Genomic DNA, 53,544 nt, shown 5'->3' with positions numbered 1-53,544 from the left:
GCCACCTCGTGCGCCGTGCGGTTCTCGGTGTCGACCCGCGGGCCGAGCGTCGCCAGGCGGTCGGCGACCTCGAAGTAGCGGGACGCCTGGTCGAGTCGCCAGTCCCGGGCCGCGGGATCGTCCGTGTCGCCCTCGATGCGGGTGACCAGCGTCTCGTGCGAGGAGTGCAGCGTCACGTGGACGACGTCATGACCCGCAGCGCGCAGACCGCCGAGGATCTCGTCCGTGACGTCCGCGCGAAGCAGGGTCATGGGAGCGATGAGCGTCGGCGTCCGCCGGGCAGCTCGGTGGGCACCGTGGACGACGCCTCTACGCCACGCGGGACGGTCCTGGAAGTCGCCCGGCCGAACGAGACCCACCGTGCGCCGGATCCACCAGCCGAGTCGTTCAGGGTCGTACTGGCGAGCCTGCGAGTCCTGCTGGAGCAGCAGGCGGGTGCACGTCGACTTGCCCACGCCGAAAGGCCCGTTGAGCCACAGGATCATGCCTGGGACCCTAGCGAGGCACTGTCCCCTGGTCGGATGTGAGCCTGTCCGTGCTCCGTCCGCGCCCGATGGAAGTCGACGCTCGCCCTACCCGGCGCAGGGGCGTGGCGTGCCCGGACGGGGCGGGACAGTCGGCAGCCGCGTGAGCGGGTGGTCGTCGTGGTGGACGTCGACGGGGTGCGGGTTGTCGTCGAACGGGAGGTTGTCGACGTGAAGAACTGCGCAGCGCGGTCACGGTAGGTCGGGCGTTGCGGCACTACCGGCGTCTCGAGGGGTACCGCGCGGCGGACAACTCGCGCGAGTTCCTACAAGGCGCGTCGCGTCTCACCCGTCTCGAGCCGCTTCCTGCGATCCTCCGACCATGACGAACGAGCCGCGGTTCCAGGACGCATCCTGGGTCCGCGCGGCCTTCCCGGCGGCGCTTCGCCCAGTAGCCGCCGAGGTCGCGCGGGCCCTCGCGCCTCAGGTCGACCCCAGGATCGGCAGCGCCTACACCGCCAGCCCCCACATCGTGCCCGTCCAGCTTGACGGGGAGTCGATCGCTTTCCCGTACCGCATCTACCACGGCATCCTGCCCGCGGACACATCGTTCGTCATGACGCTCTCGCCCGTTGTCGCGGCGTGCGCCTACACGCGTCACCACGACGGCCACGTGCGGCAGAAAGCCGTGCGCACGCTGCTGGACGGGCGCTGCGCGCTACAGCCATGGGTCGTCCCGTACGTCGTCAAGCTCGTAGACGAGTACGTCGTGGAGATCGTCGAGGACGTCGCGGCGTTCCTCACCGAGGTGGACGTCGAGGGTTCGCCGCAGCAACGCACCTACGGGCGGGTACTGGCGCAGAACCCCGAGATGCTGCGCCTGCTGCGGGCCCGGGCGGCCAGCTACTGGGACTGCTACTACCGGTGGCGATACCGCCGCCTCGAGGAGTACCCGGGGCGCCGCCTGGCCCTTGCCTTGTCCCGCGCCGCGGCGCTCGAGAAGGCGTCTTGGCCGCCGCCACGGCCGTAGGCGCGTGCCCGCATTGATCGCCTCGGCAGGCCCGGGCAGCTCGGCACCACGCAGCTCCGTGGGTCGCGTCCGCACTGGATGCGGGAACACCCTCACCCACGGAGTTCAACCCGTCCCCGCGACACCTGCCAACGCGGTCCACCCCGCGCGCGCACCGGCCGGCCCCCGTTCAGGCGCTGGGATTGTCACTGCTTGGGCGTTACATCTACAGCATGCGCACGTCCGAACTGGCCACCCTCACCGCGTTCGCCGCGGCCCAGTGGGGGCTGGTGACCACTGCACAAGCGCAGGAGGTCGGGGTGTCGCGCATGCAGCTGGCCCGCCTCGTCGACGCCGGCATCCTCGACCGTGTCGCACACGGCGTGTACGCGACCCCCGCGGTCCTGGGCGACGACCTGCTCGGGCTGCGGACCGCGTGGGTCGCGCTGCAGCCGCGACGTGCTGTCGCCGAACGCGTGGCGGACCCGATCGCCGCCGGCGTCGTCTCGCACGCCTCCGCCGCGCAGCTGCACGGCCTCGGCGACCTGCTAGCCGACGAGCACGAGCTCACCCTGCCGACTCGCTACCAGTCCACCCGCCCCGGCGTGCGAGTCCACCGCACCACTCTGGCACCGGACGACGTCACCGTGGTCGCGGGCCTGCCCGTCACGACAGCGGCGCGTACGGTCGCCGACCTGCTGACCGCGGGCCACGACCCAGAGCACGTCGGGCAGGTCGCGGCCGACGCCGTGCGCAAGGGATCGACCGACGGCCGCGCGCTCGTGCGCGCGCTCGAAACGGTCGCACGACGCCACGAGTCCCGCGACGCCGCCGCCCTGACGACCCGGCTGCTGCAGGCCGGCGGGCTTGACCCACGTGAGCTCGGGGACCGCCTGGTCCGCGCGACTGTGCGTTCGCACCCGGGCTGCCACGCTCGCGCCGACCTGTCATCGGTGTGGCGTTCCTCGCGTGGTGCGGCGCGAGTGACCGGGGGAGCAGTCAGGGCTCGCCGGTCAGCACCGTCGGCGTCGGGTGCCGGGTAGGTGTCAGTCGTGGGACGAGGCGGACCAGGACGACCATCGCGACGAGCTCGACGAGGGTCTGAGTGACGACGGCGAGTGGCGCGATCGCGAGGGAGGCGGGCAGTGCGAGGGCGAGCGGGAGGACGACCAGGGAGTTGCGGGTCGCGGTGGCGAACATGACCGCGCGAGTGGCGGGGACGTCGAGCCGGGTCAGCCAGCCGGCGAGCAGACCGACGGCGACGGCCAGCACGACGAACGCCACGTAGAGCGGCACGACGCGCACGAGCTCGGTGACCCGGTCGCCGACGGCGGCGATCTGGGATGCGATCACGACGGCGAGGGTGGCCATCATCAGCGGCACCATCGCTCCCGCCATGACGGTCTCGGTCACCTGCCCGGCCCGGTGCCGGCGAGCGAGCGCCTGGACGGCAGCGGCCGCTGCCAGGGGCAGGACGATGAGCACGAGGAACGCCTCGACGAACGGGGCGATGTCGACGACGGCCAGGACGTCCCCGCCGGCGAACAGGTACAGGTAGCCGGGCAGCAGCAGGATCTGGGCGACCATGAGCAGGGGCGCGGCCGCGAGCAGGCGGGCCCGCGCTCCGCCGGCGAGGCCGGTGAAGACGATGACGTAGTCGATGCACGGGGTGAGCAGCACGAGCAGCACACCGAGCAGCAGGCCACGGTCGTCGGCGACGAACCGGGACAGCCCGTAGACGATGGCCGGCACGACGACGAAGTTCGCCACGAGGACCGTGGCGAGGAAGCGGACGTTGCGGAAGGCGCGTCCGACCTCGATCAGCGGCACGCCGAGGAACGTGGCGAACAGCAGCAGCGCCAGGACCGGGTTGATCGAGCGCTCGAGCGTGAGCGCGAGGCCGGGGGCGGCCAGGCCGAGGACGGCGCCGGCAGCGATCGCCGCCACGTACAGCGGGATCTGCTTCTCGTCCCACCACTGCACGGCACGGCCCATCGCCAGCGTCCTCCGACGGTCCCAGGTGTTCATGCACCCACGAGAGCGGGGCGCGCTCACAGCATGCCCGAGTCCGGTCGCGGCGCCGGCGGACAGCGGCCGATGCGGCACTTGACCTTCGATCCAGGTCGAAGGTTTACGGTCACCGCATGACCTACCGCATCGCTGCAGCAGCCGAGCTGGTCGGGGTGCCGGCGACGACGCTGCGCTACTACGAGGACATCGGTCTGGTCGAGCGGCCGGCGCGCGGCGCGAACGGGTACCGGACCTACGACGATGCCGACCTGGCGCGGCTGCGCTTCATCACGGCGACGAAGAACCTGGGCATCCCGCTGACCGACGTCGCGGAGCTGGTGAAGGCCTACGACGTCGAGGACTGCTCGACGGTCGCCCACCAGGTCGTGGAGATGGTCGCCCAGCGCCTGGCGCAGACTCAGGCGCGGATCGGGGAGCTCGTGGCGCTGGCGGCGCGGCTGCAGACGGTCTCTGCTCGCCTGGCCGACGCTCCCGCGGCCGGCCCGTGCGGTGACGGGTGCCCGTGCGCGACCGCCGCACCGGCGCCCCTGGCCGACCGGCGCACGCTCGTGCCGCTCACGCGGGGGCCGGCCGCCGCGCCGGACGAGCCGATGATCGCCTGCTCGTTGGACGCCGCGTCGGTCCCGGAGCGGATCTCGGACTGGCAAGCGCTCGTCGCCCGGGCCACGTCGCGGGAGGCCGTCGTTGGTGGCATCGCGCTGACGTTCCTGTCATCGCCGGCTCTCGTCGCGGAAATCGCCCGGCTGGCCGCGGCGGAACAGGACTGCTGCACCTTCTTCACCTTCACCGTCCAGATGACCACTGGCCGGGTCCGCCTCGAGGTTCAGACGCCGCCCGACGCCGCAGACGTCGCCGCCGCCATGTTCGGCACCGTCCCCTAGTCGCCCTGGATCCACAACGACCGGCCACCCGTCCTGGGTTCTGGCCGCGATGCGCCTTGCCCGAGCCCGAGAAGGAGAGCCATGAGCACCCCGCCCCTGCACGACCACGACACCGCCACCCCGAAGAGCTCGATGATGACGAAGAAGGGCGCGCTGGCCGGGATCGGCGTGGTCCTGGCCTGTGCGATCGCCTGCTCGCTGCCACTGATCGCCGCCGGCGGGCTCGTCGCGAGCCTCGGCGCCTTCCTCGCCGGCGGCGAGGCCGTCGCGCTCGGGGTCGTGCTCCTCGTCGGCGCCGTGATCGGCGTCGGGCTGTGGCTGCGTCGGCGGCGCTCCGCGGCCGCCAGCGCCTGCGGCACCGGCTGCGGCTGCGGTGGTGACTGCGGATGACCGGCACCGTCACGCGCGACGAGCTCGTCCAGCTCCTCGAGGACGACGCCGCGGTCCTCGTCGAGGCGCTGCCCGCAGCTCACTACGCCCGCGAGCACCTGCCCAGCGCGATGAACGTGCCCGGTGAGCTCACACCCGCCGAGGCATCGCGCATCGCCCCGGACCCGCGACGGACCGTCGTCGTCTACTGCTCCGGGCCCGGCTGCGGGCGCTCGAAGGTCACCGCCGCCGCGCTCCAGCGCCTGGGCTACAGCGACGTCCGGGTCTACACCGGCGGCAAGGCCGACTGGCTGGCCGCCGGCCTTCCACTCGAGCGCACCGCCGCGGCCAGCTGACCGGACCCGCAGGGGACTCGGTCCGTCACGCTGCAGCGATCCTGGGGCCTGTCCGCCGCGCTCCGGAGATCTACGAGGGTTCGGACAGGAACATGAGAATCCGGCCGTCTCGCGTTCGTGTCACCGAGCAGGTCACGGTGTCGAGCACCGGGCAGATCGGGTGAGTTCCTACAGCCCGATGGTCAGTACCGCTCACGCGACCTGGTGACGGCGGGCGCCTCGCGGGCGAGCAGTCTGATGGCCGCGTCGGCGAGGACCGCGCGGCGGGCAGGGTTGGTCCGCGGCATGGCGCAGGTGGCCACTCGTCGTACAACGAGCGCAGGAGTATTGACGGAATGGCCACAGCCGCCCAGAGGAGCTCGACATGGAACAGACGGCGATCGTCGTCGGAGCGGGCATCGCGGGCCTGGGCGATCTCCCTCGCCCGGACCGGGTGGAAGGTCACGGTGCTGAAACGCTCGCCCGAGCTCGCCGAGGTCGGGGCGGGCTTCGCCATGTCGCGCAACGCGGTCGCGGCGTTCCGTGGGCTCGGTTTCGACGACGACAGCGTCGCCGCGCTCGGCCACCAGACGTGGGCCGGTGGCACCTGGGACCTCCACGGCCGCCCGATCCTCCCCCTGCCGGACACACCCGTCGTGCGGGAGGCGGTCGCGCTGATCGGGGTGCACCGCCGACGGCTGCACGCCACGCTGCACCGACAGGCCGTCGACTGCGGCGTGGACATCGTCACAGGTGCGGCCGTCACCTCGGTCGAACCCGGGGAGCCGGACGGCGCTCCGGCCGTCGTCGCCGACCGCGAGGCCGACCTCGTCGTCGGTGCCGACGGCATGAACAGCGCCGTGCGCGCGGCACTGTTCCCGGCCAGCCGCCCCCTCTACAGCGGATACTCGAGCTGGCGCGCGATCACGCCTGGCACCTTCGGGGACGATGCGCCAGTACTGGGGGCCCCATGCCGAGTTCGGCATCCTGCGCGTCGCCGACGACCAGACGTACTGGTACTGGTACGGGTACGCGGCCATGCCGGAGCGCACCGTTCTGGATGACGAGCTCGGCGCGGCCCGCGAACGGTTCGCCGGGTGGGCCGCGCCGGTGCACGAGGTGCTCGCTGCCACGGCGCCTGACGTGGTGATGCGGCACGACGTCCACCAGCTGCCGGGTGGGCTGCGGCGCTACACCACCGGTCGGGTCGTGATGATCGGGGACGCTGCCCACGGCACTCTTCCGACGATGGGGCAAGGCGCAGCCACCGCACTGGAGGACGGCCCCTGTGTTGGTCTGCTCGTGGGCGCACCGGTCGCGGCGGGCGGACGCCTCGCTCCCGCCCTCGACGGCTTCGACGCCGCCCGTCGGCCGCGATGCCGCGCTCTGGCTCGCTCATCAGTCGCGTCCGGCCGCTTCGGGTCGCACCCGGGGGGAGGTTGGCAGCAGAGCGTCCGGAACAGTCTCATGCGCCTCACCCCGACCAGCGCAGTCCTGCGTGGCTCTCACGCCGCGATGGGCTGGACCCCGCCCCAGCCGGCATCACCGACCTACTGAGTCCGGCTCACCCGCGTCGCAGAGTTCGAGGACCTGGACCAGCCGGGCGAGTCGGCCCCGCCCGCGGCAAACATGACGCCCGAGCCGGAACGCGGTTCCAGAAACCGACGGCACCGCCTCCGCGATCGTCCACCGAGGACTCGGACAGCCAGGTGAGACAAGGCGCGTCTCACTCAGTTGTCCCACCACAGTCCAGAGCGTCACGCTCCGGACAGCTTCGATGAGTTCCTACATCTGCCGCCGCCGTGGGATCTCATCCGAGTCGGCCAGATCTCACAGCGTCGGCCATTGCGCGTCTCGAAGCTCACCGACGTGGCCATGCCGGACGCTCGAGGGGAGGAGCCGAGATCAGCTCGAGCCGTGTAGGTGACAACCAGACTGCCAATGGGAGTCGGTCGCCCGGCTCTGGCGATGGACGCTCTTGACGTACTACAGGTCGAATTCCGCCAGCACGTCGTCGATCTCGCTGTCCGTTGCGCGCCACGGTCTCCGGGTCTCGGCCAGCTTGACGAGCCCGAGGAGGGCGACCGGGTCGTCTGCCACGAACCGCGCCTGTCCAAGTCGGGCCACCCAGCGACCCGAGTCCTGGCTCACATCGAGGTGCAGCCCTTTCAGGGCGAGGATCGCCGGGACGGCCGTGTCGCTCGCGGCTGCGATCTCGACGGGGCCGAGCCGCCCATGGACGGAGTCGAACGAGATGCCCGCCGCTGGGCAGCCACCTGCTGTGCACTCGATGTCGGGATCGCCGGGGTGCTCGAACTCGTAGTGGAAGCACGTGTAGTGCATCTGCTCGAAAACGCCGAACGGGCCTGCGTTGGCCACGACTTCCTTGCGGCAGCGACGACAGATCGGTCGAATCTCTCCCGAGCCACTGAGCACGTCGACGACGGTACCCCGGGGCGACCAGCCCGAGGAGTCCGACAGGTGGGCGGGACAAGTTCCTACACCCCCGGCCCACGCCCCTCGAGTTTGAGGGCTCTTCGCGGTTGTCGGTGTAGCAGAGTGCGTCGCAGACCTGGTGCCCGGCTCCTACGACCGGCGCGTGGACGGACTCTCGATCGGGCTGCAGCGGCTGAATGCCGCGCAGACGAAGTTCCAGCTCGTGGATGCTCTGTGGGACCTGCGGGACTCGGCCTACGACACTCCTGAGGTGTGAGGCATTCACCGCGGAGGCGTTCGTGCAGGGGCTGGCGTCGGAGCTGGACGACTTGCCTGGCGATGACGACGGTGAGATCTCGGTGGCTGTCATTGCCCGTGCTCTGGGGAAGGCGCTCGATCTCCGGACTCGCGGACGCTAGGCCGCGTCGCCTGCCGCGGATCTGCGCGGTCCAGAGCGCAGGCGTGGCCTGAAGCCGCCGGTCTCGAGCAGTGATCGAGCGATGTAGTGGGTGTCGAGCGGAGGCTGCGACCATGGGCCGATGAGTGAAGCCCTTCCGAAGGTCGCGATCGAACTCTGGAGGTCCGACGCCATCGTCCTCTTCGACTGGCTGATGACCGTCGATCTGAACACGGTGCCGATCACTCACCCAGCCGAGAAGCAGGCGCTGATGGATCTGCTCACCCGACTGGAGCACGAGACCGATGTGCCCTGTGTGACTCAGGAACAGATCGATGCAGCCCGGGTCGAGGTCGCCCGAGACATGGGCTGGTAACTGATCGACGCCTGCCCGCTACCTCAGACGCAGCGAGACCCGATGCTCGGCCCATGCCCTTCGATCCCCGGGTGAGCGACGAGATCCAGTTCCTCACCGACGGGCGCACCTTCGAGCCGAGAGACAGGAATGCCGGCGACTGCATCGCGGTCTTCGGGGAACTGCGGAGCGGACAGCGCTGGCGTCCTTATGGCGTGAAGCGTTCTGCGCCAGGTGCCTCCGCCCCCACGGCGAAGCCGGCCCGGGGTCGAGCCGCAGCGCCCTCGGACGGACGGAACAGTCCCAGCACTTGAGGCCGACTCCAGACGTTTCGTTCGACTCCATCGAAGGACCGGGCACCGTCGACCAGGACTCTCGCGACTGGCCAGGCCCGCCGTCGTCGTTCACCTCGAACTGCAGATCCATGCGCGAGCGCGCCCGATGGCGGCGCGTGCATCACTCAGCGCGAGTACGGAAGCCGTTCGAGTCCGGCCGCGGCCATCATCTGCTCGTACCACGCCAGCAGTTCCGCGGAGCGTGGGCCATCGATGTGGTTCGAGAGCGTGTCCCCCTGGACGAAGAGCCCGGGGAACCTGCGGCCCGGTTGGATGACCAACTGAGCGTTGCCGTTCCATACGAGGCGCTCCAAGGGCGCCAAAGGCTCGGGCTGTTCATGCGCGCCGGTTTGCCACCAGTCCACCGACACCGAAGCGCCCTCGAGCCTTGCCACACGGCCGAGCACGTAGTCCTCGATCGCTCGTGGGAGTCGGACGTCATGGTCTTCGATGTAGTGGGACAGCCCCTCAGGCCACACGAGGACGCCGTCGGTGTATTCGCTGGCTCCGTTGTGCTGGCCGCAGAACCTGCACGGCGACAGGCCCATGAAGTGCCGGAGGTACGTGCCCGCATTGAGATAGCCGACGACGACGTAACGCTCGTCCTCGTCCCAGGTCGGGTCGACCATGTCGTACGGATCGGGGTACTCGGGATGCTGGTCGTTGCGCCAGTACCCGATCAATCGCAGGGCCACTCCCGACGCTCCTCCTGGTCGCTCCTCCCGGCAGCGCCGGTAGCAGGATCCTGGCACGGCGGCCCTTCGGCCCTGCCCTTGTAGGTTGCTGCGCATGCGCTTGGAGGTCGACGCGATCCTGTTCGACATCGACGGGACATTGGTGGACTCGACCGCTGCTGTCGAGCGCGCGTGGCGGAAGTGGTCCGCTGCCCGCGGGATCGACGCCTTGGAGGTCCTCCGGGTCTGTCACGGGCGCCGCTCGGAGGACACCGTGGCCGAATATCTGCCGAGCGACCAGCGTGCTGCTGCGGTCGCTGAGCTCGAGCGGCTGGAGATGGCAGAACTCGGTGACGTGACCGCGCTCCCCGCCACGCGGGACCTCTTGTCGCGCCTCCCATCCGAGCGATGGGCCGCGGTGACATCGGGGTCGCAGCTGCTGATGCGCGCGCGGCTGGCCGCCGCCGGGCTACCGGTGCCCGACATCTTGGTAGCGGCCGAGGATGTCGTGCTGGGCAAGCCCGATCCGCAGGGCTATCTGAACGCGGCCCGGCAGCTCGGCTTCGACCCTCGCCGGTGCCTCGTCGTGGAAGACGCACCAGCCGGCCTGGAGGCGGGACGCGCAGCGGGGGCGCACGTACTCGGCGTGGCGACCTCCCACCCGGCCCACGACCTGAGCGCAGCGCACGTGGTGGTACCCGACCTCGCGGCCTGCATCGTCGAGGTGACTGCCGAGGGCCTGGTCATGAGCACGGCACGCTGAGTCGACCGGCCCGGGCGTCGTCGAGACGCGGAACCCGCGTGGCCGGCGGTCCGGCCGCGCTAGCGTCGGTCCGTGCATCGCTACCAGGACCGTGCCCGTCGAGGGCTTCGACGGGGCATCGTCGCCGCCGTGTCGTTCGGCATCCCCCTCGTCGCGCTCACCGGGTGCGCGGACGACGAGGTCGAGCCGTCGAGTCCGGTCGCCGGCGCGATCAGCGCGTGCCTCACGGCCGCGCAGGAGCAGAGCCAGCTCGAGCTTCCGGCCGACGACGGCGACGGCCTCGACATCAGTGTCGACGTCGACGGTCAGGGCTGGTGGGCGGTCGTCGCCGCGACGCGCGGCGCGGACCCGAAGCTGACGTTGACCTGCACGGCCGTCCCGGACGGCGGGCCGCTCGGAGCCCGCGCAGCGTCGTGGTCGGTAGCGGAGGGATAGGCGACGATCGCGGCGGGCCCGCCCTTCGCGGGCTTGCTGCGGTCAGGGCTGGCGGCGGTGGAGCGTCCACGCGTCGGCGGTGTCGAGGTCCCCGTCGGTCACGCGGGTGAAGACAAGCCGGTCGTGCAGCCGGTCGCGTCGGCCCGCCCACAGCTCGACCTCGTCGCACGCGATGCGCCAGCCGCCCCACCCGTCGGGGACCGGGACGTCGTCGGGCGACCCGGTGTCCGGGTAGAGCGCGGCGTACCGCTCGTAGGCGGCGACCAGCGTCGCCCGGTCCGCGACCGGCTGCGACTGGTCCGACGCCCAGGCGCTGATCCGCGACCCCCAGGGTCGCGTCGCGAAGTAGGCGGCGATCTCGTCGCGGCCCACGGGGACCGCCCGCCCGCGGAACCGGACCGCGCGGTACATGGCCGGCCACGTGAGCGATGCGGCGATCGACCCGGTGGCGACGATCTCCCGGCTCTTGGCCGACCCCAGGTCGGTGACGAACCCGGGGCCGCGCTCGTCGAGGAAACGCATGAGCACCGTGCGGACGTTCGCGTGCCCGTCGGAGTCGACCGTCGCGACCGACAGCGCGGTGGGCTCGACGACGTCCCCACGCTCGGCCTGCCGCGCCTGCGCGTCGGCCACCCACGCCCGGACCTGCCGCAGCGGTGTCGGCGCCACACCGTCCTCGCTCAGCCCCTCACCCTCGTACTCGCTGCGCACGCCGCCATCCTCGCTCACCCGTGCTCGATCGCGACCGTGTCCTGGCCGACCCAGCCGGGCGCGCCCGGGTCCACCGCGGAGTCCCCGACGAGCGCCGCCAGGCTCGCCTCGAGGTGCGCGAGCTCCGCGGCACCCAGCTTCTCCTCCCACCGGGCACGCATGTCCTCGAAGACCGCCTCCCCCTCGCGCAGGACGTCGCACCCGCGCGCGGTGACCTGGAGGCGGTTGCGTCGCGCGTCGGACGGGTCCGGTTCGCTCGACACGTAGCCGCGCGCGACGAGGACCGCGACGGTCTTCGCGGCCGCCTGCTTGGAGACGGACAGACGACGTGCGACGTCGGACGCGCTGTCGGCGCCGGCGATGATCGCGCGCATCGCGAACTCGTGGGTCGGGCGGAAGTCGTCGTAGCCGCGGGCGGCGAGCTCGACCATCGCGCCGTCGACGAGCGTGCGGAAGCCGCCGAGCAGCAGCAGGGCGAGGTCGGCGCCGGACCGGGACATGACGACGAGCCTAGACACTCCGATGGACATGGACAACTAGGTTGTCTACTGTGATGGACAACCTAGTTGTCTATCTCAGGAGTCGACGATGAGCACCACCAAGGCGACCATCCCCGCCGTCACCCACCACACCGCACCGATCAACGGTGCCCAGATCCACTACGTGACCGCAGGCACCACCGGGTCGCCCCTCCTGCTCGTGCACGGGTTCCCCGAGACCTGGTGGACGTTCCACAAGGTCATCCCGCTCCTCGCCCGGACCCACCAGGTCATCGCCGTGGACCTGCGCGGCTTCGGCGACTCCAGCACCGCCGAGGACGGCCACGACAGCGCGACCGCCGCGGAGGACCTGCACGGCCTGATCGAGCACCTCGGCTGGGGACCCGTGCACGTGACCGCGCAGGACATCAGCGGCGGAACCGTGTTCCGGCTCGTGGCCGCGCACCCGCAGGACGTCCTGAGCCTCACGGGGATCGAGATGGGCCTGGCCGGGTTCGGCCTGGAAGGGCTGGCCGACGTCACGCGCGGCGGCTCCTGGCACATCGGCGCCCTGACGGCGGCCGGCATCCCGGAGCTGCTGCTCGCCGGCCGCGAGCGCGAGCTGCTCGGCCAGTGGGCCTTCCCGAGCATGACTGCCGTCGCCGGGGCCGTCACCGACGCCGACGTCGACGAGTTCGCCCGCACGTACGCCCGCCCCGGCGGCTGGCGCGGGGCCGTCGGCCTCTACCGCTCGATGCTGACCGAGGGCGACGAGCTCCGGGCCTTGGCGGCGTCGCGGCCGCTGACCGTGCCCCAGCTCGCCGTCGGCGCCGGCGGCGGGCCGTTCACCGCCGCGACGCTCGGCCAGGTCACGGCAGGTGAGGTCACCGCCGTCCAGCTCGACGGCGTCGGTCACTACGCTGCGCTGGAGGCTCCCGAGGCACTCGCGGCGGCGATCCTCGACTTCACCAGCTCGGTCGACGCGGCCTGATTCGGGGGGCCGGCGCGGCCGCCCGCCTCGCCGCAGCCGCTCGTCGGACTGGCACCCACGACGACGACAACAACGACGACGGTGCCCCACGCCAGCTCGGTGTGGGGCACCGTCGTCGGACGGTCGCGTCCGCGGACGCTCAGGAGCTCAGAGCGTGATGACGACGGTCGAGATGCTCCGGGCCGGGACGTCGACCGTCACCTGGCTGCCGTTGACGCTCGTCGTCCGGGGCGCGCGGCTCGAGTACTGCGACGTCATCGTCTGGAGCGCGGACCGGACGTCCTGCGGTGCCTGGATGACGGCGCCGTTCACCGCGCTCGTCGAGCGGTTCAGGATGACGAGCGTGACCTTGCCGTCGCCCTGGTAGGCCGTGACCTCGAGCGGGGAGGCCTTCGAGCTCTTCGTCAGACCGACGCGCTGGTAGCCGGGGCGGACGTACTTGGAGTACTGCGAGAACGCCCAGCCGCGCTTGAGGACCGCGCCGCCGGTGGTGCCGTACGCCGACTCGCCGTCGCCGATGAACGAGTAGTAGCGCCGCCCGTACCACCAGACGTACGCGCTCCAGTTGGCCTGCATCGAGCGGTCCACGGTGTACATGACCTTGTCGAGGGTCTCGTTCCAGGCGGCGGCGTTCGACGGGTCGCCCCAGATGTTCGAGCCGTTGCCGTCGGCCTGGTGGTAGTTCCACTCGGTCATCCACTGGTTCTTGCCGTACTGCGCGGCCAGCGGGTACGGGGAGAGGTTGGGCCCGTTCTCCTGGCCGTAGATGTGGCCGCCGACGTACCCGATGTTGTTGCGGGCAGTCGCGTCGTTGAGCGTCGGGTCGCTGTAGGAGCGGTTGAAGCCGAGCGACTCGGCCACCATCAGCTTGGTGTTCTGGACCTTGGCGCCCTGGTCGCGCACGAAGGTGCGCAGCTGGTCCCCGGTCCAGGCCATGGAGTCGTAGTCGGGGTGCCAGTCGGGCTCGTTCTGCACGGACGTCACGTCGATGGCCACGCCCTGGTTGCGCATGTACTGCACGTAGCTGTTGAGGTGGTTGGCGTAGTCGTCGTAGTAGTCGGTCTTGAGCGACCCGCCGCCGGTGCGGCTGTTGTTCGTCTTCCACGCCGCGGGCGCGGTCCACGGCGAGGCGAGGATCTTGACGTTCGACCCGTACGTCTTCGCCGTCTTCAGGGCGCTGACCTGCGCTCCCCACTCGCTCGACACGGGCGAGATGCCCGTGCGCACGATGGACAGTCCGAGCTGGTTGTCACCCATCCCGACGAGCGTCTGGGTGTCGGCCGTGGACCAGGCACCTCCCCAGATCGACACGGCGGCGCCGAAGCCGTCGATCGTCTGGTACTTGGTGCCGGTGTTCACCGTGAGGTCGGCGGGTGAGCCGGGGCGCGGCGTCTGGCTCACGGAGGGCGACGGGGTGGGCGTCGGGGTCGGGGTGGGGGTCGACGTCGGGGTGCCGGTGGTCGACCCCGTGCACGTGGTCCCGTTGAGCGCGAACGTGGTGGGCGACGGGTTGGCGGCGCCGGAGGTGCCGTTGAAGCCGATCTCCGCCGAGGCGCCGGTGCCCAGGGAGCCGTTGTACGAGGCGTTCCTCGCGGACACCGTGGCGCCGCTCTGCGTGAGGCTGGTGTTCCACGCCTGGGTCACGGTCTGCCCCGCGGGGAAGGTCCAGGTGAGCAGCCAGCTGCTCACGGCGTCACCGAGGTTGGTGACCTTGACGTTCGCCGTGAACCCGCCGTTCCACTGGGACGGGACGACGTAGTCGACGCGGCAGCCGGTCGCGGCGGATGCCGCGGGCGCCACGGCGACCGTCCCCCCGGTGAGCAGCGTGGCCAGCGCCAGAGCCGCCGGCCACGTTCGGCGCCGCCATTGAGTTCCTCGCATGATTCGTCCAATCACTGTTGGTCGTTCGATGCGCGCCGACGGCCCTCGTCGGCAGTGGGCGGACGGGGACCGGGGGTGCCCGGATGGCGCGACTATCTCGGGCCGGATCGGCCTTGTCCACCGCCCCCTCCCCTAACCGTTTGGGCCGATCGCGGGCCTCGCGAAGTCCGTGCAAAAGTGGGCGGATCCCGCTCTGTGAGCGCTCACATCGACAGGCGGACCCGCACGGCGCCGGCCAGGGCTCGCACGACGTGCTCCCCACCGCGACGACGCGGCCCGGGGGCCCGGACGGACGGCGCACGGCCACCCTCAGGAGGCAGACATGCACGGAATCGGCCGACGGCTGCTGCTCGCCGTCACCCTCTGCATCGCACTGGCGGGCGGTGCCGCGGCGACGTCCGCGCCCGCCACCGCCGAGAGCAACGGGGGCACCCGGGTGATGCCCCTGGGCGACTCCATCACGGAGGGCTACCCGGGAGGCGGCGGCTACCGCGTCGGGCTGTGGCAGCGCCTCGCGCAGAACGGCTACACCACGGACTTCGTCGGGTCCGCCTTCAACGGGCCGGGCAGCCTGTGGGACCACGACCACGAGGGGCACGGCGGCTGGCGGATCGACCAGATCGACGCCAACGTCGTGAACTGGGTGCGCACCTACCAGCCCCGCACCGTGCTCCTGCACATCGGCACCAACGACATCACCCAGAACCGCGACCTGGCCAACGCCCCGAACCGGCTCGCGGGGGTCATCGACAAGATCACCAGCACCTCCCCGCAGACCGACGTCTTCGTCGCGACCCTCATCCCGATCTCGTTCGCGGACTCGCAGGTCCGCGCGTACAACTCCGCCATCCCCGGCATCGTGTCGAGCAGGGCGGCCGCCGGGAAGAAGGTCCACCTCGTCGACATGTACCGGGCCCTGACCATCGCCGACCTCGGCGACGGCGTGCACCCCAACGCCACGGGCTACGACAAGATGGCCGCCGCCTGGTTCACGGCGCTGCGCGCCGTACCGGGAAGCATCGGGAACCCCAGCGGCGGTGGCACGGACCCCGGCGGCAGCACCGGCCCCGTGGACTCCTCCGCGTGGTACGTGCTCGTCAACCGCAACAGCGGCAAGGCGCTCGACGTGTACAACCTGTCCACCGCCGACGGCGCGCGCATCACCCAGTGGTCGCGCAACAACGGCAACCAGCAGCAGTGGCAGTTCGTCAACGCCGGCAACGGGTTCTACAAGGTGAAGTCGCGGCTCTCGGGCAAGGTGCTGGACGTGTCCGCCAGGTCCACCGCCGACGGTGCGGCGATCATCCAGTGGAGCGACAACAACGCCGCCAACCAGCAGTTCAGCCTCCAGACGATCGACGGGTACGTCCAGCTGATCGCCCGCAACAGCGGCAAGGCCGTCGAGGTGCAGGGCGCGTCCACGGCCGACGGCGGGAACATCGTCCAGTACACCGACTGGAACGGCGCCAACCAGCAGTGGCAGCTCGTCAAGGTGGGCTGAGCCCGACGAGCGGGCGGCGCGACGGCGTGGGCCACGGCGCCCGGTAGGTGCGGAACCCGAACTTCCTCCCGGTTGGTGCATCCGAGCGCACCTTCCGGGCGGAAGGAGGACAAGCGCGCCGACGAGGACGCCCTGCGGATCCCGATCGTCGTGCTGCGGGACGCCGACCGCAACGACGTCAACCCGCTGCTCGTGCGGAGCAAGCTCGACATCAACGCCGGCAACGCGCAGATCGCCCACGGCATCTCGTTCGTGCTGCGCCCCGCCGACCTGTGACGCCCAGGCGCCCGCCCGGTACCACCCCGGGCGGGCGCCGACCGGGGCGCCGCACTTCCGCCGACGAGCCGGCGGCTGAAGAATCGGTGACATGTCCGGCACTCCAGACCTCTCCGGCTACCAGGCCTCCGACGAGAACCCACCGCCCCGCCGTGACGCGGCAGCGCTCGCCGCCGGCATGCGCAGCGAGTACGAGCTGCTGGTCAAGGTGGTGTCCGACTTCGACGGTCGTCTGCTCACGATCAAGGGCTGGTCCGTCACGCTCTCCCTCGCCGCTCTCGTCCTCGGGTTCCAGCACGACCACTACGCGCTGTTCGGCCTCGCGGCCGTGAGTGCACTGGGGTTCTGGACCATCGACGCGCTGACCAAGGTCCACCAGGTGCGCTACTACTCGCGCATGCGCGACCTCGAGGTCGCGTCCTTCCACCTGAACCGCGTCGACCTGCCGACCGGGCTCAAGGGCTTCTCCTCACCGCGGATCGACGTCTCGTGGTCGTACAAGGGCGACGAGCCCGACTGGCGCGGCGACCCTCCGTGGCGGCTCGACCCCGCGACCGTGCGGCGGCTGGTCCGACGGTCCTGGCACATGCCGCACGTGGTGCTGCCGCACGTCGTCGCCGTCGTCGTCGGCGCGGTCCTGTTCGTCCTGGCCGTCACGGGCGTCGGCCAGCTCGGGGACATGCAGCCCTGACCGGCCGGCGTCGTCAGGAGGTCCCTGGAGCCCGCCTCCCCCCGGCGGGCGGGCGCCGGGTGACCGCGTCGACCGCTCGTCGGACCTCGTCCTCGTCGTGCGGCTCGGTGTCGAGTGCGCGGTGGATCGTCAGTCCCTCGATGAGGGCGTCCAGCACGCGGGCGGTCGTCGGGTCGAAGTGACGCTCGAGGGCGTGGCGGCTGCGTGCCATCCACGCATGGGTCAGCTCGCGGTACCGCGCGTCGCGTGCCGCGAGCGTGTACAGCTCGTGGGTCAGCACGAGCTCGCGGGGGTCGACGAGCACGTCGTGGCCGATGAGGTCCACGACCGCGCGACGGGCGTCGTCGACGCTCGCCGCGTGGGCCATGCGCTGCTCGAACCGGTCGCTGACCTGCCGCGAGAAGCGTGCGAAGGCCTCGTGCAGCAGCTCGTCGACGTCGGTGAAGTGGTACGTGATCGAGCCCAGGGGGACGTCCGCGGCCGCGGCGACGCGGCGGGTCGAGGCTCCCGCGACGCCGACCTCGCCGATCACCTGGAGGCACGCGTCGATGATGCGGTCACGGCGCTCGGGATCGAACCGGCGGCGCCGGGGTGGGACTCCCTGTGGTCCCACGTCAGGCGTCGTCCCCGATCCCGCGCACGACGCGTGCGGGGTTGCCGACCGCGACGACGTCCGCGGGCAGGTCCTTGGTGACGACGGCACCCGCCCCGACGACCGTGTTGTCCCCGATGGTCACGCCGGGGCAGACGATCACGCCGCCGCCGAGCCAGACGTTGTCGCCGAGCGTGATCGGCCGTGCGGCCTCGAGCTTGTCACGGCGCGGCTGGGGTTCGACGGGGTGGGTGGGCGTGAGCAGCTGCACGTTCGGGCCGATCTGGCAGTCGGCGCCGATCGTGATGGCGGCGACGTCGAGGGCCGTGAGGTTCGAGTTGACGAACGTGCGCGCGCCGATGCGGATGTTCTCGCCGTAGTCGACGGACAGCGGCGGCTTGACGTAGGCGCCCTCGCCCAGGTCGCCGAGCAGCGCGACGAGGTGCCGGCGCGCATCCGGCTCGCCGGCCGCCTCGGCGCGGTGGTACTCGTACGTCAGCCGGAGCGCCTCGCGTGCGATGCGCTCGCTCTCGGGGTCGTCGGCGATGTACAGGTCGCCGGCGAGCATGCGCTCGCGGTTGGTTCGGGGGTCGTCGGCGAAGTAGTCGGGGTTCATGTGTTCGATCGTACGCATCGCGACCCGGTGTCCCGACGAGCAGTCAGGACACCTTGCCCTTGAGCAGGCGGTGCCAGTAGACCGCCGGTTCGAGGTACCGGTCGAAGGCGAGCAGCGACCGCCGCGGGCGCACCAGGTCAGGGAACCGGAACGTCGGGTCGGGCGTGCCGTCGCGGTCGAACTCACCGAGCAGCAGCCGCCGCCGGTCGGTGGTCACCGGGGCGACGGTGTAGCCCTCGTACCGCCGCATCGGTGCGCCCGTGCGGCGTGCGGCGATGTTGTGCGCGACGACGGGCACCTGCTTGCGCAGCGCACCGCCCGACGGCGGGGTCCGCACGTCGGCGGCGTCGCCGAGGCCCCAGACCGTGGGGTGCTCGACGTGCTGCAGCGTGTACGGGTCCACCGCGACGAAGCCGTCGCTCGCCGCCGTGGCGAGACCGGACCCGGCGATCCACGCGGGCGCGCGGTGCGGCGGCGCGAGGTAGAACGCGTCGTAGTGCACCTCGTCGGGCCCGTCCGGTCCCGAGACGCGGACCACGCGGCGCTGTGGGTCGACGCTCTCGACCCTGGTCCGCATCCGCACGTCGACGCCGAACCGCCGCGCGGCCGCGCGCAGCTCGCGGTCCGCCCGCTCCTGCCCGACGAGCGCGTCACCCTCGTGGACCAGCCGGATGTCGATCGCGTCGAGCACGCCCGTGCGGCGCCAGTGGTCGGCGAGCGTGAGCAGGGGCTTGAGCGCCACGGGGCCGCACGGCACGTGGCGGTCGCAGACCGCGAAGACCGCGGTCCCGCTCGTGAGCGACGAGAGCATCGTCCAGGTCTTGGCGGCGAGCTCGGGCAGGTAGCTGGTCGCCGCGGCCGGCGTCGCCATGGCCGCCTCGGCGCCCGGCACCGCGTCCCAGTCGACCTGCGACCCCGGGCACACCACGACGTCGGTGCCGTGGAGCACCTGACCGCTCGCGAGCCGCACGTGCGACGCCTGCGGGTCGACGCCCGTGACCTCGTCGCGGTACCACCGCACGCCGTCCGGGACGACGTCGCGCTCGGGTCGCCGCAGGTCGTCGAGCGTCGCCATGCCCGACGCGACGTAGGACAGCAGGGGGCGGTAGTGGTGCGTGTCGCGGGGGTCGACCACCGCGACGTCACGGCACCCGTCGCGCCGCAGCTTCGCCGCGAGCGAGATGCCGGCGTTGCCGCCGCCGATGACCAGCACGTCGTGATGCGTCGGACCGCCCATGAGCCGTGCCCCCTCACCGATCGACGCCCGGACCGGCCACGCTAGGCGACCCGCCCGCCGGACGCGCGGGGAGACGTCCGACCGCCCGCCGTCGAGGTATTGACAGGAATGTTTGTCAAGGCGCACGGTGGAGTCATGCAGGACGTCGAGGTCATCGAGGACGCGAGCGCGGCGGCGACCGCGCTGGACCCCGTGCGTGCCCGGCTGCTGGGTGAGCTCCGGGTCCCGGCGTCGGCCGCGGGGCTGGCAGCCCGGGTGGGCATGGCCCGCCAGAAGGTCAACTACCACCTCCGCTCGCTCGAGGCCCACGGCCTCGTGGAGCTCGCGGACGAGCGCCGCCACGGCGGCATCACCGAACGCGTGCTGCAGGCCTCCGCGCAGGCGTACGTCGTCTCACCGGCGGCCGTCAGCCCGTCCGCGGCCGACCCGGCCGCCACCGCCGACCACCTCTCGGCCGCCTACCTGCTCGCGCTCGCCGGCCGCCTGGTCCGCGAGGTCGGGTCGCTCGCGCGGCGGGCCGGCTCGTCGGGCGGCCGGCTCCCGACGATGACGGTCGACACCACGATCGGCTTCCGCTCGGCCGCCGACCGTGCGGCGTTCGCCGAGGACCTCACCGCAGCCGTGCTCGACCTGGCCGCGCGCTACCACCACGACGACGGACGGCCGCACCGCCTCGTCGTCGCCGCCCACCCCGTCCCCGAGGAGGAGACATGAGCCCGACCCCCGACGTCCCGTACCGCCTGGAGTTCAGCGTCGAGGTGCCCGGCACGCCGGACCAGGTGTGGGACGCGATCGCCACCGCCACCGGCATGAGCGCCTGGTTCCTGCCCACCGCCCTCGACGAGCGCGAGGGCGGGTCGCTGCACTTCGCGATGGGTCCCGACATGGGCTCGGACGGCCGGGTCACCGGCTGGGACCCGCCGCGGCGCCTCGAGTACGAGGAGGACTGGGCGGCCCTCATGGGCAAGGACCCGGCCGAGCTGAGCCCGCTGACCTCGGAGTTCGTCGTCGAGGCACGCTCGGGCGGCACGTGCGTCGTGCGGGTCACCACCAGCGGGTTCGGGGTCGGGGCCGACTGGGAGCAGGAGTGGTGGGACACGCTGGGACCGGGTTGGCTCCCGTCGTTCGACACCCTGCGCGCCTACCTGCGGCACTTCGCGGGGCAGGCCGCCACGCGCATGGACGTCAGCGCGTCGTTCCGGGCCGACGAGGCCGCGCTGTGGACCGTGGTGCGCGACGAGCTGGGCCTGACCGGTGCGGGCGCCGCCGTGGCGCCGAACGGCGCCTCGGGCACCGTCGAGCACGTCGCCGAGCGGCATGCGGTCGTGCTGCTCGACACGCCCGTCCCCGGCCTGCTGAGCGTCGGGGTGTGGCCAGGCGAGGACGGGGACGCGCTCGCGATCGTGCGGGCCTCGTGGTTCTCCGACGACGCGCCCGAGCACGTGCGTCGCGCCGAGTCCGCCTGGCAGGCGTGGCTCGACGCGCTGCCCGTCGGCTCAGCCCGGCTCGACCGGTAGCCACAGCTCGACCGTGGCGGTGCTGGCATCACCGAGGCCCTCGACATCGTCGAGCCCATGCGCGAGTGGACCAAGCCGGGCCAGTACAACGACCCGGACATGCTGATGGTCGGGGTGCGGAACGCCCTCAGCCCCACCGAGAACCGCGCCCACATGAGCATGTGGGCGATGCTCAGCGCGCCGCTCATCGCGGGCAACGACCTGCGGAACATGAGCTCCGACGTGCGCGCGATCCTCTCCAACCGCGACGTGCTCGCGATCGACCAGGACCCGCTGGTCCGCCAGGCCGCCCGCGTGCGCGACGACGGTGACGCCGAGGTCTGGGCGAAGCCGCTCGCGGACGGCTCGGTGGCCGTGGCGCTGCTCAACCGAGGCAACGGCAGCCGGCAGATCTCGACCACCCTCAACCAGGTCGGGCTCGGCAGCGGCACCTACCAGTACCGGGAGATCTGGACGGGTGCGACCGGCACGACGACGGGGCAGATCTCCGCCCAGGTCGCCCAGCACGGCGTCGCGCTGTTCCGCGTCAGCACCAGCGACGGCTCGACCCCGCCACCTCCGCTGCCGCCGACCGGCACGGCCCTGGTCAGCGCCTCGTCGGGACGCTGCCTCGACGTGCCGAACAGCGCGACGACGAACGGCACGGGCCTGGTGATCTGGGACTGCCACTCCGCGGCCAACCAGACGTGGACCGCGGGCACGGACGGCACGCTGCGCTCGCTCGGCAAGTGCCTCGACGCGCCCCCGAGCGCCACCGCCGGCACGCGTGTGCAGCTGTGGGACTGCAACGGCGGCACCAACCAGCAGTGGACGCTCGAGGGCAACGGCACGATCCGCGGGGTCCGGTCCGGGCTGTGCCTCGACGTCGACCACAACCTCATGGCCAACAACACCGCGGTGCTGCTCTGGACGTGCACGGGCTCGGCCAACCAGGTCTGGTCGCGCCGGTAGGGGCGGGCAGGCTCAGCGGGGGCCTGCCGAGGCTCACCGGTCCGTCCGTCACGCGGACCGGCGAGCCGCACCGGCGAAGGGGTGGGCGCGGGGGCCCACCCCTTCGCCGGCGCAGGTCTCGGCGCCGTCGGCGGGCTCGAGGACCGGGCGCGCTCGTCAGGTGTCGGTGCGCAGGCGGGCGTGCAGGTGCATGTCGTGGTGGCCGTCCGCGTGCAGGGCGTGGCCGCGGCGCACACCCTCCGCGCGGCAGCCCAGCAGGTCCGCGACCCGGCAGGACGCGGCGTTGCGCGTCGAGTGTTCGACCTCGACCCGGTGCAGGCCAAGGTCGTCGAACGCCCAGCGCAGCGCCCCGGTGCCGGCGCGCACGGCGACCCGACGGCCGCGAGCAGCCGGGACCACCCAGTACGCCAGGGCGGCGAAGCCCTCGTGCAGGTCGAGGTGCGTGAGCGCGACGCGCCCGACGAGGACGTCCGACGACGAGTCGACGGCGTGCTCGGGCCCGCTCGGCTCCCCACGCGGCGCGGTGACCGCCCACTCCACGGCGCGTTCCTCGCGCCACGCGGCGTTCTTCCCCTCGATCCACGAGCGCGCCTCGTCCTCGTCGGACATCGTGCGGGCGTGCCACACGCGGATCGCGTCGTCGGTGTACGCGGCGCACACCGCGGCGGCGTCGTCCGGGTGCCACGGACGCAGCACGAGGCCGTCGGCGGTCAGGGTGGGCTGGCCGCGGGACCCCCAGCGGCCGGCGGGGACGACGGGCGCGGCGAGGAGAGGCACAGGACGAACCTGCCAGGAATCGCCCGGTACGACCAGTGCGGGGCGGCCGTCGGGGTGGGGCTCAGGAGACGACGTCGAGCCCGGTGGCGCGCGCGGCGTCGTCGAGACCACCGGCGTTGTGGACGTCGTCGAAGCCGAGGTCCTCCAGGTGATCGACGGCGACGCCCGCGCGGTTCCCCGAGCGGCAGTACACGACGTAGCTGCCCTCGGGGTCGAGCGTGGCAACCTGGGCGGCGAAGCCGGGGCTCTGGACGTCGTAGTTGACGGCGTCCTCCAGGTGGCCGGCGTCGTACTCGGCGGCGGTGCGCACGTCGATCACGATCGTGTCCGCGTCGATCTCGACGTCCGCCGGCGTCGTCGTGCAGCCCGCGAGCGCCAGGGCGCCGGCCAGGACGACCGCTCCGGGCACCAGCGCGGTCCGTCGGTTCCTCGTCACTCGTCGCTCTCCTTCGTCAGCAGGGGGCGTCAGCGGCCGAAGAGGCGTGCGAGGAAGCCGCCCGACGAGGGGGCGTCGGGGTGCCCGGGGCACCACTGGGACGCGGGGACGGAGCGCTTGACGTCGGCGACGTGCTGGCCGCAGCCCTTCCAGGTCGTCTTGCCGCAGGTCTTGCAGGTGGCGGGGTAGCACATGGGGCTCTCCTCGAGGTGGTGGGGGGTGCGGGGTCAGACGGTGGCGCGCTCGGCGGCGAGCTGCGCGCGGACCGTGTCCATGTCGACGGCCTTGATCGCGTCGAGGAGCTGGTCCAGGTCGTGCGCGCGCAGCGCGCCGGGCTCGGCGAACAGGATCACGCCGTCGCGGAACGCCATGAGCGTCGGGATGGACGTGATCGAGAAGACCGCGGCGAGCTGGGGCTGCGCCTCGGTGTCGACCTTGCCGAACACGACGTCCGGGTACCGCTCGGACGCGGCCTCGAAGATCGGGCCGAAGGACCGGCACGGTCCGCACCACTGCGCCCAGAAGTCCAGCAGGACGATCCCGTTCCCGGAGACGGTCTCCTGGAGGTTCTCGAGGGTGATCTCTCGCGTTGCCATGTCCCGACCATATACCCCTGGGGGTATCACTGTCACGTCGAGGCAGGCGCACGACGAGCGCGCGTCAGCCCAGCAGGTCGGCGAGCGTCGCCGCCGCGTCCAGCCGCGCGATGCGCGGGAGGATCACCTCCAGGCTGTTCACGTGCGCGGCGGCGACGAGGTCCGTGACGGCGTCGTGCGCGACGGTCACCTCGTACCCGAGCTCGCGCGCGGTCCGCGCGGTGGACTCCACGCCGATGCTCGTCGCGATCCCGGCGACGACCACCGAGCGCACGCCCCGGCGGCGCAGCCGCGAGTCGAGCTCGGTGCCCGTGAACGCGTCCCACCCGCGCTTGGCGACGTGCAGGTCGGACGGCGAGACCGGGACGCGCGGGTCCAGCTCGGAGAAGTCGGCGGGCTGCGCGACGGCGGGACCGGGCGAGTCGGTGCGACCGCGCAGCAGGTCGCCGCCGTCCGGCGAGAACTCGGTGCGCACGCGGACGACCGGGCGCCCCGCGCGGCGGGCGGCGCCGACGAGCAGGGCGCCGCGGGCGACGACGACCGCCGGGTCGTGGACCGTCGGGAGCGCGGTGATGCCCTTCTGGAGGTCGACGAGGACGAGGGCGGTGGCGGGGTCGAGTGCCTCGACGGGCATGGGGTGGCTCCTGACTCGGGACGAGAAAGACAGCAAGACTGTCTATCGCCGTGATGCTCGATGTCAAGCAAGACTGCACAGTTGTGCTGTTCGTCTGGCGTACGCTGCGGGCATGGACGACGCACTGCTGGCCGCCGAGCTCCGCTTGCAGCTGGGCCGGCTCGTGAGGCGAGGACGCGCCGAGGACCCCCGCCCCCAGGCCCTGACCGCGGTCCTCGGGCTGCTCGCACGCGAGGGGGCGCTGACCACCAGCGAGCTCGCCGGCGCCCAGCGCGTCCGCCCCCAGTCGATGGCGCGCACGGTCCGCGCGCTCGAGGACGAGGGCCTCGTCGAGCGCTCCACGGACCCGACGGACGGCCGCAAGTCGCCGCTGGTGCTCACCGCGCACGGCCGCGCCGCGCTCGAGCAGGAGCGGCGGCGCCGGACGGACTGGCTCACGCTCGCGCTGGCCGAGGCGCTCGACCCCCGGGAGAAGCAGACGATCGAGGCCGCCGTCCCGCTGCTCGCCCGCATCGTCGCCTGGGACGAGCACCGTGCGGACGGACGCGACGAGGCATCCACCCCGTGAACCGGACGGACCGCCTCTACGCGCTCGTGGACGAGCTGCGCGCCCCGTGCCGTTCGCTTCGATCCGTCTCGTCACCGACGACGTCGACCGCCTGGTCGCGTTCTACGAGCGCCTCACCGGGCAGGTCGCGGCCCGTCCCGCCCCGGTCTTCGCTCAGCTCGGCGGACCGGGCGCGGCCCTCGCCATTGCGAGCACGCAGACCGTCGCGATGCTCGGCGGCGCGGTGACACCCGCGGCCAACCGCTCGGTGATCGTCGAGTTCGAGGTCGCCGACGTCGACGCCGAGCTCGCCCGGCTCCAGCCCGACCCGCAGGACGTCGTCCTGCCGCCGTCGACCATGCCGTGGGGCAACCGGTCCGCCCTGCTCCGGGACCCGGACGGGAACGTCGTGAACCTCTTCAGCCGTCCGCCTGCCTGACCAGCCGCGCGTAATCGATTTGCGCCCCGGGCAGGTGGGACGACCCCGCCGCCCGGGGCCCGCGCGGAGGTGAAGACTCGGGCCGATCGCTGACCACCAGAGGAGCTCGTCATGTCGTCGCCCGGGAAGATCCGTTCATGGAGCCGTCTGCTCGCCGTGGTGCTGGCGGGTGGCGCGCTCGTCGGCGTGCAGTCCCAGGCGGACGCCGTACCGCCCGGCGGCGAGACCGAGCCGGTGACGGGCAACGCGACGTGGTTCGACAACCTCGGCGCGCCCTACGGCGGCTGCGGGCTGCCGCAGGACCAGCTCGAGACGCAGAACTGGATCGCGCTGAACGTCTACGACACCCCCGGCGACTACGCGATGTACCCGCGCCCCATGGCCGCGAACGACCCGAAGGTCGGCATGTTCGACAACGGCCGCAACTGCGGGCGCTGGGTGCGCGTCTCGATCGACGACTACTGCACCGGCATCAACGACGGCGCCGCCGGGCAGGCGTTCTGCCGCAACGGGTCGTGGGTCGAGGACAAGTACAACGGCGCGACGCTCGACATGCTCGTCGCGGACTCCTGCGGCGACCCGAACGCGTGGTGCCGCGACGACCCGTACCACCTGGACCTCGCGCACGCGTCGATCAACACGTTCGTCAAGAACGGCGCACCGGTCGGTGACCTCGAGCCCGCCCACTGGGGCAACCGCAAGGTGACGTGGGAGTTCATCGAGGCGCCGAACTACTCCGGCGACATCGAGATCGGGTTCATCCAGGGCTCGGAGAAGTGGTGGGCCGGGGTGTCGATCAACCACCTACCCAACGGCATCCACGGCATCGAGCACTACGCCGACGGCGCCTGGGTGCAGACCCCGATGAACGTCGACATGGGCCAGTCTTTCCTGCTGAAGCCGACGACGACGGGCGGCACCGACTACAAGATCCGCGTCAAGGACGTCGACGACGAGTACCTGTTCGGCGGCCGCGAGTACTCCTTCTCCCTGCCGTCGAGCTGCGGCGGCAAGTGCTCGGCACCGCGCACGGTCGTCTCGTACACGACGACGGGCGGCACGGACCCGACGGAGGAGCCGACCGAGGACCCCACCGACGAGCCCACCGAGGACCCGACAGAGGACCCGACGGAGGACCCGACCGAGGACCCCACCGACGAGCCCACCGAGGACCCGACGGACGACCCGACGGGCGACACCGCCGTCTGCACCGCCACGTTCCGGGCCGTCAGCACCTGGCCCGGCGGCTACCAGGGCGAGGTCACCGTCAAGGCCGGCGCGTCCGCGCTCTCGTCGTGGACCGTCACGGCCTCCGGCATGTCGGTGAGCACGGCGTGGAACGGCGTCGCGACGACGTCCGGCTCGACGGCGACCGTGCGCAACGCGCCGTACAACGGCAGCCTCGCGCCCGGCGGCTCGACGACCTTCGGGTTCATCGGCACGGGTGCGCCCGGCACGCCCACCCTGACCTGCGGTTCCTGACCGACGACGGGGACATCGGCTCGCGAGCCGACGTCCCCGTCGTACCGGGCCGCGGCCTGCCTCTTGCCGGTCCCCACGGTGACCCGCGAGCCTGAAGGTCCGTCGACCGGGAGGCAGTCATGGGCAAGCTCATCTACGCGGCGAACGTCTCCCTCGACGGGTACCTGGAGGACTCGTCGGGCGCGTTCGACTGGTCGGTCCCCGACGAGGCCGTGCACCAGTTCTGGAACGACCACGAGCGGGGCATCGGCACGTCGCTGTACGGGCGTCGCATGTACGACACGATGCGCGTCTGGGAGGACGACGACTGGCTGGTCGACGAGCCCGCGGTGGTCCGCGAGTACGCGCAGATCTGGCGTGACACCGACAAGGTGGTCTACTCCACGTCGCTCGACGAGGTGTCGACCGCACGCACCCGGGTCGAGCGCAGGTTCGACCCCGACGCGGTGCGACGGCTCAAGGACGAGTCGGCGTCGGACCTGAGCATCGGCGGCGCGACCATCGGCGCGGAGGCGTTCCGGCACGGGCTGGTCGACGAGTGCGTGCTGCTCCTGTGCCCGGTGGCCGTGGGTGGCGGCAAGCCCGCTCTGCCGCTGGGCGTGCGCCTCGACCTGGAGCTGCTCGACCTGCGCCGCTTCGACAACGGCGTGGTCTACGTGCGGCACGCGGTCCGACGCTCCTGACGGCGGACGAAGGTCCGCGGCGCAGGCGCGGCTGCGGGTGCACGCTGCGGTGATGACGTCCGCGCACCTGCCCGGGTGCCAGCCCGCCCTGACCACCACCGTCCGCGCGGACCGGGTGCTCCTGCGGCGGTTCACGCCCGACGACGGCGAGGGCCTGCACGCCTCTCTGTCCCGGCCCGAGGCCGTGCGGTTCGAGCCCTACGGAGTGCAGACGCGCGCGCAGTGCGACGCGCTCGCCGCCACCCGCGCGCACGACCCGTCGTTCTGGGCGGTGTGCCGGGGCAGCGACGGCGCCCTCGTCGGCACCCTCTACCTGCACCACGACGACCCGCACGAGTGGCGCGGGTACACGCTCGGGTACGTGTTCCACCCCGACCACTGGCACCAGGGGTACGCGACCGAGGCGTGCCGCGCGCTGCTGGACGTCTGCTTCGGGCTGTGGGGCGCGCACCGGGTGTCGGCGCACTGCGACCCGCGCAACGACGCCTCCTGGCGGCTGCTCGAGCGCCTGGGCCTGCGTCGCGAGGGGCATGTGCGGCAGGCCGCGTCGTTCAGCACCGATGATGCCGGCCGACCGGTGTGGCACGACGCCTACCTGTACGCGGTCCTCGACTCCGAGTGGGACCGGCCGGAGGGCTGAGGACCCCGCTGCCGTCTCGCGACGACGACGCCGAGCAGCGCACCGACCGCCGCGCCGAGGGCGGCGCCCAGCAGGACGGTGACGACGAGCGGCGGCGAGGCGTCGCCTCGGGACAGCTCGAGCGTCACGTCGGCGCCGCCCGGCTCCAGCCACAGACGGACGTCAAGATCGACCGCGCCGCGCGAGGCCGTCACGACCTGCGACCGCTTGCTCGTCGTCACCTCGACGCCGCCCCACCCCTGTGCCTCGAGCGCGGTCGCGACCGCTGCGCCGTCCAGGCCCGCGTCCGCCGTCGCGTCGAGCAGCACGGACCCGCGGGTGAGCGTCGGCGTGAACCTCCCGACGACCGCGGGCTCGCTGTCGGCGACGAGCCCCGGGACGTCGATCTCGCGCGCCTGCGCCACCAGCTCGTCGTCGGACGGCTGCACCTCGTACCGGTGGAACGCGGCGCCACCGGCCGCACCCGCGGCCGCGAGCAGGGCGGCGACCAGGGCGCTCACCGCCACCCGACGGACCGGTCGCCTCACGAGGCGTCCGGCGCGAGCCCCCGGACCACGCGGGCGGGGTTGCCGGCGACGACGACGTCGGGCGGGACGTCCTTGGTGACGACCGACCCCGCGCCGACGACCGAGCGCGACCCGATCGTGACGCCGGGGCACACGACGACGCTGCCACCCAGCCAGGCACCGTCCTCGATCGTGACGGGCGAGACCCGCTCCCAACCCTGCGGGCGCAGCTCCGGGTCGAGCACGTGCGTCGGGGTGTACAGGCGCACGCTCGGGCCGATCAGCACGTCGGCACCGATGCGGATCTCGCCACCGCCGAGCGTGAGGAAGTCGGCGTTGATGAACGTCCGGTCGCCGACGTGCAGGCGGTGCCCGTAGTCCAGGTAGAACGGCGGGCGGAAGTCGACTCCCTCGCCGACGGTGCCGAGCAGCTCGCGGAACAGCGCGTGCGCGGCCGCGCGGTCCTCGTCGTACAGGGCGGTGATGCGGCGGCACGTGCGCTGCGTCGTGGTCGTCAGGTCCGCGAGCTCGGGGCCGTGGCGGTAGCGGTACCAGTCGCCCGCGACCATCTTGTCGTACTCGGTGCGGGCGTCCTCGAGGGCCGCCGCGACGTCCAGGTCCATGCATGCTCCCGCTCGCTCGTCGTCCCGGCCAGTCTCTCAGCCCACACCCGTCTCCCCGCGTGACCTTCGGTTCCGCGGTCGACGTAGTTGACCGATCCGTCAACTCGCCTCTAGCGTGGCGGCATGGCGAGGGACACCCGGGAGCGGCTGCTCACGACCGCGCGCGACCTCGTGCACGCGTCGACGTACGCCGACGTCGGCGTGGACGACGTGTGCCGGGCGGCCCGGGTCAACAAGGGCAGCCTGTACCACTTCTTCCCGTCGAAGCAGGCGCTCGGCCTCGCGGTCCTCGACCGCAACTGGGAGCTCATGCGCGCGCTGCTCGACCAGACGCTGGGGGCGCAGGGCCCACCGCTCGACCGCCTGGACGCGTTCCTTGCCGGCTACGCGTCGATGATGCGCACCATGCGCGAGCACCTGGGCGGGGTGCCCGGCTGCCCGCTGGGCAACCTCGCGGCCGAGCTCTCGGCCCACGAGCCGGTGATGCGCGCCCGCATCACCGAGGTGCTCGCGGCGTGGACCGACCGCATCGCCGACGTCGTCCGTGAGGCGCAGGTCCGGGGCGACGTCGAGCCGACCCTCGACGCGACGTCGGCCGCGCGCGCCGTCGTGGCCTGCATCCAGGGCTACAGCGTCCTGGCGAAGGCCGAGGACGACCCGGGGGCGCTCGACCCGCTGCGCCCCCTCGTCCGGACCCTCCTGCTTCTCCCTCGCTGACCCCCTCGCGACCCTCCCTCGCTGACCCTCTGCCCCAGGCCGACACCGACCCGTACCCACTGAGTTGACCGATCGGTCAACTCCATCGAAGGGACCACCATGCCGACCACCTACCTGTTCGACGACCTGCGCACGCGCGACGTGCTCGCCGACATGCGCTACCTCCCGACCGACCCCGCACCCGGCGACCGCATCCCCGCGTTCGACCTCCCGACGCTCGACGGCACCCGGTTCCGCAGCGACGCGCTCGGCCACCGTCCCGTGCTGCTCGTGTTCGGGTCACAGACCTGCCCCGTGACCCGCAGCGCCGTGCCGCACCTGCGCGACCTGCACGACGAGTACGCCGACCGGGTCCGCTTCGTGCTCGTGCAGACCCGCGAGGCGCACCCCGGCGAGCTCCTGCCGCAGCCGCGCACCGACGAGCAGAAGGCCGCGCACGCAGCCGCGATGCGCGACGACCTGAGCGTCCCGTTCGAGGTCGCGGTCGACGACGTGGTGGGCACGCTCCACCGCGCCGTCGGGCCCAAGCCCAACTCGGCGTACGTCCTGCGGCCCGACGGGACCATCACCGCACGCGTCCACTGGGCCAACGACGCGGCCGCGGTGCGGGCGGCCGTCGAGCACGTCCTGCGCGGGACGGCGCCGCGCCGCCGGCGCGGCAGCACGGCCCGCCCTCTGCTCGAGGCGATCGGACACCTGCCCGCGGTCGTCCGCCGCGCGGGCAGCAAGGCCGAACGCGACGTGTGGCGCGCGGTCCCGCCCCTGGCCCTGCTCGGGCGGGCCGCCGGGCTCCTGCGTGGCCTGCCCCTCGACCGGCGGGGACCCGCCGCCGCGGCGGCCCTCACGTGCGTCGCCCTCGCGGCCGCGGTAGGCCTCCTCGTGGCCCTCTGACGGAGAACCGGGAGCGGCGGCGAGCAGGCACGATGGGGGCATGCAGCCCGAGCCCGTCACGGCGAGCCCACCCCCGCTGCGCGGGCGCGCAGTCCTGCGGCAGTCGTGGCGGGACCTGACGTTCGTGCACTGGCGGGTCGACGAGGACGTCGTCGCGCCGCTCCTGCCGCCCGGGACGCGGCCGGACGTGCACGACGGGTCGAGCTGGGTCGGGCTGGTGCCGTTCCGCATGGTCGGCGCGGGCGCGGCGGCCGGTCCGCGCATCCCCTGGCTCGGCACGTTCCCCGAGACGAACGTCCGCCTCTACTCGGTCGACGCGCAGGGGCGCCGAGCGGTCGTCTTCCTGACGCTCGAGGCGGCCCGGCTGGCGTTCGTCCTCGGCTCGCGTGCGGCGCTCGCGCTGCCGTACACGTGGGCCCGGATGCGCGTGACCGAGCAGGACGGCGTGCTCACGTACACCTCGCGGCGGCGGTGGCCCGGTCCGCGGGACGCGACGACGCGCGTCGTCGTGCGGCCGGGCGAGCCGCTCCCGCCGGGCGACCCGCTGGCCGACTTCCTCACCGCGCGCTGGGCGCTGCACACGCGGGCGTACGGCCGCACCCTCTACCTGCGCAACCACCACGAGCCCTGGCCGCTGCGCACCGCCGAGCTGCTGACGCTCGACGAGCGGCTCCTCGCCGCGTGCGGGCTCCCGGGCGTCGCGGACCGCCCGCCGGACTCGGTCCTGTTCTCCCGCGGCGTCCGCACGGTGTTCGGCACGCCCGCGGACGCGGGCGCCTGACGCGCTACCCGCGGGCGTAGACCTCGAGCTCGGTGGCCTTGGCGGACAGCCACACCCGGTCGCCGGGCGCGAGCCCGAGCTCGGCGACCGCGGCGGGCGTGACGTCGACGAGCGCGGACGGCTCGCCCGCGAGGTCCAGGCGCACGCGGTCGGTGAGCATGGTCAGGCCGACGACGGTCGCGGGCCACGTGTTCCGGACGCTCGAGACGTCGGGCCGGTGCGGGCTGACGACGACCGCGGACGGACGCAGCGCGACGAGCACCGGCCCGCGCTCGCCGTGGTCCGGGACGACGAGCATGCCGCCGCCGTCGAGGTGCACCGCGTCGCCGTCGGCGACGCCCGCGTAGAGGTTCAGCCCGACCAGCCGGGCGACGTACTCCGTGGCCGGGCGCCGGGCGACGTGCGCGGGCGCGCCCTCCTGCACCACGCGTCCGCCCTCGAGGACGAGGAGCCGGTCGGCCAGCATGAGGGCCTCGAGCGGGTCGTGCGTCACGACGAGGCAGGGGCCGGCGAAGCCCGCGAGGTGCCGCTTGAGCTCGGACTGGACGTCGAGCCGCGTCCGGGCGTCGAGCGCGGCGAGCGGCTCGTCGAGCAGCAGCAGGTCCGGGGCGCCGGCGAGCGCGCGGGCGAGCGCGACGCGCTGCGCCTGCCCACCGGACAGGTCGCCCGGCCGACGCGACGCGAGGTCGGCCAGCCCGAGCCGGTCGAGCCAGTCGCGGGCGACCGCCCGCGCCCGCGTGCGCCCCGCGCCGCGTGCGCGCGGCGAGAACGCGACGTTGTCGAGCACGCTCAGGTGCGGGAACAGGCGGTAGCTCTGGAACACGAACCCGACGGGCCGGTCCGCGGGCTCGAGGAACGTGCCGGTGCGCGCGTCGTCGAGCACGCGGCCGTCGAGCACGGCGCGCCCCCCGGTGAGCGGGACGAGCCCGGCGGCGGCGCTGAGCAGCGTGGACTTGCCCGCCCCGTTCGGGCCGAGCACCGCGACCACCTCGCCCGGCGCGACGCGCACGTCCACGTCGAGGGTGAACGCGCCGCGGGTGACGCGCGCGTCGAGGACGAGCCCCGGGGGCCCGGCGAGCGCGTCCGTGCGCGGGCCGCTCACGGCGCCGCCCCGGTGCGCAACCAGCGGTCCCGCAGCGCGACGAGCACGCCGACGGACACGAGGAGCAGGACGAGGCTGAGCAGGATCGCCGCGTCCGGGTCGCGTTCGAGCGCCTGGTAGACGGCGACGGGCATGGTCTGGGTGCGCCCCGGGAAGCTGCCCGCGAACGTGACGGTCGCGCCGAACTCGCCGAGCGCCCGCGCCCAGCACAGGACCGCGCCGGCGACGAGCGACGGCCCGACGAGCGGGAGCGTGACGCGGCGGAACACCGCCGTCCGCGTCGCACCGAGCGTCGCGGCGGCCTCCTCGAGGCCACGGTCCGCGGTGCGCAGCGCACCCTCGACGGTCACGACGAGGAACGGCATCGCGACGAACGTCTGCGCGAGGACCACGGCAGCGGGCGTGAACGGCAGCGTGAGCCCGAACCACTGGTCCAGGTATTGCCCGACGACGCCGCGCCGCCCGAACGCCAGCAGCAGCGCGACGCCCCCGACGACGGGTGGCAGCACGAGCGGCAGGGTGACCAGCGCGCGCACGAGCCGCAGACCGGGCAGGCGCGCGCGGGCGAGGAGCCAGGCGAGCGGCACCCCGACCACGAGGCTGATCCCGGTCGCCACGAGCGACGTCCACAGCGACAGCCGCAGCGCCTCCCCGGTCGCGGGCGCCCGGAGCACCTCCCAGGCCTGGCCCCAGGGCGCGCGCACGAGCAGGCCGAGCACCGGCACCGCGAGGAACGCGATGCCGACGAGCGCGGGGACGAGCAGCGGCGCGGGCGCGGACCGCGGCCCGCCGCCGCTCGTCGTGCGGCGCGCCCGTTCCCGTGCGCTCAGCGTCGAGGCCACGTGGACGCTCCGGTCGGGCTCACGGTCGCCCGAAGCCGGCGGCCGAGAGCACCTCGGTGCCGGTCGGGGACAGCACGAGGTCGACGAACGCCGCGGCGGCGTCGGGGTGGGGCGCGGCGGTCAAGGTCGCGACGGGGTAGTCGGTCCTCACGTCGGAGCCGGGCGGGAGGTCGACGCCCTCGACGTCGTCACCCGCGGCGACCACGTCGGTCACGTACACCAGGCCCGCGTCGACCTCGCCGAGGCGGACCTTGGCGAGCACCGCCTTGACGTCCGGCTCGAGCGTGACCGGCGCGACCTCGAGCCCGGCCCGCGCGAGCACCGCGGCGGCCGCCGTCCCGCACGGCACCTCCGGCTGGCACAGCGCGACCTTCACCGCGGGGTCCGCCAGGTCGTCGAGCCCGGTCACCGCGCCGGGGTTGCCGCGCGGGACGGCGATCCGCAGCGTGTTCGTCGCGAACACGACCGGTGCGTGCGCGTGGCCGGCGGCGACGACCTCGTCCATCGTGGCGGGGTTGGCGGAGGCGAGCACGTCCGCGGGCGCGCCGTCGGCGACCTGCGCGGCGAGCGCGGAACTGCCCGCGAAGACGAACGTCACGTGCACGCCGGGGTGGGCGGCCTCGAACCGCTCCCCGAGGGCCGTGAACGCCTCGGTGAGCGACGCGGCGGCGAGCACCGTCAGGTCGCCGCGCAGCGTCGCGCCACCGGTCGGCTCCGCCGTCGAGCCCGAGGCGTCCGCGGCACCCGGTGCGCACGCGACGAGACCGAGGCCCGTCACGACCGCCACCGCGAGCGCCGCCGTGACCGGGCGGACGCGCGGCGACCGGGGCCGAGCCGGTCGTCTCATCGCGAGCGCGGGATCTCGACGGACACGTTCGTCGCCTTGACCGCGGCAACCGCCAGCACGCCCGGCTCGAGCCCGAGCTCGTCGACCGCCTCCCGGCTCAGCAGGGAGACGACCCGGTGCGGGCCCACCTGGATCTCCACCTGCGCCATCACGGTGTCCTTGACGACGCGCGTGACGAGCCCGGTGAACCGGTTGCGGACGGACGCGGCGCTCAGGTCTCCCGGCGGGGGCGCAGCCCCCCGTGCGAGCTCCTGCGCGAACCGTGCGAGCTCCGCGCCGTCGACCGCGGCCCGCCCGGACGCGTCGGTGGTCGTCGCGATGCGGCCGCTGTCCGCCCAGCGGCGCACGGTGTCGTCGCTGACCCCCAGGAGGTCCGCCGCCTCCCGGATCCGGAACGTCGGCACGTGACGCCCTCCCGCCCCCATCGGACCCCCTTCGTCGTCGTGACGTACGCAGGATATCCGAAGATGCGGGTCTGACGGGAGTGTGAAGCCGCATCTGCGCCTCCGATTCCCGAGCACCGCTCCGAGCTCCTGGGCCACCCAAGGGTTCGACGCACGCAACCCGGACGCAGGCGCGCGACGCGGCGACGGACGACGTCGGCATGCGGGGTTGGCTCGACAACCAGGCGGGCGTGCTCCAGGGGATCGTCACCCGGTTCATGACGGGCGCGAGCCCGCACCGCGAGCGCGACGCACAACGGGCGATGATGGAGCTGATGGTCCAGGGGTCGGGTTTCACGGTCCTGCCGCCCGGCACGCCGAGCCGGTGGTTCATCGGGATGCACGAGCGCCAGACGAACATCTCGTGGGAGCACTGGTGGATCCAGACCCGCCTGGGCGGGGTCGTCGAGACGTTCCCCTACCGTGACCGGGCGGTTCTCAACGCCAACGGCGGACGCGCCCGCGGGGGACGACGAGCGCGGCCTCGTCGTCCCCCCGGTCGCCCGGGCCACCTCGTGGGCTGAGCTCAGGCGGCCTGCCGGGGCGCTCGTCGGGTCAGCCGACCTCGCACGGCGTGCCGTTCAGCGTGAAGCCCGCGGGTCTCGGGTTCGCGCCGGTGAACGAGCCGTTGAAGCCGATCTCCGTCGAGGCACCCGCGGGGATCGTGCCGTTCCACGGTGCGTGGGTGACCGTGACGGCCTGGCCGGCCTGGCCGTACGTGCCGGACCAGCCGTTGGTGACGCGCTGGTCACCGGGGAACGTGAACCCGAGCGACCAGGACGACAGGCTCGCGCCCGAGGTGTTGGTGATGCGGACCGACGCCGTGAACCCGCCCGGCCAGTCGTTGGTCGTGTACCGCACGGTGCAGCCGCGGGCCGGCGGGGGTGTCGGGGTCGGGGTGGGGGTCGGCGTGGGGGTCGGGGTCGGCGTGGGAGTCGGGGTGGGGGTCGGCGTCGGAGTCGGGGTGGGGGTCGGGGTGGGCGTGGGCGTCGGGTCACCCGCGATCGCCGCGAGCTGCGCGCCCGTGCCGCGGAAGCCCGGCTTCGACGCGCCCGCCACCCAGGCCTGCAGCGCCGACGCGGACGACGTGATCGCCCACGGCTTCTCCTTGACCGTGTCGAAGTACGTGATGAGCCGGATGCCCGGGTAGCGGCCCGCATCGAGGTCCGCGAACATCGCGCGGAACCACTCGGCCTTGTCCCCGCCCTCCTGCGCGCTGGCGTACTCGGAGACCGCGATCGGCTTGGACGGCGCGATGCGCAGCGCGGTGCGGTAGGCGTCGCCGATGGTCTGGTCGAACGTCGTCCAGTGGTTCACGCCCGGGTCCCACGTCGGGTCGAAGCCCCAGTTGTAGCCGTCGATGCCGACCCAGTCGACGTACGCGTCCCCCGGGTAGGCGCCCGCCGGCATGCTCGCGGCGTCGGTGCCCGTCGAGGAGTTGTTGAACGCCCAGATCCACTGCACGTTCGTCGCACCCTGCGCGACCACGAGGTCGTGCACGTGCCGGTACGCCTGGACGTAGAGCGCGCCGGAGGCGCCGTTGACGCTCGTCGACCAGGGGTACCAGCTCCCGTTGAACTCGTGGCCCCAGCGCACCATCACGGGCGACCCGACGGACGCGAGCTCGGCGCCGCGCGCGCGGATGTAGGAGTCCCAGTCGCCGTCGACGATGTCCTGGAGCGTGATCTGGCCGGGGGCGCTGACGCCGAGCGACGGGTCCCAGGGCTCCCAGGTCCAGTGCGGCAGGACGCCGCGCGCCCACAGGTCCTTCGCCTCCTGGACGGGGAACGCGCGCTTGTTGCTCCAGGCCTCGAACCACAGCGCGCTCGCGAGCTCGAGACCGGTGTCCGCCCGGTACCCGTCGGCGATCGCGGTCAGGGGCCGCGTCTCCCGGAAGACGCCGACGAACGTGCCGTCGTCGGCTGCGGAGGTGGCGGACTGCGCGCTCGAGGCGCCGAGGCCGAGGGCGCCGAGCGCGAGGAGCGCCGACGTCAGCCAGGCTCCGGCGCGGCGCCGTGACGTGTGCACCATGACTGTCTCCATCGAGGTCGTGGGCGGGCGTGCGGCCCGGAGGTAAACGTTGTGATCGGCATCGTGGCGCCCCTCGTGCGCGCGCCGCCAGAGGGCGGGACCGCACCTAAACCCTTAGGTGGCGGGGGTCGTGCTCTCCCGCACGACGAGCGACGGCTCGAGCTCCACGAGGCCGCCCTCGTCGTCCGCCCCCGTGATCCGCGCGAGGAGCAGGGCGAGCGCGCGCTCGACGATCGCGGGCCGGCGCGCGTCGACCGTCGTCAGGCGCGGCGTCGTGAACCGCGCGGTGTGGATGTCGTCGATCCCCGCGACCAGCACGTCCTGCGGGGTGCGACGGCCCGCGTCGAGCAGCCCGCGCACCACCCCGAGGGCGAGGGCGTCGTTGAGCCCGAGGACCGCGTCGAAGTCGGTGCCCGCCGCGAGCGCACCCGCGATCGCGGCCAACCCGCTCTCGTGGTCCCACTGCGTCGTGACCACGTGCCGCACCGCGGCGGGCCGGCCCGCCGCCTCGAGCGCCGCACGGTGACCCGCGAGCCGCTGCACGGCGCTCTCGCTCACGGACGGGTCGCCGCCCACCACGAGGATCCGGCGCGCCCCCACCTCGAGCAGGTGCTCGGTCACCAGCCGGGCCGCGGCGGCGTTGTCGAACGCGACGCGGTCGAGCGCGCCCACCTGCCGCTCGCCCAGCAGCACCACCGGGAAGCCGTCGGGCACGCCGGGCACGTCGTCGTCCGTCAGCCGCAGCGCGTTGAGCAGCATGCCGTCGAGCTGCGAGCGCCGGGGGCCCAGCAGCGCGTCACGCTCGCGCTCACGCACGCCGCCCGTCTCCTCGATGAGGACCGCGACACCGTGCCGCGCCGCCCGGGACACGACGAGCTCGGCGAGCTCGGCGAAGTATCCCGACGAGCCCAGCTCCGGCACGACGAGCCCGATCGCGCCAGCCCGCCCGGAGCGCAGCCGCCGCGCGCTGAGGTTCGGGCGGTACCCGAGGCGCACCACCGCGTCCTCGACCCGCGCGGTCGTCGCGGGCGCGACCCGGCCGGTGCGGTTGACCACCTCGGAGACCGTCTTGATCGAGACGCCCGCCAGCTCGGCCACGTCCCGCAGCGTGATGGCGATCGTGACCTCCTGGGCGCGAGTCGGGCGGGTCTCCTCGACGAGGAACGTACCCCCGACGAGCGCGCCGGGGCCGGGCCCTCGCGCGCGACCGCCGCCTCGTCGGGCGTCCAGGGGGCGGTCGCCCGCACCGGAGACACCCGGGCGTGCACCACGCTGCCGTCCGTGAGCGACGACGAGAGCACCCGCCCGCCCGCACCGACCGTCCGCCGGGTCCGGGCGCAGGACGGTCCGCAGTGGGCCCGCCTGTACGCGGCCTACCGGGCGTTCTACGAGATGCCCGAGCAGCCGGACGTCGTCGCGACCGCGTGGGGCTGGGTGCTCGGCGAGCAGCACGGGATGACGGGCCTCGTCGCGACCGCGCCCGACGGCACGACGCTGCTCGGCCTCGCCAACCTGCGCACGTTCGCGCGCCCGACGACGGGCACCCAGGGCCTGTACCTCGACGACCTGTTCACCGACCCCTCCGCGCGGCGGTCCGGTGCGGGCGGCGCGCTCCTCGAGGCCGCGGCGGCGCTGGCCGCACAGCGCGGCGCGAGCGTCGTGCGGTGGATCACCGCGACCGGCAACGCCACCGCCCGCGCGGTGTACGACAAGCACGCCACCGCGACCCCGTGGGTCACCTACGACATGGCGCCGCGCGCCTGATCAGGCCGTGGTCACGGGGTGGGTGGGCGGCACCGGGTCCGTGCACGCCGCGCGCATCGCGGCGACCAGCGTCGCGTGCCGCAGCAGGAACGCCCGCTCGTCGAGCTTCTTGCGGCGCAGCCACGAGACGACCTCGGTGTTGCACTTGCTCGCGTTGCACGGCCCGCACGCCGGCACCACGTTCTCGACCGTGTACCGGCCGCCCCGGGAGATCGGCAGGACGCAGTCACGCTGCAGCGAGCGGTCCGCTGCCCCGCAGTACGCGCACCCGCCCCACGCGGCGAGCAGCGCGTCCCACTGCGCCGTCGTGAGGTCGTTGTCGACGAGCGAGAGCCGGCGCGCCCGGCGGCGGGCGTACCGCGCGCGACGCGTGGGCGTGGCCATGGGCCGAGCGTAGGCACCGGCCGGGCGGGGGCCGGCCGCGACGCTCCGACCTGTACGGTCACGCCTCATGATCGTCTGGTTGAACGGCACCCACGGCGTGGGCAAGACGACCACCGCCGCGCTCGTGCAGGAGCTGCTCCCCGGCTCGCACGTCTTCGACGCGGAGAAGGTCGGCGAGACGCTCATGGACGTGCGGCCCGCGCTCCCGCCGACCGGCAACTTCCAGGACTGGGCGCCGTGGCGACCGCTCGTCGTCGAGACCGCCCGGCACGTCCTGGACTTCGTCGGCGGGACGCTGGTCATGCCCATGACCGTGCTCGTCGAGGAGTACTGGCGCGAGATCAGCGGCGGCCTCGCGGCGCACGGCATCCCCGTGCGGCACCTGGTCCTGCACGCCGAGCCGGACACGCTGCGGGCGCGGATCCTGGGCGACACCGTCCTGGGCCCCTCCCCCTTCCGTCTCGCGTACGTCGACGCATACGCGCACGCCGCGCGCACGTGGCTGCACGCCGACGCGCAGGTCGTCGACACCACCCACCGCACGGCCGCCGAGGTCGCCGCGCAGGTCGTCGCCGCGCTGCCCTGACCGACCGGCGAACGGATCCGGCAGCGCCCGGCGACAAGCGAGAGCGTCGACCCATGCCTCTCGCTCTCGTGACCGGCGCCGCGCGCGCCGACAGCATCGCCGCCGGCATCGTCCCCCGCCTGCGCGCCGACGGGTGGACGGTCGTCACCAGCGACCTGGCCGACACCGACTACCCGTGCGACCTGTCGACCCCCACCGGCCCCGACGAGCTGCTCGCCGCCGTGACGCGCGACCACGGACCCGTCACGGCGCTCGTCCTGAGCCACGCGCACGACGTGAGCACGGGGATCCTCGACACGACCGCGGAGAGCTTCGACCTGCACGTCGCGGTCAACGCGCGCGCGAGCCTGCTGCTCATCGCGGCGTTCGCCCGCCAGGCGCCGGACGACGGCGGCGTGGTCGTCGCGCTGACCAGCGACCACACCACCGGGAACCTGCCGTACGGCGCGTCGAAGGGCGCGCTCGACCGGATCGTCATCTCCGCCGCCCGCGAGCTCGGACCGCGCGGCATCTCGGCGAACGTCCTGAACCCCGGACCCGTCGACACCGGCTGGATGGACGACGAGACGCGCGCGGCGCTCACCGCGGCGCACCCGCTCGGGCGCCTCGGCACGCCGACGGACATCGCGGCGGTCGTCGCGTTCCTCCTCTCGCCGGAGGGCCGCTGGGTCTCGGGCCAGCTCCTGCAGTCCGACGGCGCGTTCTCGGCCCGGTTCTAGATGGCGACGCTGCACCTCATGGTCGGCCTGCCGGGGACGGGCAAGACGACCGGGGCGCGGCGTCTCGAGGCCGGGTGCGGCGCGCTGCGGCTGACGAAGGACGAGTGGGTCAAGGCGCTGTTCGGCGACGAGAACGCGCGCGCCGCGACGGCGGTCATCGAGGGGCGGCTGGTCGCGGTCGCACTGCGCGCCCTCACCCTGGGCGTCGACGTGGTGCTCGACTTCGGGCTGTGGAACCGCGACGAGCTCGCGGCGTGGGCCGCGGTCACCGCGCTCGGGGGCGGGCCCGCGCGTCGAGCCGCTCGACGGACTCGCGCACCGAGCCGTGCAGGATCAGCTCGACGTCACCGACCAGGCGGTACGGGTCGTCGACCATGCCGTCCACGACCCACCGCAGCACGACCGCCACGACGGCCGAGGTGTAGAAGTCCACGACGAGCGCGTGGTCCGCCGCCTGGGCCGGCCCGCCGCCGCCGACCTCACGCACCACGGCGTCGGTGACGGGCCGCATCTGCCGGAACAGGAAGTCCGCGAGCCGGGCACGGCCGAGGCCGTCGAGCACCGCCTCGGTCGACGTGCGGTTCGCGCGCAGGTACGCCAGGAGCCGCACGAGCCCGTCGGCCCACGAGTCGTGGCGCGCCTCCGCGTGCACGAGCTGGGCGACCTCGGTCTCGAACACCCACGCCGCCAGGTCCTGCACGTCGTGGAAGTGGTAGTAGAACGCCTGGCGCGTCAGGCCGCAGTCGCGGACGAGCTGCGTGACCGTGACGCGGGCCAGCGGCTGCGTCCGCAGGCGCTCCTTGAGGGCGGCGGCGAGCGCGACCCGGGCGTCGGGGCGGCGCTCGTCGCGGGGCGGGTCGAGGGCGAGGTCCGGCCCCGCGTCGACGGAGCGGTCCAGGGTCGCGTCGAGAGTCACGTCGAGGGTCGCGTCGAGGGTCACGTCCTGTGCAACGACCGCCGACGCGCGTTTCCCGTGGGCCCAAGGTCCCCCCGGACGCCCCGGACCGCGGCCCGACGACGCCGCCGAGCGCCCCCGTCTGGACAGACCGCGCCCGGTGTCCAGTGACCGCCGCCGCGGTGCGTGCCTACGTTTCCCACGTCCCCCGGGGCCGACCGGCCGCGGGCCGTGCAGAGGAGGCCGTGGTGTTCCTGTTCGAGTCCATCCCCTGGCAGTCCTGGGTGATGTGGTTCGTCGTCCTGGGCGCTCTGATCGCCCTCAACGAGGTCACGCGCCGCTGGAAGTGGGCAGGCATCGCGTTCTTCGTCGCCCTGCCGCTCGTCCTGACGGTGTTCGTGTGGCCCTCGACCGCCGGCGAGGGGTCCTCGACCGGCACGTGGTTCCACTGGGTCAAGGTGTACTCGGCGCTCGCCGGGTGCCTCGGGTTCATACTGCTGCGGTACGTCGACAAGCTGTCCAAGAACCGCTGGATGCTGCTGTTCCCCGCGCTGATCCTCGCGGTCAACATCGGCGAGGCCGTGATCCGGGACTTCCAGGTCGCGGGCCTGCAGGGCATGCACGACGGCGTCTTCATGGTCGGCGGCGTGTGGAACTACATGAACGGCGTCGCGGGCATCCTCAACGCCCTGACCATCTGCGGGTGGATGGGGATCTTCGTCTCGCGTGACCGGTCCAAGGACATGATCTGGCCGGACATGATGTGGTTCTGGATCGTCGCGTACGACCTGTGGAACTTCGCGTACGTCTACAACTGCGTGGGTGACCACGCGTTCTACGCGGGTGCCGCGCTGCTCATCTCCTGCACCATCCCCGCGTTCTTCATCAAGAAGGGCGCCTGGCTCCAGCACCGTGCGCACACGCTCGCGCTGTGGATGATGTTCACGATGGCGGTCCCGACGTTCGTCTCGTCGTCGTCGTTCGCCGTCGCGTCGTCGCACGACACCACCGCGCTGTTCGTCGTGTCCGCGCTGTCGCTCGTCGTGAACGTGGCCGTCGCCGTCTACCAGGTGCGCGTGATCGTGACCCGCCGGCGCAACCCGCTGCGCGAGGAGCTGTTCACGCACCTGCCGCAGTACCGCGAGGTCGTCGAGGCGAACGCGCCGACCACCGCTGCGGTCGGCGTTCCGGCCGTCGGGCCCTCCCCGACGCCGGTGCACGCCTGACCGTCGCCGTCGCGGCATGGAGGGGCCGCGACGACGAGGGGCGCCCGCCCGCGGGTCACGCGGGCGGGCGCCCCTGCATGTCGGGTCAGACCAGCTCGACGCGGTCCGCCTGGGGGCCGCGGTCGCTCTGGCGCACCTGGTAGCGCACGCGGTCGCCCTCGGCCAGCACCTCGCCGCCGCGCACGACGGAGACGTGCACGAACAGGTCGTCACCGCCCGAGTCGGGCCGGATGAAGCCGAAGCCGCGGTCGGCGTCGTACCGCGCGACGACGCCCTCGCCGCCGCGCGCGGGCGCCCCCGACCCGCGGTGCGAGTCGGAACGGTGCGAGTCGGAACGGTGCGAGTCAGGACGGCGCGAGTCGGGGCGGCCGCGGCCGGCCGTACGCGGGGCGGGGCGCCGGGGACGGCCGCCGACGAGCTCGACGTCGCGCGCCTGCAGCCCGCGGTCGCCCTCGACCACGTCGAACGCGATCCGGTCGCCCTCGGCCAGCTCGCGCACCCCGCCGAGCAGCGCGGACGCGTGGACGAACACGTCGCCGCCGGAGTCGGCGGTCGCGAAGCCGAAGCCCTTGTCGGGGTCGTACCAGGTCACGGTGCCGTTCGCGCCGTCGTCCTCCCCGCCGCCACCACCGGCCGACGGGCCGAGCGGCAGCAGGTGGTCCGCCTGCGGGCCACGCTCACCGGGCACGACGAGGAACGCGACCCGCTGGCCCTCGTGGACGACCCCGCCGCCGACGATCGCGGAGGAGTGCACGAAGATCTCCGCGCCGCCCTCGTCGGGCGTGAGGAAGCCGTAGCCCTTCGCGGGCTCGTACCAGGAGACCGTGCCGAGCCTCCCGAGCGGGGCGTCCGCCGCGACGTCGCCGGTGACACGCACGCGCCGCGCCTGCGGGCCGCGGTCCCCCTCGCCGAGCTCGAACTCGACCTCCTGCCCCTCGCGGAGCACACGCTCGTCGCCCAGCACCTCGGACGCGTGCACGAACAGGTCCGGCGCGTCGTCACCCAGCGCCAGGAAGCCGAACCCTCGCTCGGCGTCGAACCATCGGACAGTTCCCTGGGGCACGTCGTCTCCTCGTCGGAAGGTGGGTTGCTCCCTCCAGTGTCCCCCGCCGCGCGCGCGACGCGAGCCACGCGCGCTCGTTAGGGTGGCCGCCGTGGCGACGACGGCACGGCAGGTGGCGCAGCGGATGAGCGCGGGCGTGGGCGCGGCGCCCCGGCCGAGCACGGTGGACGGCTTCCTCGCCGGCGATCCGGACGCCGAGGTGCGGGGAGTCGCGGTCACGATGATGGCGACGTTCGACGTCCTGCAGCGCGCGGCCGCGCGAGGGCTCGACCTGGTCGTGTCGCACGAGCCGCTGTACTTCGACCACCAGGGCGCGTCCGACGAGGTCCTCGCCGCCGAGCGCGACCCCGTGCACGCCGCGAAGGCCGCGTTCGTCGCCGAGCACGGGCTCGTCGTGCTGCGCGCGCACGACGCGTGGCACGACCGCCGCCCCGACGGCATCCTCACCGGCACCGCGCGTGCCCTCGGCTGGCTGGACGCCGCGCGGCCCGACGAGCCCGGCGTGTACGACCTGCCGACGACGACGCTCGGCGCGCTCGCCGCGCACGTCGCACGGTCGCTCGGGGCGCGCGCGCTGCGGTACGTCGGCGACCCCGGGGCGCCCGTGTCCGTCGTGGGGCTGCAGCCGGGGTTCGTCGGGTTCGCGCGCAACCGGCACCTGCTCGCGCGGCCGGACGTCGACGTGCTGGTGATCGGCGAGGGGCACGAGTGGGAGACCGGCGAGTACGCGGCCGACGCCGTGACGGCCGGGGTGTGCGCGGGTGTCGTCGTCGTCGGGCACGTGCCGTCCGAGCAGGAGGGCATGGCCGAGGCCGCGCGCTGGCTCGCCGGGCTGGTGCCCGAGCTGCCCGTGGAGCTCGTCGCCGCCGCCGACCCGTTCCGGACCGTCAGCGCGTAGGCGGGTAGCGGGTCAGGAGCTCGCCTCGTGGCGCGTGCGGCGGTCGGTGAGCACCGCACCATCCCGCCGCCGGGTGACCGCCGACCGGGTGCCGCACCGCGCACCCTCATGGACATCTGTCCGATTTGCCCTAGTGTCGGCCGGGTGGACCCCCTCCTCACGCCGCCGCAGGACGCCCCGCACCCGCCCACGCTCGACGAGCTCCTGCGTCGAGCCGACACCGCCGCACGCGCGGGCGACTGGACCGCAGCCGCCCGCGCGTGGCTCGAGGCCGGCGGGCGGCACGGTGCGGACGTGAGCGCGGGCCTCGAGCACGCGGCCTCGCACCTCGACGACCGCGCGGACGCGGGCGACGCCGCCGCGGCCGGCGTCCTGGCGCTCATGGTCGCCGAGTTCATCGGCGACCTGCCCGCGGCGGCGGACTACGCACGCGTCGCCGCCGAGGGCGGGGACCCGCTCGGGCAGCGGATCCGGGGGTTCCTGCTGTGCGAGGGCCACGGCGTCGAGCGCGACGAGGACGCCGGCACACGGTGGACGCGTCGCGCCGCCGACCAGGGCGACCCGATCGCCCTGCTCAACCTCGCCGGCTCCGTGCCGCAGCGCGAGGGCGACATGCTGCTCGCCCTCGCCGCGGGGCTCGGCGTCGAGCGCGCGGGCGCGCGGCTGGGCGACCGGCTCTCCGAGCGGGACCAGGACGAGGCCGCGCTGCGCTGGTACGTGTGGGCCGCCGAGCGCGGCCACGCCGGCTCGATGCGCGCCGCCGCCGACTGGTACCGCGAGGGGTTCGGCGGCCGGCCCGACCCCACCTCCGCCGTCCGCTGGTACCTGACGCTCCTGGCCCACGGCGACGGCGACGGCGTGCACGAGGCGATCGACGTCGTGCGGGAGCACGGCCTGTCGGACGGGGACGTCCGGGCCGCCGCGACGCTCGCGGGCCGCCCGTCGGCGGCGGACTCCCTGCTCTCGGCCGTCCGCCGCGCGGGCTGACGGGGGTCCGACTATCACCGGTGATAGTGACACCGGTGATAGTGACAGCGGTGATAGGTGCCGGACCTGCTGCGCCGCGCCGAGGTCGCCTACGAGAACCCGATGATCGACCGTGACCCGGTGCCGACCTGGCAGGACGGGCCCGTGCTGCTGGTCGGCGACGCGGCCCACGCGATGTACCCGACGGGGTCCAACGGCGCGAGCCAGGCGGTCATGGACGCGCGCCTGCTCGGGGCACAGTTCGACGACATCGACGACGTGGTCCCGGAGGCCGAGCGCGCGGCGTTCATGGCCGGGTACAAGGCCGCCGCGGGCTTCGCGGTCGACCGGCTCAACGCCGCCCCGCCGACGATCCCGCCCGGCGCCCGCGCGGTCGTCGCCGGCTGAGGGCGTGCGGGACCGGCGTGGGGTGGCCGCGTCGGTGGTCGCTGTCATGCTCGACGGGTGGAGCTGCGGTTCGGCGGTGAGGTCATCTGGTGGCGCGGGCCGGCGCCGTTCCACTTCGTCGCGCTCCCGGACGACGAGGCCGCGCGCCTGCGGGCCGTCGCGGCGCACGTGACCTACGGGTGGGGCTGCATCCCCGCGACGGTGACGCTCGGCGGGACGACGTTCACGACGTCGATCTTCCCGAAGGACGGCGGGTTCCTGGTGCCGGTGAAGTCCGCCGCACGCCGCGCGGAGGGGGTCGAGCTGGGTGACGACGTGGCGCTCGTCGTCCGCGTGCAGGACCCGGACGCACCCGAGGTGCCCGACGAGGCCGCGCCGCCGCCGCGCGGACGGCCGCAGCACGACCCGGCGGACGACGACGACTACTACGACCCGGCCGCGCAGTGAGACGGTGGGAGCGAGCGGGACCTGCGCGCTTGCGTGATCGGATACCCCCGGGGGTATCCTTGAGCCATGTCCCCCACTGACGCACCCAGCACGCCCCGACGCATCGTCGTCGTCGGCGGGGTGGCCGGCGGCATGAGCGCAGCCGCCCGCGCCCGCCGCCTCGACGAGTCCGCCTCGATCGTCGTCCTCGAGCAGTCGCAGTACGTCTCGTTCGCCAACTGCGGGCTGCCCTACCACCTGTCCGGCGAGATCGAGGACCGCGACTCCCTGCTCCTGCACACGCCGCAGTCGCTGCGCGCCGCGCTCGCGCTCGACGTGCGCACCGGCAGCCGCGCCACCGCGATCGACCGCGCGGCACGCACCGTGACCGTCGAGACCGCCGACGGCACGTACGACCTCCCGTACGACGCGCTCCTGCTCGCGCCCGGCGCGGTCGCCGTCCGCCCGCCCGTCGAGGGCCTCGACCACCCCGCGGTCCACCAGCTGCGCACCGTCCCGGACCTCGACGCGATCATCGCGAGCGTCGACCGGCTGCCCGCCGACGGGCCGCGCCGCGCGGTCGTCGTCGGCGCCGGGTTCATCGGCCTCGAGGCCGTCGAGGCGCTCGCCGCGCGCGGCCTGGACGTCGCGCTCGTCGAGCTCGCCGACCACGTGCTCCCGCCGCTGGACGCCGAGCTCGCCCCCCTGCTCGCCGGCGAGCTGCGCACGCACGGCGTCGCGCTGCACCTCGGCGTGTCCGCGAGCGCCGTCGCGTCCGCCGACGACGGCTCCGCGCTCGTCACGCTGTCCGACGGCACGCGGCTGCCGGCCGACCTCGTCGTCGTGAACGTCGGCGTGCGCCCCGCGAGCGCCCTCGCCCGCGAGGCCGGCCTCGAGCTCGGGGAGCGCGGCGGCATCCGCGTGGACCACGACCAGCGCACCTCCGACCCGCACATCTGGGCGGTCGGCGACGCGGTCGAGGTGGTCCAGGCGGTCACCGGCCTGACCGGCCCCGTGCCGCTCGCGGGCCCCGCGAACCGCCAGGGCCGCCGCGCGGCCGACTCGATGCTCGGCCACCGCACCACGCCGCAGGCGTCCGTGCTCGGCACCGCGATCGTGCGCGTGTTCGGGCTCACGGCCGCGGTGACGGGCGCGAGCCAGGCGACGCTGCAGCGCGCGGGCATCCCGCACGAGGTGGTCCGCACGCACGCCGGGCACCACGCCGGGTACTTCCCGGGTGCCGAGCAGGTGCACGTCGTCGCGAGCTTTGCACCCGACGGGCGGCTCCTCGGGGCCCAGGCCGTCGGCCGTGACGGCGTCGACAAGCGCATCGACGTGCTCGCGACCGCGCTGCGCGCCGGCATGACCGCCGACGACCTCGCCGAGCTCGAGCTCGCGTACGCGCCGCCCTACGGCTCCGCGAAGGACCCGGTCAACATGCTCGGGTTCGTCGCGCAGAACGTGCTCGACGGCACCCTGCCGCAGTGGCACCCCACCGAGCTGGACGACGTGCTCGCCTCCAGCCTCGTGCTCGACGTGCGCTCGCGCGCCGAGTTCGCGCGCGGTCACCTCGCGGACGCGCTCAACATCCCGCACACCGAGCTGCGCGAGCGGCTCGACGAGGTGCGTGAGGCGGCCGCGGGCCGGCACGTGGCCGTGCACTGCGCGAGCGGCGTCCGCTCGAACATCGCGACGCGCGTCCTGGTGCAGTCGGGGTTCGACGCGAGCAACCTGTCCGGCGGCTGGATCAGCCTGACGACCGCCCGCCCCGACCTCACCCCCACCCGCTGACCCCCTGAACCCGACCCCTCTGAAGGAGTACCACCATGTGCAGCCCCGCTCTGTGCCCCCGCTGCGGCAAGGTCACCTGGACCGGCTGCGGCATGCACGTCGACGACGTCATGGCCGGCGTGCCCCAGGATCAGCAGTGCACGTGCCAGGCGACCTCCCGCGCCTGACACCCCCGACCCAGGAGGAACCGTGGACCTCGACCCCACCGAGATGACCAAGGTCAGCAACCGGCTCAAGCGCGCGCAGGGCCAGCTCGCCGCCGTCATCCGCATGCTCGACGAAGGCAAGGGCTGCGAGGACGTCGTCACGCAGCTGTCGGCCGTGTCGCGTGCGCTCGACCGCGCCGGCTTCGCGATCATCGCGTCCGGCATGCGGCAGTGCCTCACGCAGCCCGACGACGCCGACGAGGCGCCCACCCTGGACGTCGCGAAGCTCGAGAAGCTGTTCCTCTCGCTCGCCTGACCGCCCGCGCGAGGTCAGGCGAGCCTGTCCAACGTGGCCGGGACCGGCGCGTCGGGCGTACAAGTGGATCATGCGCACCGTCCTCGGGCGCCTGGTCGCCTACCCCGTCGTGCTCGCCACCCTCGTGGTCGGGTCGGTCGGCGGTGTGCTCGAGGCCGCCGGGCTGCCCGGTGCCGCGCAGGTGGTCGTGTCCGCGTTCGCTCTCGTCGTCGCGGGGATCCAGGCGCGGGGCATGGTCGCCGACCTGCGCGCGGGCCGGTACGGCGTGGACCTGCTCGCCGTCACGGCGATCGTCTCGACCGTGGCGGTCGGCGAGTACTGGGCCGCGCTCGTCGTGTGCCTCATGCTCAGCGGCGGCGAGGCGCTCGAGGACTACGCGGCCGGCCGCGCGCGCCGCGAGCTCACGGGTCTGCTGCAGAACGCGCCCCGCACCGCACGCCGCAAGGACGCCGACGGCTCGGTCACCGAGGTGCCGGTCGACGAGGTCGCGGTGGGTGACGTGCTCGTCGTGCGGCCGTTCGAGGTCGTGCCCGTCGACGGCGTGCTGGAGTCGGACCGCGCGACGCTCGACGAGTCGTCGCTGACGGGTGAGTCGCTGCCCGTCGACCACGTGCAGGGCGACGAGCTGCTCTCGGGTGCGGTCAACGGCGGCGAGGCGCTCGACCTGCGCGCCACGGCGCTCGCGGCCGACTCGCAGTACCAGCGCATCGTCGCCCTCGTCCGTGAGGCGCAGGACTCCAAGGCGCCGTTCGTCCGGCTCGCGGACCGCGTGGCGGTGCCGTTCACGCTCTTCGCGCTCGGCCTCGCGGTCGCCGCGTGGCTCGTGTCCGGCGAGCCCGCCCGCATCGCCGAGGTCCTCGTCGTGGCGACGCCGTGCCCGCTGATCATCGCGGCACCCGTCGCGTTCCTCGGCGGCATGTCACGCGCCGCCCGCGCGGGCGTCATCGTGAAGTCCAGCGGGACGCTCGAGCAGCTCGCGCGCGCCCGGACGGCCGCGTTCGACAAGACCGGCACGCTCACGTTCGGGCAGCCGCGCGTGACGGACGTGCACGCCGACGGCGTCGCACCGCAGGAGCTGCTGCTGCTCGCCGCGGCCGTCGAGCAGTACTCGAGCCACCCGCTCGCGCAGGCCGTCGTCGAGCACGCTCGCGCCACCGGGCGCGCGGTCCCGGCCGCCGACGACGTGCTCGAGGTGCCCGCGCACGGAGTGCGCGGGACGGTGGACGGGCGTGTCGTCGTCGTCGGCAGCGCGCGGTTCGTCGCGCACGAGACGGGGACGACGCCGAGCGAGCCCGGCGCCGGCACGGGGGTGCACGTCGCGGTGGACGGCCGGCCGGCCGGTCACCTCACGCTGGCCGACGAGCTGCGCCCCGAGGCCGCGGGCACGATCGCCGCCCTGCACCGGGCGGGCGTGCGCACCACCATGATGCTCACCGGGACAGCGAGCCAGTCGCCCGGCGCATCGCCGCGCAGGCCGGCGTGGACGACGTGCGAGCGGCGCTCCTGCCGCAGGACAAGGTCACCGCGATCCGCACGGCACCGCTGCGCCCCGTGCTCATGATCGGCGACGGCGTGAACGACGCCCCCGTGCTCGCGTCCGCGGACGTGGGGATCGCGATGGGCGCGCGCGGCTCGAGCGCGGCCTCGGAGTCCGCCGACGTCGTCGTCATGGTCGACGACCTGTCGCGCGCCGCACGTGCCGTGCAGGTGGGGCAGCGCACGCTGCGCGTCGCGTGGCAGTCGATCGGGATCGGCCTCGTCATGTCGGTGGGGCTCATGCTCGTCGCGGCCGCCGGGCGGCTGCCGGCGCTGGCCGGCGCGTGGCTGCAGGAGGTCGTGGACCTCGCGACGATCCTGTGGGCGCTGCTCGCGGTCCGGCCCAGCCGGGCCGAGCGGACCGCGGTCGCGGGGGCCGGGCCGTCCCCCGTGCCGCCGCGCGAGGACGAGCGGGTGCGCTCAGGCGCGTGACGCGCGTCGTCGCGCAGCCCGCCACACGACGCCCACGACCAGCACGGCCGCCCCGACCAGCACCGCCGTCGCGGGGAGCGTCACGACGAGCACCGTGCAGCCGACCGCGCCGACCACCTGCCACGCGCGCGGGAACCGGCGGTGCTCGCGCGGCTGCGTCCACGCGGCCAGGTTCGCCACGAGGTAGTACAGCAGCACCCCGAACGACGAGAACCCGATCGCCCCGCGCAGGTCCACGGTCAGCACCAGCGCGCACACCACCACCGCGAGCGCGACCTCCGCCCGGTGCGGCACGCGGTAGCGCGGGTGCACGGCCGCCAGCCAGCGCGGCAGGTCACCCTCGCGCGCCATCGCCAGGCCCGTGCGCCCCACACCCGCGACGAGCGCGAGCAGCGCGCCGAGCGACGCGGCCGCCCCCGCGACGCGGACGACGGGACCGGTCCACGCCCACCCGCTGGTCGCCGCGGCGTCGGCCACCGGCGCCGACGAGGCAGCGGTCCCGTCGGCACCCAACGTCGCCAGCAGCGTCACGGCGACGGTCGCGTACACGACGAGCGTGATCGCGAGCGCGAGCTGGATCGCCCGGGGGATGGTCCGGGCCGGGTCGCGCACCTCCTCGCCGAGCGTCGCGACCCGCGCGTACCCCGCGAACGCGAAGAACAGCAGCCCCGCGGACTGCACCGTCCCGTACCAGCCGCCGCTCGCCCCACCCCACGGCTCCACGCGCGACCAGTCGGGGTCGCCGCCGACGAGCGTCGCGACGACCACCGCGGTCAGCGCCACGAGCACCACGGCCACCACGACGCGCGCGAGCCGTGCGGTGCGCGTGACCCCCCGGTAGCTCACGGCCGTCAGGAGCAGCACTGCGGCCGCCGCGACGGGCCGCTGCGCGTTCGGCGCGACGTACGCGGCGAACGTGAGCGCCATCGCGGCGCACGACGCGGTCTTCCCGATGACGAAGCCCCACCCCGCGAGGAACCCCCACCAGGGGCTGAGCCGCTCCCGGCCGTACACGTACGTGCCGCCCGACGTGGGGTACTGCGCCGCGAGCTGTGCGGAGGCGGTCGCGTTGGCGTACGCGACGACCGCCGCGACGAGCAGCCCGACGAGGAGCGCCGACCCCGCGGCGCGCGCGGCGGGTGCGAACGCCGCGAACACGCCCGCGCCGATCATCGACCCGAGCCCGACGACCACCGCGTCGCCCGTGCCCAGCCGCCGCGCGAGCGCGGGCTGCGCGCCGCTCACCGGGCCCCCGTCACGCGCGGAATGCGGCTCGCCGGGTCGGTGGTCCGCGGATCCCGGCATGCGGTCAGGGTACCCGGCGGTCGGCGCCCGCCAGCAGGGCGAACGCGACCGCCTGGAGCCCGGCGACCACCGCCACGAGCACGCCGAGCGCGTCCGCCGCCAACGCGCCCGCGAGCCCGCCGCCGACCACGGCGGCGACACCCTGCACCGCGGCGAACCAGCCGTAGGCCGTGCCCCGGCGGCCGGGCTGGACTAGCTCGGCGACGCGCGCCTTGACGGTCGAGTCGAGGATCCCGCCCGCGAGCCCCCACACCGCCACGCCCACGAGCACGGCGGGCAGCGTCGCGCCGAACGCGAGCGGCGGGACGGCGGCGACGAGCAGGGGCACGACGAGGACGACGCGCGGTCCGAGCCTGTCGTGCAGCGCACCGACGACGAGCGCCCCCACGGCCGCGGCGGCCATCGCGCCGGCGTAGACGACGGGCACGGCCGCGGGTCGCAGCAGCGCGTCGTCGACGAGGTGGTAGGAGATGACGGCGAACGTGGCCAGGCCCGCACCGACCGCGGCCGCGCCCGCGGCGAACACCCAGAACTCACGCGGCAGGTCCCGTGCGGGTGCGAGCCACCCGCGCGGTCCGGCGGCCGCGTGCGGGAGCTCGTCGGCCGGCGGCTCGTCGTCGGGGGCGAGGCGGCGCATGACGAGCAGCAGCACCATCGCCAGCGCGCCCGGCACCGCGAGGACAGCCAGCGACGGGACCAGCGACCCGGTCGTGGCGAGCACGGCCGCGACGAGCAACGGCCCGACGAACGCACCGACCTGGTCCAGCGCCTTGTGCACGCCGAACCCGCGGCCCATCCCGACGTGCTCGGCGGCACGCGCCAGCAGCACCGACTTCGACGGGCTGCGCACGGCCTTGCCGAACCGCTCGAGCAGCAGCAGCACGCACGCCACGGCGGCCCCGCCCGACGCGAGCACCGGGGTGAGCGCGAGCAGCGGCACGCCGACCGCCGTCAGCCCGTACCCGGCGATCGTCGTCGGCCAGTACCGTCCCGCCCGGTCCGCCCGCGCGCCGAACGGCAGCCGCAGCACCAGGGCGACCGCCTCACCGAGCCCGGTGACCAGGCCCGCGACGACCATCGGCACGCCCAGCGACGCGAGCAGCGGCCCGGTCACGGACCGCGCGCCCTCGTAGACCATGTCCGCGGCGAGCGACACCACGCCGAGGCCCAGCACCACGCGCCAGGCCGCGGACCGCGCCGCCGCATCCGTCGTCACACCAGGACGGTAGACCGCGCCTACCCCCGCGGTGCTCGTCAGCGTGCCGCGTGCGCCTGCCCCGCGTCGACGACGACCGGCGCGGTCGGGTCCGTGGTGTCGACGACGAGCGTGGCGCGCTCCCAGGGGCGCGCGTGCGCGAAGTACAGCCGCTGCGCACCGTCGTACCGCGCCAGCAGCTGGTCCGCGAGCGCCTCGTCGAGCCGGCCGCGCGCCCGCATCCGGCGCTCGGCCTCGTCCTGCGGCACGTCGAGGAAGACCGCCACGTCCCAGAACCGCACGAGCTCGTCACGCAGCAGGAACGTGCCCTCCACGACGACGAGCGCGTCGTCGGGCGCCCGTTCGGCGCCGTCAGGAGGGGTCGAGGACGTGCGCCGGAACGACCCCGAGCCGGCGCGCGTCAGCGGTTCGAGCGCGGTCGCGACGAGCGCGTCGTAGTCGTACGTGTCGAGCCAGAAGCCCTCGGGCGACATCCGGCCGCGCGCGTGCCGGACGTGCGGGGGGTGGAAGAAGTCATCGACGT

General features: G+C 73.7%; 66 protein-coding genes and 2 pseudogenes (2 of these 68 running past the window's edge). 39 read left to right on the top strand and 29 right to left on the bottom strand.

From position 1 onward, the window contains the following. Positions 1-485 carry the 5' portion of an AAA family ATPase gene (locus tag CUD01_RS00585; RefSeq protein ID WP_141317839.1) on the bottom strand. The gene continues 46 nt to the left of window position 1, outside the view, so only the first 485 of its 531 coding nucleotides appear in the window; its start codon is at positions 483-485; its stop codon lies off the left edge, out of view. A 361-nt stretch (positions 486-846) separates the two neighbouring features. Here CUD01_RS00585 and CUD01_RS00580 point away from each other — a divergent pair, with 361 nt between their 5' ends. Then, the gene (locus CUD01_RS00580; protein WP_141317837.1) at positions 847-1,494 is read left to right on the top strand and encodes a hypothetical protein; all 648 of its coding nucleotides are present in this window, start codon (positions 847-849) and stop codon (positions 1,492-1,494) included. Between the two features lie 212 nt (positions 1,495-1,706). Next, a complete protein-coding gene (locus CUD01_RS00575) occupies positions 1,707-2,516 on the top strand; it encodes a type IV toxin-antitoxin system AbiEi family antitoxin domain-containing protein (protein WP_141317835.1) in 810 nt (269 codons plus the stop codon). On the opposite strand, the gene CUD01_RS00570 is transcribed toward CUD01_RS00575, so the two are convergent. Beyond that, on the bottom strand, positions 2,473-3,468 hold the full coding sequence (locus CUD01_RS00570; protein ID WP_141317916.1) for a bile acid:sodium symporter: 996 nt from the start codon (positions 3,466-3,468) through the stop codon (positions 2,473-2,475). The two genes, CUD01_RS00575 and CUD01_RS00570, sit on opposite strands and share 44 nt — an antisense overlap. Before the next feature lie 149 nt (positions 3,469-3,617). On the opposite strand from CUD01_RS00570, the gene CUD01_RS00565 reads away from it, so the two are divergent. The 5 genes from CUD01_RS00565 (at position 3,618) to CUD01_RS16785 (ending at position 6,646) form a co-directional block, all read left to right on the top strand. Then, positions 3,618-4,385: a MerR family transcriptional regulator gene (locus CUD01_RS00565; RefSeq protein ID WP_094181178.1), complete on the top strand. Its 768-nt coding sequence runs from the start codon at positions 3,618-3,620 to the stop codon at positions 4,383-4,385. Between the two features lie 81 nt (positions 4,386-4,466). Then, positions 4,467-4,775, top strand: coding sequence for a mercuric ion transporter MerT (gene merT, locus CUD01_RS00560; RefSeq protein ID WP_094181179.1), 309 nt, complete (start codon positions 4,467-4,469; stop codon positions 4,773-4,775). Next, positions 4,772-5,110, top strand: a complete 339-nt coding sequence (locus CUD01_RS00555) for a rhodanese-like domain-containing protein (RefSeq protein ID WP_141317833.1) — start codon at positions 4,772-4,774, stop codon at positions 5,108-5,110. Before merT ends, CUD01_RS00555 begins: the two co-directional genes overlap by 4 nt. Before the next feature lie 446 nt (positions 5,111-5,556). Next, entirely contained in the window at positions 5,557-6,153 is a 597-nt protein-coding gene (locus CUD01_RS16790; RefSeq protein ID WP_208405295.1) for a Rossmann-fold NAD(P)-binding domain-containing protein, read from the top strand. Then, positions 6,038-6,646, top strand: a complete 609-nt coding sequence (locus CUD01_RS16785) for an FAD-dependent monooxygenase (protein ID WP_243861015.1) — start codon at positions 6,038-6,040, stop codon at positions 6,644-6,646. The genes CUD01_RS16790 and CUD01_RS16785 overlap by 116 nt, the downstream gene beginning before the upstream one ends. A 429-nt stretch (positions 6,647-7,075) precedes the next feature. On the opposite strand, the gene CUD01_RS00545 is transcribed toward CUD01_RS16785, so the two are convergent. Then, the gene (locus CUD01_RS00545) at positions 7,076-7,525 is read right to left on the bottom strand and encodes a hypothetical protein (protein ID WP_141317831.1); all 450 of its coding nucleotides are present in this window, start codon (positions 7,523-7,525) and stop codon (positions 7,076-7,078) included. A 539-nt stretch (positions 7,526-8,064) separates the two neighbouring features. Between CUD01_RS00545 and CUD01_RS00540 the strand changes: the two genes are divergently transcribed. Next, on the top strand, positions 8,065-8,298 hold the full coding sequence (locus CUD01_RS00540) for a hypothetical protein (RefSeq protein WP_094181185.1): 234 nt from the start codon (positions 8,065-8,067) through the stop codon (positions 8,296-8,298). A gap of 439 nt (positions 8,299-8,737) precedes the next feature. On the opposite strand, the gene CUD01_RS16705 is transcribed toward CUD01_RS00540, so the two are convergent. Further along, positions 8,738-9,307 (bottom strand): DUF6959 family protein, encoded by a 570-nt coding sequence (locus CUD01_RS16705; RefSeq protein ID WP_174773795.1) that lies wholly within the window; start codon positions 9,305-9,307, stop codon positions 8,738-8,740. A 94-nt stretch (positions 9,308-9,401) separates the two neighbouring features. Here CUD01_RS16705 and CUD01_RS00530 point away from each other — a divergent pair, with 94 nt between their 5' ends. After that, positions 9,402-10,049 (top strand): HAD-IA family hydrolase, encoded by a 648-nt coding sequence (locus CUD01_RS00530; RefSeq protein WP_141317829.1) that lies wholly within the window; start codon positions 9,402-9,404, stop codon positions 10,047-10,049. A gap of 72 nt (positions 10,050-10,121) precedes the next feature. Beyond that, positions 10,122-10,484: a hypothetical protein gene (locus CUD01_RS00525; RefSeq protein ID WP_141317827.1), complete on the top strand. Its 363-nt coding sequence runs from the start codon at positions 10,122-10,124 to the stop codon at positions 10,482-10,484. Between the two features lie 42 nt (positions 10,485-10,526). On the opposite strand, the gene pdxH is transcribed toward CUD01_RS00525, so the two are convergent. Continuing rightward, complete coding sequence (gene pdxH, locus CUD01_RS00520; RefSeq protein ID WP_244937595.1) at positions 10,527-11,195, bottom strand: pyridoxamine 5'-phosphate oxidase; 669 nt, start codon at positions 11,193-11,195, stop codon at positions 10,527-10,529. A gap of 14 nt (positions 11,196-11,209) precedes the next feature. Beyond that, entirely contained in the window at positions 11,210-11,725 is a 516-nt protein-coding gene (locus tag CUD01_RS00515; protein ID WP_243861014.1) for a MarR family winged helix-turn-helix transcriptional regulator, read from the bottom strand. Between the two features lie 58 nt (positions 11,726-11,783). On the opposite strand from CUD01_RS00515, the gene CUD01_RS00510 reads away from it, so the two are divergent. After that, positions 11,784-12,665 (top strand): alpha/beta fold hydrolase, encoded by an 882-nt coding sequence (locus CUD01_RS00510; RefSeq protein ID WP_141317823.1) that lies wholly within the window; start codon positions 11,784-11,786, stop codon positions 12,663-12,665. A 147-nt stretch (positions 12,666-12,812) separates the two neighbouring features. Here CUD01_RS00510 and CUD01_RS00505 read toward each other — a convergent pair whose 3' ends face one another. Beyond that, on the bottom strand, positions 12,813-14,465 hold the full coding sequence (locus tag CUD01_RS00505; protein ID WP_244937594.1) for a cellulose binding domain-containing protein: 1,653 nt from the start codon (positions 14,463-14,465) through the stop codon (positions 12,813-12,815). 403 nt (positions 14,466-14,868) lie between these two features. Here CUD01_RS00505 and CUD01_RS00500 point away from each other — a divergent pair, with 403 nt between their 5' ends. From CUD01_RS00500 to CUD01_RS00490, 3 genes are all read left to right on the top strand, one after another. Then, positions 14,869-16,047: an RICIN domain-containing protein gene (locus CUD01_RS00500; protein WP_141317819.1), complete on the top strand. Its 1,179-nt coding sequence runs from the start codon at positions 14,869-14,871 to the stop codon at positions 16,045-16,047. A gap of 72 nt (positions 16,048-16,119) precedes the next feature. Next, positions 16,120-16,323 (top strand): hypothetical protein, encoded by a 204-nt coding sequence (locus CUD01_RS00495; protein WP_243861013.1) that lies wholly within the window; start codon positions 16,120-16,122, stop codon positions 16,321-16,323. Positions 16,324-16,414: 91 nt separating this feature from the next. Further along, positions 16,415-17,014, top strand: coding sequence for a hypothetical protein (locus tag CUD01_RS00490; RefSeq protein ID WP_094181193.1), 600 nt, complete (start codon positions 16,415-16,417; stop codon positions 17,012-17,014). 13 nt (positions 17,015-17,027) lie between these two features. On the opposite strand, the gene CUD01_RS00485 is transcribed toward CUD01_RS00490, so the two are convergent. Genes CUD01_RS00485 through CUD01_RS00475 form a run of 3 tightly spaced genes read right to left on the bottom strand, consistent with a single transcriptional unit; the run spans position 17,028 to position 19,459 of the window. Next, a complete protein-coding gene (locus CUD01_RS00485; protein ID WP_141317817.1) occupies positions 17,028-17,627 on the bottom strand; it encodes a TetR/AcrR family transcriptional regulator in 600 nt (199 codons plus the stop codon). A gap of 1 nt (position 17,628) precedes the next feature. Then, complete coding sequence (locus tag CUD01_RS00480) at positions 17,629-18,222, bottom strand: sugar O-acetyltransferase (RefSeq protein ID WP_141317815.1); 594 nt, start codon at positions 18,220-18,222, stop codon at positions 17,629-17,631. 43 nt (positions 18,223-18,265) lie between these two features. Next, complete coding sequence (locus CUD01_RS00475) at positions 18,266-19,459, bottom strand: NAD(P)/FAD-dependent oxidoreductase (protein ID WP_141317813.1); 1,194 nt, start codon at positions 19,457-19,459, stop codon at positions 18,266-18,268. A 135-nt stretch (positions 19,460-19,594) separates the two neighbouring features. Between CUD01_RS00475 and CUD01_RS00470 the strand changes: the two genes are divergently transcribed. From CUD01_RS00470 to CUD01_RS00460, 3 genes are read left to right on the top strand one after another with little or no spacing between them, the layout of a single operon-like run. Next, entirely contained in the window at positions 19,595-20,173 is a 579-nt protein-coding gene (locus CUD01_RS00470) for an ArsR/SmtB family transcription factor (RefSeq protein WP_141317811.1), read from the top strand. Beyond that, positions 20,170-20,976: an SRPBCC family protein gene (locus CUD01_RS00465; RefSeq protein ID WP_141317809.1), complete on the top strand. Its 807-nt coding sequence runs from the start codon at positions 20,170-20,172 to the stop codon at positions 20,974-20,976. The genes CUD01_RS00470 and CUD01_RS00465 overlap by 4 nt, the downstream gene beginning before the upstream one ends. A gap of 57 nt (positions 20,977-21,033) precedes the next feature. Beyond that, a complete protein-coding gene (locus CUD01_RS00460; RefSeq protein WP_243861012.1) occupies positions 21,034-21,927 on the top strand; it encodes a ricin-type beta-trefoil lectin domain protein in 894 nt (297 codons plus the stop codon). A 156-nt stretch (positions 21,928-22,083) separates the two neighbouring features. Here the strand turns inward: CUD01_RS00460 and CUD01_RS00455 are convergent, their stop codons facing one another. The 5 genes from CUD01_RS00455 to CUD01_RS00440 form a co-directional block, all read right to left on the bottom strand. Beyond that, positions 22,084-22,704 carry a GNAT family N-acetyltransferase gene (locus CUD01_RS00455; protein WP_141317807.1) on the bottom strand — a complete coding sequence of 207 codons (621 nt, stop codon included), beginning with the start codon at positions 22,702-22,704 and terminating at the stop codon, positions 22,084-22,086. A 61-nt stretch (positions 22,705-22,765) separates the two neighbouring features. Then, entirely contained in the window at positions 22,766-23,140 is a 375-nt protein-coding gene (locus CUD01_RS00450) for a rhodanese-like domain-containing protein (RefSeq protein WP_244937593.1), read from the bottom strand. 29 nt (positions 23,141-23,169) lie between these two features. Then, positions 23,170-23,334 (bottom strand): DUF8730 family Cys-rich protein, encoded by a 165-nt coding sequence (locus CUD01_RS16345; RefSeq protein ID WP_094181201.1) that lies wholly within the window; start codon positions 23,332-23,334, stop codon positions 23,170-23,172. A 33-nt stretch (positions 23,335-23,367) separates the two neighbouring features. Next, positions 23,368-23,736: a thioredoxin family protein gene (locus tag CUD01_RS00445; protein WP_141317805.1), complete on the bottom strand. Its 369-nt coding sequence runs from the start codon at positions 23,734-23,736 to the stop codon at positions 23,368-23,370. A 64-nt stretch (positions 23,737-23,800) separates the two neighbouring features. Next, complete coding sequence (locus CUD01_RS00440) at positions 23,801-24,370, bottom strand: isochorismatase family protein (RefSeq protein ID WP_141317803.1); 570 nt, start codon at positions 24,368-24,370, stop codon at positions 23,801-23,803. 112 nt (positions 24,371-24,482) lie between these two features. Between CUD01_RS00440 and CUD01_RS00435 the strand changes: the two genes are divergently transcribed. The 5 genes from CUD01_RS00435 (at position 24,483) to CUD01_RS00415 (ending at position 28,161) form a co-directional block, all read left to right on the top strand. Further along, on the top strand, positions 24,483-24,938 hold the full coding sequence (locus CUD01_RS00435) for a MarR family winged helix-turn-helix transcriptional regulator (RefSeq protein WP_141317801.1): 456 nt from the start codon (positions 24,483-24,485) through the stop codon (positions 24,936-24,938). A gap of 46 nt (positions 24,939-24,984) precedes the next feature. After that, entirely contained in the window at positions 24,985-25,356 is a 372-nt protein-coding gene (locus CUD01_RS00430; RefSeq protein ID WP_141317799.1) for a VOC family protein, read from the top strand. A gap of 111 nt (positions 25,357-25,467) precedes the next feature. Beyond that, complete coding sequence (locus CUD01_RS00425) at positions 25,468-26,838, top strand: cellulose binding domain-containing protein (protein ID WP_141317797.1); 1,371 nt, start codon at positions 25,468-25,470, stop codon at positions 26,836-26,838. 119 nt (positions 26,839-26,957) lie between these two features. Next, positions 26,958-27,521 carry a dihydrofolate reductase family protein gene (locus CUD01_RS00420; RefSeq protein ID WP_141317795.1) on the top strand — a complete coding sequence of 188 codons (564 nt, stop codon included), beginning with the start codon at positions 26,958-26,960 and terminating at the stop codon, positions 27,519-27,521. Positions 27,522-27,573: 52 nt separating this feature from the next. Beyond that, positions 27,574-28,161 carry a GNAT family N-acetyltransferase gene (locus tag CUD01_RS00415; protein ID WP_141317793.1) on the top strand — a complete coding sequence of 196 codons (588 nt, stop codon included), beginning with the start codon at positions 27,574-27,576 and terminating at the stop codon, positions 28,159-28,161. Here CUD01_RS00415 and CUD01_RS00410 read toward each other — a convergent pair. Continuing rightward, a complete protein-coding gene (locus CUD01_RS00410; protein WP_141317791.1) occupies positions 28,113-28,661 on the bottom strand; it encodes a hypothetical protein in 549 nt (182 codons plus the stop codon). The two genes, CUD01_RS00415 and CUD01_RS00410, sit on opposite strands and share 49 nt — an antisense overlap. A 23-nt stretch (positions 28,662-28,684) precedes the next feature. Continuing rightward, positions 28,685-29,290 (bottom strand): maltose acetyltransferase domain-containing protein, encoded by a 606-nt coding sequence (locus CUD01_RS00405; RefSeq protein ID WP_141317790.1) that lies wholly within the window; start codon positions 29,288-29,290, stop codon positions 28,685-28,687. A gap of 123 nt (positions 29,291-29,413) precedes the next feature. Here CUD01_RS00405 and CUD01_RS00400 point away from each other — a divergent pair, with 123 nt between their 5' ends. The 3 genes from CUD01_RS00400 (at position 29,414) to CUD01_RS00390 (ending at position 31,679) form a co-directional block, all read left to right on the top strand. Continuing rightward, positions 29,414-30,007 (top strand): TetR/AcrR family transcriptional regulator, encoded by a 594-nt coding sequence (locus CUD01_RS00400; protein WP_141317788.1) that lies wholly within the window; start codon positions 29,414-29,416, stop codon positions 30,005-30,007. 99 nt (positions 30,008-30,106) lie between these two features. After that, positions 30,107-30,898, top strand: coding sequence for a TlpA family protein disulfide reductase (locus CUD01_RS00395; RefSeq protein ID WP_141317786.1), 792 nt, complete (start codon positions 30,107-30,109; stop codon positions 30,896-30,898). A gap of 40 nt (positions 30,899-30,938) precedes the next feature. Then, entirely contained in the window at positions 30,939-31,679 is a 741-nt protein-coding gene (locus tag CUD01_RS00390) for a YqjF family protein (protein ID WP_141317784.1), read from the top strand. Positions 31,680-31,683: 4 nt separating this feature from the next. Here CUD01_RS00390 and CUD01_RS00385 read toward each other — a convergent pair whose 3' ends face one another. From CUD01_RS00385 to CUD01_RS00370, 4 genes are all read right to left on the bottom strand, one after another. Continuing rightward, a complete protein-coding gene (locus CUD01_RS00385; protein WP_141317782.1) occupies positions 31,684-32,781 on the bottom strand; it encodes an ABC transporter ATP-binding protein in 1,098 nt (365 codons plus the stop codon). After that, entirely contained in the window at positions 32,778-33,623 is an 846-nt protein-coding gene (locus CUD01_RS00380) for an ABC transporter permease (protein WP_141317780.1), read from the bottom strand. The genes CUD01_RS00385 and CUD01_RS00380 overlap by 4 nt, the downstream gene beginning before the upstream one ends. A gap of 19 nt (positions 33,624-33,642) precedes the next feature. Next, entirely contained in the window at positions 33,643-34,401 is a 759-nt protein-coding gene (modA, locus tag CUD01_RS00375; protein WP_244937592.1) for a molybdate ABC transporter substrate-binding protein, read from the bottom strand. Positions 34,402-34,466: 65 nt separating this feature from the next. After that, on the bottom strand, positions 34,467-34,874 hold the full coding sequence (locus CUD01_RS00370; RefSeq protein ID WP_141317775.1) for a TOBE domain-containing protein: 408 nt from the start codon (positions 34,872-34,874) through the stop codon (positions 34,467-34,469). Positions 34,875-35,074: 200 nt separating this feature from the next. On the opposite strand from CUD01_RS00370, the gene CUD01_RS00365 reads away from it, so the two are divergent. Next, a complete protein-coding gene (locus tag CUD01_RS00365) occupies positions 35,075-35,437 on the top strand; it encodes a hypothetical protein (RefSeq protein WP_141317773.1) in 363 nt (120 codons plus the stop codon). A 31-nt stretch (positions 35,438-35,468) separates the two neighbouring features. On the opposite strand, the gene CUD01_RS16915 is transcribed toward CUD01_RS00365, so the two are convergent. Together CUD01_RS16915 and CUD01_RS00355 are read right to left on the bottom strand one after the other, a co-directional pair. After that, positions 35,469-36,944: a cellulose binding domain-containing protein gene (locus tag CUD01_RS16915; RefSeq protein WP_174773792.1), complete on the bottom strand. Its 1,476-nt coding sequence runs from the start codon at positions 36,942-36,944 to the stop codon at positions 35,469-35,471. A 114-nt stretch (positions 36,945-37,058) separates the two neighbouring features. Next, complete coding sequence (locus CUD01_RS00355) at positions 37,059-38,042, bottom strand: LacI family DNA-binding transcriptional regulator (protein ID WP_244937591.1); 984 nt, start codon at positions 38,040-38,042, stop codon at positions 37,059-37,061. Between the two features lie 183 nt (positions 38,043-38,225). Here CUD01_RS00355 and CUD01_RS00350 point away from each other — a divergent pair, with 183 nt between their 5' ends. Then, the gene (locus tag CUD01_RS00350) at positions 38,226-38,708 is read left to right on the top strand and encodes a GNAT family N-acetyltransferase (RefSeq protein WP_244937590.1); all 483 of its coding nucleotides are present in this window, start codon (positions 38,226-38,228) and stop codon (positions 38,706-38,708) included. On the opposite strand, the gene CUD01_RS00345 is transcribed toward CUD01_RS00350, so the two are convergent. After that, positions 38,709-39,092, bottom strand: coding sequence for an HNH endonuclease (locus tag CUD01_RS00345; RefSeq protein WP_141317767.1), 384 nt, complete (start codon positions 39,090-39,092; stop codon positions 38,709-38,711). Positions 39,093-39,159: 67 nt separating this feature from the next. Here CUD01_RS00345 and CUD01_RS00340 point away from each other — a divergent pair, with 67 nt between their 5' ends. From CUD01_RS00340 to CUD01_RS16780, 3 genes and pseudogenes are all read left to right on the top strand, one after another. Beyond that, positions 39,160-39,678 (top strand): P-loop nucleotide/nucleoside kinase family protein, encoded by a 519-nt coding sequence (locus tag CUD01_RS00340; RefSeq protein WP_141317765.1) that lies wholly within the window; start codon positions 39,160-39,162, stop codon positions 39,676-39,678. A 53-nt stretch (positions 39,679-39,731) separates the two neighbouring features. Then, positions 39,732-40,397: an SDR family oxidoreductase gene (locus CUD01_RS00335; RefSeq protein WP_141317763.1), complete on the top strand. Its 666-nt coding sequence runs from the start codon at positions 39,732-39,734 to the stop codon at positions 40,395-40,397. Further along, positions 40,398-40,607: pseudogene (locus CUD01_RS16780) on the top strand (P-loop nucleotide/nucleoside kinase family protein); the annotation flags it as partial. 55 nt (positions 40,608-40,662) lie between these two features. On the opposite strand, the gene CUD01_RS16775 reads toward CUD01_RS16780, so the two are convergent. Further along, a complete protein-coding gene (locus CUD01_RS16775; RefSeq protein WP_244937589.1) occupies positions 40,663-41,337 on the bottom strand; it encodes a TetR/AcrR family transcriptional regulator in 675 nt (224 codons plus the stop codon). Positions 41,338-41,540: 203 nt separating this feature from the next. On the opposite strand from CUD01_RS16775, the gene CUD01_RS00325 reads away from it, so the two are divergent. Next, complete coding sequence (locus tag CUD01_RS00325) at positions 41,541-42,518, top strand: DUF5692 family protein (RefSeq protein ID WP_141317759.1); 978 nt, start codon at positions 41,541-41,543, stop codon at positions 42,516-42,518. 85 nt (positions 42,519-42,603) lie between these two features. Here CUD01_RS00325 and CUD01_RS17210 read toward each other — a convergent pair whose 3' ends face one another. After that, complete coding sequence (locus CUD01_RS17210) at positions 42,604-43,581, bottom strand: cold-shock protein (protein WP_141317757.1); 978 nt, start codon at positions 43,579-43,581, stop codon at positions 42,604-42,606. 91 nt (positions 43,582-43,672) lie between these two features. On the opposite strand from CUD01_RS17210, the gene CUD01_RS00315 reads away from it, so the two are divergent. The 8 genes and pseudogenes from CUD01_RS00315 (at position 43,673) to CUD01_RS00285 (ending at position 50,500) form a co-directional block, all read left to right on the top strand. After that, the gene (locus CUD01_RS00315) at positions 43,673-44,479 is read left to right on the top strand and encodes a Nif3-like dinuclear metal center hexameric protein (RefSeq protein ID WP_141317755.1); all 807 of its coding nucleotides are present in this window, start codon (positions 43,673-43,675) and stop codon (positions 44,477-44,479) included. A 144-nt stretch (positions 44,480-44,623) separates the two neighbouring features. Then, positions 44,624-45,466 carry a tetratricopeptide repeat protein gene (locus CUD01_RS00310; protein WP_141317753.1) on the top strand — a complete coding sequence of 281 codons (843 nt, stop codon included), beginning with the start codon at positions 44,624-44,626 and terminating at the stop codon, positions 45,464-45,466. A 57-nt stretch (positions 45,467-45,523) separates the two neighbouring features. Then, positions 45,524-45,853 (top strand): FAD-dependent monooxygenase, encoded by a 330-nt coding sequence (locus CUD01_RS00305; RefSeq protein ID WP_243861011.1) that lies wholly within the window; start codon positions 45,524-45,526, stop codon positions 45,851-45,853. 57 nt (positions 45,854-45,910) lie between these two features. After that, entirely contained in the window at positions 45,911-46,300 is a 390-nt protein-coding gene (locus CUD01_RS00300; RefSeq protein WP_141317752.1) for a DUF1905 domain-containing protein, read from the top strand. Positions 46,301-46,366: 66 nt separating this feature from the next. Next, entirely contained in the window at positions 46,367-48,070 is a 1,704-nt protein-coding gene (locus CUD01_RS00295; protein ID WP_141317751.1) for an FAD-dependent oxidoreductase, read from the top strand. A 35-nt stretch (positions 48,071-48,105) separates the two neighbouring features. Beyond that, a complete protein-coding gene (locus CUD01_RS17205; RefSeq protein ID WP_255407174.1) occupies positions 48,106-48,237 on the top strand; it encodes a DUF8730 family Cys-rich protein in 132 nt (43 codons plus the stop codon). 22 nt (positions 48,238-48,259) lie between these two features. Next, positions 48,260-48,532 (top strand): metal-sensitive transcriptional regulator, encoded by a 273-nt coding sequence (locus tag CUD01_RS00290; protein WP_094181232.1) that lies wholly within the window; start codon positions 48,260-48,262, stop codon positions 48,530-48,532. Between the two features lie 70 nt (positions 48,533-48,602). After that, positions 48,603-50,500 (top strand): annotated as a pseudogene (locus CUD01_RS00285) (heavy metal translocating P-type ATPase). Here the strand turns inward: CUD01_RS00285 and CUD01_RS00280 are convergent. The 3 genes from CUD01_RS00280 to CUD01_RS00270 all read right to left on the bottom strand — a co-directional run. After that, positions 50,489-51,745, bottom strand: a complete 1,257-nt coding sequence (locus CUD01_RS00280) for an APC family permease (protein ID WP_280525795.1) — start codon at positions 51,743-51,745, stop codon at positions 50,489-50,491. The pseudogene CUD01_RS00285 and the gene CUD01_RS00280 sit on opposite strands and share 12 nt — an antisense overlap. 64 nt (positions 51,746-51,809) lie before the next feature. Continuing rightward, the gene (locus tag CUD01_RS00275; RefSeq protein WP_174773790.1) at positions 51,810-53,021 is read right to left on the bottom strand and encodes an MFS transporter; all 1,212 of its coding nucleotides are present in this window, start codon (positions 53,019-53,021) and stop codon (positions 51,810-51,812) included. A gap of 38 nt (positions 53,022-53,059) precedes the next feature. Beyond that, positions 53,060-53,544: the 3' portion of a nucleoside/nucleotide kinase family protein gene (locus CUD01_RS00270; protein ID WP_208405293.1), read on the bottom strand. Its footprint extends 199 nt past the window's final position; only the last 485 of its 684 coding nucleotides appear in the window; the start codon falls outside the window, past its right edge — the gene reads right to left on this strand; its stop codon occupies positions 53,060-53,062.

Origin of the sequence: Cellulomonas uda (genome assembly GCF_006538705.1) — a bacterium.
Classification (GTDB): Bacteria; Actinomycetota; Actinomycetes; order Actinomycetales; family Cellulomonadaceae; genus Cellulomonas; species Cellulomonas uda.
This window is presented reverse-complemented; position numbering and strand designations above follow the sequence as displayed.

Excerpts from the sequence above, each read along its gene's own strand:
- CUD01_RS00390 (WP_141317784.1), top strand. The coding sequence starts at position 30,939 with ATGCAGCCCGAGCCCGTCACGGCGAGCCCACCCCCGCTGCGCGGGCGC.
- CUD01_RS00405 (WP_141317790.1), bottom strand. The coding sequence starts at position 29,290 with ATGGACCTGGACGTCGCGGCGGCCCTCGAGGACGCCCGCACCGAGTAC.
- CUD01_RS00575 (WP_141317835.1), top strand. The coding sequence starts at position 1,707 with ATGCGCACGTCCGAACTGGCCACCCTCACCGCGTTCGCCGCGGCCCAG.
- CUD01_RS00420 (WP_141317795.1), top strand. The coding sequence starts at position 26,958 with ATGGGCAAGCTCATCTACGCGGCGAACGTCTCCCTCGACGGGTACCTG.
- CUD01_RS00295 (WP_141317751.1), top strand. The coding sequence starts at position 46,367 with ATGTCCCCCACTGACGCACCCAGCACGCCCCGACGCATCGTCGTCGTC.
- merT (WP_094181179.1), top strand. The coding sequence starts at position 4,467 with ATGAGCACCCCGCCCCTGCACGACCACGACACCGCCACCCCGAAGAGC.
- CUD01_RS00510 (WP_141317823.1), top strand. The coding sequence starts at position 11,784 with ATGAGCACCACCAAGGCGACCATCCCCGCCGTCACCCACCACACCGCA.
- CUD01_RS00565 (WP_094181178.1), top strand. The coding sequence starts at position 3,618 with ATGACCTACCGCATCGCTGCAGCAGCCGAGCTGGTCGGGGTGCCGGCG.
- CUD01_RS00365 (WP_141317773.1), top strand. The coding sequence starts at position 35,075 with ATGCGGGGTTGGCTCGACAACCAGGCGGGCGTGCTCCAGGGGATCGTC.
- CUD01_RS00570 (WP_141317916.1), bottom strand. The coding sequence starts at position 3,468 with ATGGGCCGTGCCGTGCAGTGGTGGGACGAGAAGCAGATCCCGCTGTAC.
- CUD01_RS00475 (WP_141317813.1), bottom strand. The coding sequence starts at position 19,459 with ATGGGCGGTCCGACGCATCACGACGTGCTGGTCATCGGCGGCGGCAAC.
- CUD01_RS00395 (WP_141317786.1), top strand. The coding sequence starts at position 30,107 with ATGCCGACCACCTACCTGTTCGACGACCTGCGCACGCGCGACGTGCTC.
- CUD01_RS00415 (WP_141317793.1), top strand. The coding sequence starts at position 27,574 with ATGACGTCCGCGCACCTGCCCGGGTGCCAGCCCGCCCTGACCACCACC.
- CUD01_RS00440 (WP_141317803.1), bottom strand. The coding sequence starts at position 24,370 with ATGCCCGTCGAGGCACTCGACCCCGCCACCGCCCTCGTCCTCGTCGAC.
- CUD01_RS00335 (WP_141317763.1), top strand. The coding sequence starts at position 39,732 with ATGCCTCTCGCTCTCGTGACCGGCGCCGCGCGCGCCGACAGCATCGCC.
- CUD01_RS00445 (WP_141317805.1), bottom strand. The coding sequence starts at position 23,736 with ATGGCAACGCGAGAGATCACCCTCGAGAACCTCCAGGAGACCGTCTCC.
- CUD01_RS16785 (WP_243861015.1), top strand. The coding sequence starts at position 6,038 with ATGCGCCAGTACTGGGGGCCCCATGCCGAGTTCGGCATCCTGCGCGTC.
- CUD01_RS00340 (WP_141317765.1), top strand. The coding sequence starts at position 39,160 with ATGATCGTCTGGTTGAACGGCACCCACGGCGTGGGCAAGACGACCACC.
- CUD01_RS00470 (WP_141317811.1), top strand. The coding sequence starts at position 19,595 with ATGCAGGACGTCGAGGTCATCGAGGACGCGAGCGCGGCGGCGACCGCG.
- CUD01_RS17205 (WP_255407174.1), top strand. The coding sequence starts at position 48,106 with ATGTGCAGCCCCGCTCTGTGCCCCCGCTGCGGCAAGGTCACCTGGACC.
- CUD01_RS00480 (WP_141317815.1), bottom strand. The coding sequence starts at position 18,222 with ATGAACCCCGACTACTTCGCCGACGACCCCCGAACCAACCGCGAGCGC.
- CUD01_RS00540 (WP_094181185.1), top strand. The coding sequence starts at position 8,065 with ATGAGTGAAGCCCTTCCGAAGGTCGCGATCGAACTCTGGAGGTCCGAC.
- CUD01_RS00400 (WP_141317788.1), top strand. The coding sequence starts at position 29,414 with ATGGCGAGGGACACCCGGGAGCGGCTGCTCACGACCGCGCGCGACCTC.
- CUD01_RS16345 (WP_094181201.1), bottom strand. The coding sequence starts at position 23,334 with ATGTGCTACCCCGCCACCTGCAAGACCTGCGGCAAGACGACCTGGAAG.
- CUD01_RS00460 (WP_243861012.1), top strand. The coding sequence starts at position 21,034 with ATGCGCGAGTGGACCAAGCCGGGCCAGTACAACGACCCGGACATGCTG.
- CUD01_RS00465 (WP_141317809.1), top strand. The coding sequence starts at position 20,170 with ATGAGCCCGACCCCCGACGTCCCGTACCGCCTGGAGTTCAGCGTCGAG.
- CUD01_RS00515 (WP_243861014.1), bottom strand. The coding sequence starts at position 11,725 with ATGTCCATCGGAGTGTCTAGGCTCGTCGTCATGTCCCGGTCCGGCGCC.
- CUD01_RS00500 (WP_141317819.1), top strand. The coding sequence starts at position 14,869 with ATGCACGGAATCGGCCGACGGCTGCTGCTCGCCGTCACCCTCTGCATC.
- CUD01_RS00580 (WP_141317837.1), top strand. The coding sequence starts at position 847 with ATGACGAACGAGCCGCGGTTCCAGGACGCATCCTGGGTCCGCGCGGCC.
- CUD01_RS00490 (WP_094181193.1), top strand. The coding sequence starts at position 16,415 with ATGTCCGGCACTCCAGACCTCTCCGGCTACCAGGCCTCCGACGAGAAC.
- CUD01_RS00530 (WP_141317829.1), top strand. The coding sequence starts at position 9,402 with ATGCGCTTGGAGGTCGACGCGATCCTGTTCGACATCGACGGGACATTG.
- CUD01_RS00425 (WP_141317797.1), top strand. The coding sequence starts at position 25,468 with ATGTCGTCGCCCGGGAAGATCCGTTCATGGAGCCGTCTGCTCGCCGTG.
- CUD01_RS00555 (WP_141317833.1), top strand. The coding sequence starts at position 4,772 with ATGACCGGCACCGTCACGCGCGACGAGCTCGTCCAGCTCCTCGAGGAC.
- CUD01_RS00345 (WP_141317767.1), bottom strand. The coding sequence starts at position 39,092 with ATGGCCACGCCCACGCGTCGCGCGCGGTACGCCCGCCGCCGGGCGCGC.
- CUD01_RS16915 (WP_174773792.1), bottom strand. The coding sequence starts at position 36,944 with ATGGTGCACACGTCACGGCGCCGCGCCGGAGCCTGGCTGACGTCGGCG.
- CUD01_RS00435 (WP_141317801.1), top strand. The coding sequence starts at position 24,483 with ATGGACGACGCACTGCTGGCCGCCGAGCTCCGCTTGCAGCTGGGCCGG.